Raw genomic sequence first — 55,476 nt, 5'->3', positions numbered from 1 at the left:
CAGCAGCCGGCGGGTGAGTTCCGCGCCGTCGTCGTACCGGTAGCTGCCCTCGATGTGCCGCACGGTGATGCCGTGCCGCTCGGCGTGCTCGAGCAGCGTCTGCACCCGCAACCGCTCGTGGATGAACGTGAACGGGCCGCTGATGTGCGCGATGTCGGTGTGCCCGAGTCCGGCCAGGTGGTCGAGCAGCAGCGTGACGGTCTCGTCGGGGGAGCTGATCAGCCGGCCGACCGAGTCGTCGGGCGCGTTCGAGCTCACCACGACGCACGGCATCCCGAGGTCCTTCAGGAGCTGGATGCGCTGGTCGTCCTCGAGCTCGTCGAACAGGATGAACCCGTCCACGCGCCCCTGCCGCGACCAGCGCCGCAGCACGTCGAGGTCCTCGCCGTGCTCGCCGGTGAGCCGGAGCAGCAGCGACGAGTCGACCTCGTTCAGGTACTGCTCGATGCCGACCAGCGTGCGCATGTAGAACGCTTCGGTCGAGATCAGCGTCGGGTCCCTGGCGATCACGATCCCGATCGTCCGGGTCCGGCTCGCCGACAGGGCGACGGCGGCGGAGTTCGGGTGGAAGCCCAGCTCCTCGGCCAGGGCGAGCACCCGCTGCCGGGTCTCCTCGCTGACGCCGGCGCGGCCGTTCAGTGCGTACGAGACCGAGGCCTTCGAGATGTGCAGGCGACGTGCCAGGTCGCTGATCGTGACCCGGTGGCTGCGGCGCGTGCCGCCTCCCGGGCCGTCGCCGTCGGCGTCGTCGCCGTCCGCAACGGGTCCGCTCGTCGTCATCGCCCGGCCGCCCCTCGCACAGACGGAAAAGTGTTCATGTCAGACGGGAGGTTAGCAGCGGCATTTCGGGGCTGGTGTGCGTCCCGGGAATTGGATAGCGTTTTCCCATGCTGCCGAACGAGCCGTTGCGACTGGATTTCCTGCCGTGGGAGTACGCCCGGAAGGCCTCCGAGGCGGAGCGCGAGCGGCAGGCCGAACGGCAGGCGAGGCTCGGCGGCTCGGTCGACCTCGCCGCCGATGTGTACGTCGCGGAGTCGGCCGCGGTGTACTGCGACGAGCTGCGGATGGGGGACCGTTCGTACATCGCCGCGCACGCCTACGTCACCGGCCGGATCGCGCTCGGCGCCGACTCCACCGTCAACCCGTTCGCCGCGGTCCGCGGCAAGGTGACGATCGGCGACGGCGTCCGGATCGGCGCGCACACGTCGCTGCTCGCGTTCAACCACGGCACCGCGCCCGGCGAACCGATCTTCAAGCAGCCGCACACCGCCGTCGGCATCACGATCGGCGACGACGTCTGGATCGGGTCCAACGTCACGATCCTGGACGGCGTCACGGTCGGCCCGCACACGATCATCGGCGCCGGCGCCGTGGTCACGAAGGACATCCCGGCCGACTCGGTCGCGGCCGGGAACCCCGCCCGAATCCTCCGCTCGCGGACAGGAGCGTCCATGTCAGGTGATCTGCAGACCTCGCTCGAAGAGTTCGCCGCCAAGGCCCGCGACCAGGTCGACGACGTCCTTGCGCGGAGCTGGGACGGGGTCCGCTTCGTCGACCGGCCCGGGATCGACCGCGAGCCGGAGATCCGCCCGTGGTGCGACGCGATCGAGATCGCGGACCTGCTGGTACGCCGTACGCCGGCCGGCCACACCCGCGACGATCTGGTCCGGCGACTCCGCGCCCGCCAGGACCCGGCGACCGGACTGGTAGCACCAGGAGACCTGTCCGACGACGGCCTGGGCAAGCCGTCGGACGCCGAACTCGCTGTCCTGGAAGGCCCCGCGAGCTATCACGTGCTGTGTGTCGGCTACGCGCTCCAGGTCCTGGGCGGCAGCTTCGAGCATCCGATCACCACCGACTTCACCGTCGACCAGCTCGACGATCTGCCCTGGGCGAGGAGAGCCTGGTCGGCCGGCAACGGGATCGACGGCCTCGGTACGGCGCTCGCGTTCAACCGGAAACCCGGCGAGCTCGAGCTCCTGATGGGCTGGCTCCACACCCGCGTCGATCCCGGGACGGGCGTCTGGGGCACGCCGCATCCCGACGACGGGCTGCTGCAGGTGGTGAACGGTTTCTACCGCCTGACCCGCGGCACGTACGCGCAGTTCGGCCTTCCGCTGCCGTACCCGGAGCAGGCCGTCGCCACGGTTCTTGCCCACAGCAATGACCGGCGGATGTTCACCGGCGACAACTACAACGCCTGCAACGTCCTCGACGTCATCCACCCGCTCTGGCTGGCCCGCAAGCAGACGTCGTACCGCGAGCAGGAGGGCCGTCGCTGGGCCGAGGCCCAGCTGCGCGCGATCCTCCCGCGCTGGGTCGACGGCGCCGGCTTCGCGTTCGCCCCCGACGGCACCGACGACCGCGCGATCCCGGGCCTGCAGGGCACCGAGATGTGGCTCGCGATCATCTGGCTGCTGTCCGACTACCTCGGCCTGTCCGACGCCCTCGGCTACCACCCGCGCGGCGTACACCGCCCGGAGCCACTCGTCAGTCTTCGCTGAACCAGGCGTCCCCGCCGAGCCGACCCCGAGGCGCGCCGGCCGGGAACTTCCCCATACCCTGACCACGTGGACCCCCGCACGCGCCGACTGGTGACCTCGCTCGTACTGGCCGCCCTGGTCGTCATCGTCGTTGTGGCGGCCTTCCTCCGATAACGTCACTCCATGATCACCTCCGCCGCCGGTGAGCGTTCGTCGTACCTGATGCGGGCCGGGCTGGTCCGCAACGTGCGGTCCGGAGAGCACCTGACCACCTTCGTGGTGTCCGGCGTGGCGACGGTGCTGGTGACCCGGCTGATCCTCAGTCTGAGCGGGTACCCGCAGATCGGCGGCAAGGGGCTGCACATCGCCCACGTCCTGCCCGGCGGGCTGCTGATGCTGATCGCGATCTCGCTGCTGCTCGGGTACGTCGGCCCGGTGGTGCGGCCGGCCGCGGCGACGATCGGCGGGATCGGGTTCGGGCTGTTCATCGACGAGGTGGGGAAGTTCGTCACCTCGGACAACAACTACTTCTACCAGCCGACCGCGGCGATCGTGTACGTCGTCTTCGTGCTGATCGTGCTCGGCACCCGCTTCCTCAGCACCCGCCGGCCGATCGACCCGCGGGAGGAGTTGGCCAACGTCATCGACCACGCCGTCGAAGGTGTCGCGGGCGGTCTGTCCCGCCGCCGCCGGGCCGAGGCGGCGGAACTGCTGCGCACCGTGCCCGCGCAGATCGAGGGGCGCCGGGAGACCTCCGAGCTGCTGGCCGCCTGCCCGCCCGACGAGGTGGAGCTGGCCGCTCCGGTCGACGCCGCCTGGCGGGCGCTGCAGCGCGGGTTCGAGCGGCTCGCCACGCACCCGAAGGCGCCGCCGATCGCTGTCGCCGCGCTGGCGGTCCAGTTCTTCGCCGCCCTCGTCATCGCCGCGGTGCTGGGTAACGGTCTCAACCACCTCCCGGTGCTCGGAGTGGCGGTCGGGAGCTTGCTGTCGGCAACGTTCACCGTGCGTGGCGCCCTGGCCTTGCGGAGGCGCAACCGGGCCCGCGCCGTCCGGCTGTTCGAGCTGGCGGTGCTGGTGTCGTTGCTGATGACACAGGTCTTCCAGTTCGCGGCTACGCAGTTCGCGGCGGCCGGCGGGATGCTGCTGGACCTGGTGATGCTCGGTCTGCTGCGAGCGGAGCGGGAGCGGATGCGGCGCGAGCTGGACAACGCCACGAAGGCTAAGACGCTCCGACTGCCACCCGATCTCGACCTGCCGCCGTTCCCGGAGGATCCGTCGGATCCGGTGTAGCCCGCCACTTCTCGTGCCGGCCGATCAGTACCGGAGACATGGTCGCGATCAGGTAGATCACACCGCCGGCGAGCAGTGCGGGTGCCAGGCCCACAGCGGTGACGGCGGCCCCGGCGACCACGCCGCCCAGCGGTACGCCGGTCCAGCAGGCCGCGTTCGACAGCGAGTTGACCCGCCCGAGTAGGTGGCCGGGGATCCGCTCGATCTGGATCGCGCCGAGCACGGGGTTGATGAAGCCCGCGCCGATGCCGCCGACGGCGTACACCGCCATCAGGCTCCAGATCGGGACGTCGGTCGCCATGGCCACGAACCGCGGCGCTCCGGCGATCAGGAACGCGACCGTGAACACCAGCTTGCGCGGGATGCGGTCGCCGATGGCTGACGCGAGCAGGGCGAACAGCGTTGCGGTAACAGCGAACGACGTCAGGATCAGGCTGGTGTGGCCGGGACCGTAGCCGTGCTCCTTGATCCAGACCGGGAGCAGGACCGTGCTGGTCGCTGCGTCGAGCAGGTTGGTCACCGCGATCATGACGACCAGCGGGAGCAGCAGCTTGTCGGTGCGCAGGAACGTCCAGCCCTCGAGGAGGCGGTGACCGTAGCCCTGCTCCTCCTTTGGCGCCTGCGTCGCGTACTTCGGGATCCAGCGGGCGATGAGTGCGGCGCAGACGCCGAACGACGCTGCGTCGATCCAGAGCGCGTTGACCGATCCGACGAGGGTGATGAGGCCGCCGGCGAGTGCGTACGCGAAGAAACCCGCGAGGCGTTCCGTCGTACTCTCCAGGCCTGTCACTCGCTCCAGCGGAACCCTGGCCGCGCGGGCGATGTCGGGGATCAGCGTGGACTTGGCGGCGTCACCAGGTCCACGGAGCGCTCCGGCGACAGCGACCAGGACCAGCAGCGTCGGGAAATGCAGGAAACCGAGCGTGTGCAGCAGGGGGACCAGCGCGACCACCGCCGTACTCGCGGTGTCCGCGACGATGCTGATCCGGCGGGCGCCGACCTTGTCGATCAGAGGGCCGCCCATCGCCTTGACCACTACGAGCGGCGCCATCTCGGCCATCGCGACCAGGCCGGTCTTCACGGGTGACCCGGTGGTGATCAGCACGAACCAGGGGATCGCGATCGCGCTGACGCGGGTCCCGCAGATCGACACGACGTTCGCCACCAGGAACGCCGCCAGCGGTGCTCTATTGCCCTTGTCATCCATCGTTCGCGCCTGTCGAGCGCGTCTCGCGAGGGAACGCCTGGATCTGGACGGTGACCTGCTCGGCGCCCTCGGGCAGGGGAGCGGTGAGGTCCGGTGTCTTGTACTTCTCCAGAACCGCCATGACCTCGTGCATCATCGCTGCGAGCTGGTCGGGCCGCAGATGGAAGAAGTAGTCCGAGAGCGTGCTGGCATCCCGCCAGTCCTCGGGCATCGTCTGCATCGTGTCGATGAAGCCGAAGATGTTCTCGGCGTACGTCTGGCCGACCCCGTGCAGGAAGCCCAGCGCCAGCTCGGGTTCCTGGTCCAGCAGCTCGGCCGCGTTGAACTCGGTCCCCTGGTGCGCCGACTTCCACCACCGGTCACGGGCGTTGCCCCGACTGTCGTCCTCCACCACCAGCCCCGCGTCAGCGAGCTGCCGGAGGTGGTAGCTGGTCGCGCCGGTGTTCACCCCGAGCCGCCCGGCCAGGGTCGTCGCGGTCTGCGGTCCGTACACGCGGAGAAGACCCAGGATCCGATTCCGCATCGGGTGCGCCAGTGCGCGCACCAGATGCCGATCCAGCTGGACCGTTCGCGCAGGCTCCACGCCGTGGTTCTCGTCGCTCATGACCCTGAGCATAGAACTGCAAAGACTGTTTGCAAAGACTCTTTGCAAACGAGTTCTGCAATTGGGTTGTCCACAGCTCGCGAATCACTCGGTCGACGCGGGGCCGATCGCGGCATCTTCTCTGTCGCCACGGCCCTGCCCGGGGCGACCTGTCCACCGAGGAAAGAGAATCCCGATGATTCGCGTGATGTTCGACGACGCCGACTACTGCGACGTCCCCGCCGACCTGATGACGTTCGCCGACGGCGCGGTGATCTTCTGGCTCAAGGGCGAGGAGGTAGGCCGCCACCGCCAGGCCCGCATCCACTCCCTGGAGCCGGTGAACCCGCACTCGATGACCCGCAAGATCCAGAAGGCCCGCCGAACCCACCCGAACGCCTTCCGCCAGTGGTCCCCGCAGGACGAACAGACGCTGATCGAGATGTACAACAACGGCGCCCCTATCGACGACCTCAGCGAAGCCCTGGGGCGCCAGGAAGGCGGCATCATCACCCGCCTCAGAAACCTAGGCCTCCTTGAGGAAGACCCGGAACCAGCCACGTCCACCACCAATACGTGACACCCGAGGCTACCCAGGGCCCACCGCCCTAGCACTTGGCTCGCCAGCGGCGGCCTACGTGTAGCGGGCGATGACGTCCACGCAGCGTTGGAACTGGGCTGGGGTAGCAGGGTTCTTCCAGGCGAGGAGTTCGAGGATCCAGTCGATGGCGAAGGCTGCGATCAGGTCGGCGGCTGCCTGGGTGGGGTCGGTGATGCGGGCGTAGCCGTGGCGGAGGAGGTCTGCGCGGTCGTTCAGTGGGGCGCCGGCGGAGACTTCCCAGCGCGCCAGGTCGAAGGCCGGTGCGGCGGGGCCGGCGAATTCCCAGTCGATGACGCCGGTGACGGTGCCCTCGTGGATCAGGAGGTTCTTGGGGAGGAAATCACCTTGGGCGAGCGAGGTTGGAGGCGCGGGAGTGGTCTGCACACTGTGGCGCAAGTAGTCGGCGCCGCGTTCGACGACCGCGGCTGCCGCTGGGTTGAGTATCTCCGTGACGATGCGCAGGATCCTGGCGAGCGCAGGTTCGTCCGGCAGCCGCAGGTCGTGCCGGAGGCCGCGGCCGGGGTCCGGCGTGACGCTGTGCACCCTCGCGAGAACCTCACCTGCGTCCACGGCCAAGCGCTCCAGCTCGGCGGCAGGCAGCACGCCCACGAGCTCGCCCAGCGACCGGCCGGGCAGAAACCGCTGGATCGAGAACGAAAGGAGTTCGCCGTCATGATCGAGATGCTCGAGGCCGAGCACCTCTGCTGTCGGAACACCCGCCGCACGCGCCTGCCCCATCAAGTGCGCTTCGTCGATGAACCACGGCGTCCCCTGACGCGCGATCCGGACCACCACCCTGGTGCCACCGGCAAGGTCGGCGCGGTACGTCTCGCTCATCCCTCCGCCGGAGAGTGGAACCAGACACTCGACGTCGCGCCCGCAGACCGACCGGACCATGGGGTCGATGACCGTGCGAGGCGTGGTGACCATCGCCCAAGTCTCACCCGGCGGCCAGTCACGAGGCATCCGCATTTCGGGTCCGGAGTCGAGCCGTGACCGTGCGTGGGCGAGACCCTTTTGTGATCGACCCGATCGGTCGGCGACAATGGCGCGATGCAACCAGAGGTGCGGTCGGACGAGCCGGCGCGGCCGGAGGAGTCCGGAGCGCTGGGGGTGATTCGCGCCGCCCTGCTCGATCAGAGCGGTCTGGTGCGCGCGCTGGCCTCGGGGCGGCGGCGAGGGCTGGACGCTCCGTCGTACCTCCGGGTGGAGGTGCGGTACGTCGATCTGAAGGGCCAGCGGCACCTGCAGGTCACCGAGTTCGACGAGCGCCAGGCGCACACCCGGAACGTGGCGGCCGCGGAGCTCGAGAAGGCGGTCGACGAGTTGCTCGACCTGCCGTACGGGTCCTGGCACGTCGAGACGACCAGCGAGACGCTGCGGCTGCGCTACACGAAGAAGGGCAAGGAGCTGCTGCACCGGCAGGAGGACCGCCGGGAGCAGGAGACCAGCCACGACCGGGTGAAGCGGCGGGTGCTCGACCCGGCCGCGCCGTTCCTGATCGAGCTCGGGATCAGCGATCATCAGGGCCGGGTGAAGCCGTCGCGGCAGGCGAAGTACAAGCAGATCGAGGAGTTCTGCAAGCTGCTCGCGCCGGCCCTCGACGAGGCGGTGTCGGCGGGGCGGATCGCGACGGGCCGGCCACTGCAGGTGGTGGATCTCGGCTGTGGGAACGCGTACCTCACCCTGGCGGCGTACCACCTGCTCACCGCGGCCGGGCACGACGTCCGGATGACCGGTATCGACCACAACCCGGCGGCCCGGAAGCGGAACACCCGGGTGGTCGAGGCGCTCGGCTGGCAGGAGCACCTGCGGTTCCTCGACGCGACGATCGAAGGCGCGGAGCTGGACGTCCGGCCCGACGTCGTCCTGGCACTGCACGCCTGCGACACCGCGACCGACGACGCGCTGGCGCGGGCCGTCGGGTGGGAGGCGTCACTGGTGCTCGCGGCTCCGTGTTGTCATCACGACATCCAAAAGCAGCTCAAGAGCGTCACACCACCGGCGCCTTATGCGCTGATGACGAGATATGGCATCGTTCGTGAGCGGTTCGCCGACGTCCTGACGGACTCCCTGCGGGCGGCGGTGCTCCGACAGGTCGGTTACCGGGTGGAGGTCGTGCAGTTCGTGGACAGTCAGCACACGCCGCGCAATCTGCTGCTCCGCGCTGCGCGGACCGGTGCCAAACCGACCGCCGACCTGCGCGCCGAGTACCAGGCGATGGTCACCGAGTGGCACGTCACCCCCCGCCTCGCCCAACTCCTGCTCCCGCCGACCGACCTGCCGACGCAGCCGTCGACCGACCTACCTGCCCAGCCGCCGGCGGACGCCGGATCGGGTGCTGGGGTGGTGTCGTGAGGCGGCTTCGGACCGTTTTCGCGCTGGTCGGCGCAACGCTGTGCACCTTGACCGGTGTGGCGCTGCCCACAACCCCGGCCGTCGCGAGCTCCGCGGCGGGTCCGACGACGCCGGCGCCGAAGAAGCTGTTCACGATCCGCGACGACCGGATCGAGGAGTCGTCCGGGCTCGCGAAGAGCGTCAAGCACCCGGGCGTCTACTGGACCGTCAACGACTCCGGCGACACCGGGCGGGTGTTCGCCGTGGACACGACCGGCAAGGTGAAGGCCGTCCTGCGGTTCGGCGCGAAGGTCGTCGACGTCGAGGCGCTCGGCGTCGACCGCGACGGCACGATCTACATCGCGGACATCGGCGACAACAAGCAGAGCCGGGACCAGATCGAGATCTACACGATCCCGGAGCCGGAGACCCTCGAGGACGAGTCGAACGTCAAGTACCACCGGTTCGACTTCAAGTACCCCGATGGTGCGCACGACGCCGAGACGCTGCTGATCGAGCCGGGCACCAGCCAGCTGTACATCGTGACGAAGGCACTCAAGGGCACCGGATCGATCTACGCGGCACCCCCGGCTCCGTCGCGCGAGGGCACGAACGACCTGACCAAGCTGGCCCCGGCGCCGACGGGGGTGATCACCGACGGGACGTTCATGCCGGACGGCGCGCGCGTCGTACTGCGGACGTACGCCGACGTGACGACCGTGGCGTGGGGCGAGACACCCAATGCGATCGCCCGCGGCACCGCGCCGCTGGGGCAGGGGGAGACCATCGCGGTGGGGCCGACCGACGGGACCGTGCTGGTCGGCAGCGAGGGTGCGAACTCGGCCGTCTACCAGCTGCAGGTGCCGGCCAAGGCGGCCGCCGCGACGCCGCCCGCGGCGAGCGCGACTCCCAAGCCCGGCGCCGGGACCGAGAGCAACAGCTCCAGCTCGGGCAAGAGCAACAACTTCCGCTGGATCATCGTCGGCGCCGCGCTGTTCGCGCTGATCATCACCGTCGTCACCTTCCCGCCCGGCCGCCGCGAACGCCAGGACCGCCAGGCCGAGAACGACCGCCTCACCGGCCAGGCACCCCCCACCTCCCGCCGCCGCCAACACTCCTGACCTCAACCACCAGCCGCCCTCTGTAGGTGGGGGACGGCAACCGCCGTGCCCCGGCGGGTGAACGGGAACCGCCGTGCTCCGGCGGGTGAACGGGAACCGCCGTGCTCCGGCGGGTGAACGGGAACCGCCGTGCTCCGGCGGGTGAACGGGAACCGCCGTGCCCCGGCGGGTGAACGGGAACCGCCGTGCCCCGGCGGGTGAACGGCAACCGCCGTGCCCCGGCGGGCGAACAACAACCGCCGCCCCCAGGCGTCGGGAGCGGCGGTTGTTGTTGGGGTTGGGGGACTACTTGAGGTTTTCGACCACGTAATCGATGGCCTGGGTCAGCTTCTCGACGTCGTCCGGGTCCACCGCGGGGAACATCGCGACGCGGAGCTGGTTGCGGCCGAGCTTGCGGTAGGGCTCGGTGTCGACGATGCCGTTGGCGCGCAGCGTCTTCGCGACCGCGGTGGCGTCGATCGAGTCGTCGAGGTCGATGGTGCCGACCACCAGCGAGCGGGCGTCGGGGTCGGTGACGTACGGCGTGGCGTAGTCCGACTTCTCGGCCCACGTGTACAGCCGCGTGCTGGAGTCGGTCGTCCGGGCGACGCTCCACTCCAGGCCGCCCTGGTTGTTGATCCAGTCGGTCTGCTCCGCCATCAGGAACAGCGTGGCCAGCGACGGCGTGTTGTAGGTCTGGTTCTTGCTGGAGTTGTCGACCGCGGTCGCCAGGTCCAGGAACGCCGGGATCCAGCGGCCGGAGGCGGCGATCTCCTCGACGCGTGCGAGGGCGGTCGGGCTCATCAGCGCGATCCACAGGCCGCCGTCGGACGCGAAGCCCTTCTGCGGCGCGAAGTAGTAGACGTCGGCCTCGTTCAGGTCGACCGGGAGACCGGCCGCGCCCGAGGTGGCGTCGATCGCGACCAGCGCACCCTCGTCGGCGCCCTCAGGACGCTTGACCGGCGCCATCACGCCGGTGGAGGTCTCGTTGTGCGGCCACGCGTACAGGTCGACGCCGGCCTCCGCCACCGCGACCGAGCGGCTGCCGGGCTCGGCCTTCACGACCGTCGGGTCGGCGAGGTGCGGCGCCAGCTGGGCGGCCTTGGCGAACTTCGAGGAGAACTCGCCGAAGCTGAGGTGCTGGCTCTTCTCCCGGATCAGCCCGAAGGTCGCCACGTCCCAGAACGCGGTCGATCCGCCGTTGCCGAGCACCACCTGGTACCCGTCGGGCAGCTGGAAGAGCTCGGCCACGCCGTCCTGGACACGCTTCACCAGGTTCTTCACCGGGGCCTGCCGGTGGGAGGTGCCGAGCAGCTTCGCGCCCTCGGTCGCCAGCGCGGCGACGGCTTCCGGACGCACCTTCGACGGGCCGGCACCGAAGCGGCCGTCGGCGGGCTTGAGCTCTGCAGGAATCTGAATCTCGCTGGTCACCAGCGCGTTCCCTTCGTCGTCTGCAACAAGAAGGCCGACGACGCTGTCAGCGCACCCCATCTTCGCACACCGCCCCCAGCCCGCCCCGCCAAGGTCCACTTTGTGCACCAGATCCGTACGCCGGGCGCCCCGCCGTACGGATCCGGTGCACAAAGACGGGTTGAAGACGGGCCGCGGGCGGGCTGGAGGGTCGGCTACTCGTGTTTGCGGTCGATGGTTTGGGTGCCGGTGAGCACCGCGACCGGACCCTCGGGCGTGTCGGTCCACTCGCCACACGCCCCGCCGCCCTCGGCCACCTCGAGCGTCAGTTCGGTGCCGTCCATCCGCAGCGCCGGGTGGTAGTACTGCGCCACCCGCTCGGCCTCGCCCTCGATGTAGTGACCGATGAGCGCACGGCGGAACCGGTCGGTCGTGGTGTTCGGGTTGCTGCCGTGGACCAGCGCGCCGTGGAAGAACAGCACGTCACCCGGCTCCATCTCCACCGGTACGGCGGCCCCGGCCGTCGGCAGCGGGACGGTGACGTCGGTGAAGCTGACGGTGGTGTCGGCCTTCTCCGTGCACAGGATCGGCCACCGGTGCGACCCGGGGACGACCTCCAGGCAGCCGTTCGCCTCGTCGACCCGGTCGAGCGCCATCCAGGCCGCGACGCACGTCCCCGGATCGGCCTTCAGGTAGAAGTTGTCCTGGTGCAGCGCCTGTCCGCGGGAGCCCGGCGGCTTGAAGTAGATCATCGTCTGCACCGCGTACGGCGACCTGCCGAGCAGCGTCGTCATCACCTGGTCGATGCGCGGGTCGATCATCCACTGCAGCGACTCGTCGTCCCAGCGGTGCATCTGGGCCATCCGCGGGTACCGCTTGAGCGGATCCCGGTCGGTCGACGTGTGTCCCGCGAAGTCGTGCGTCCGCGGCCCGTGCCGCCGGACGTCCATGTAGTGGTCCCGCAGCCGCTCGGCCTCGGCCGTCGAGAACAGGCCGCGCACCAGCGTGTACCCGGTCCGCTCGAACTCCGCCCGGTGCACCTCGGCGGCGACGTTGTATGAAACGCTCATGCACGTCTCCCGCGAATCTGTCCTAGGATTCCGTCGACTCCAATTTTCCTGCCCGGGCACGGCGCGAGGCCACGGACGATCCACGCGAGGAGTTGAACTTTTGTCGCACCGGCTGCGGATCGAGCGGATGACGGAGCCGACCTTCTGGCGCTGCGAGGCCAGCTGGTCGTGGACGTCACGCCCGCTGACCGACCACCTGCTCTGGTGCGTCGTCGACGGCCGCGGCGCGATCGAGCTCGACGGCCGCCACGAGGAGCTCCGGCCGGGGGTCTGCGCGGTGTTCCGGCCCGGTGACGCCCCGCGGGCGACCCATGATCCGCACCGCCGGCTCCTCGTCTTCGGCATGCACTTCGAAACCACCGAGACCGCAGCCCCGGACCCGCGCTGGGGCGAGGTGCTCGATCGCGAGCTGCTCGGCGTCCTCGCCCGCACCAGCGACGCGTCGTACCGCCGGGGCGACTCCCTCGGCCGGCACCAGGCCGAACTGTGCCTGGAGCAACTGGTCGCCCTGATCTGGGACGCGGTCCATCACCCGGGCCGCAGCGCCACCGACGCGCCGGTCGACGAGATCGCCCGGCAGCTGCGGCAGGACCCGGGCCGGGACTGGACCGTTGCCGAGATGGCACACCGGGCGTCGCTCAGCAGGGCCCAGTTCACCCGCCGTTTCGTCACGCAGCTCGGGATGTCACCCGCGCAGTACCTGATCCAGGCTCGCATCGACCGCGCACACCAGCTGCTCACCGAGAGCGGCATGACCGTGACCGAAACGGCCGCCGCCCTCGGCTACACCGATGTCCCGTACTTCAGCCGCCAGTACAAGCAACGCACCGGCCGCACCCCGAGCCAGGACCGTCAGGCCCAGTCGGGGTTCCAGCCGTCGATCGAGTCGGCCGGGCGTGAGGCCGGCCCGGAGTAGATCGCCGACGGGCGGATCAGGCGGCCGGTGCGCTTCTGCTCCAGGACATGGGCGCTCCAGCCCGCGGTCCGCGCGCACGTGAACATCGACGTGAACATCGGCGGCGGCACCTCCGCGAAGTCCAGGACGATCGCCGCCCAGAACTCCACGTTCGTCTCCAGCACCCGGTCCGGCCGCCGTTCGCGCAGCTCGGCCAGCGCGGCCTGCTCCAGCGCCTCGGCCACCTCGTAGCGCGGCGCCGCCAGCTCACGCGCCGTGCGGCGAAGCACCCGGGCGCGCGGGTCCTCGGCCCGGTACACGCGGTGCCCGAAGCCCATCAGCCGCTCGCCCGCGTCCAGCAGACCCTTCACGTACGCACGGGCGTCACCGCTGCGCTCCACGCCTTCGATCATCGTCAGCACCCGCGCCGGCGCGCCGCCGTGCAGCGGCCCGGACATCGCGCCGACCGCGCCGGACAGCGCCGCGGCGACGTCCGCCCCGGTCGAGGCGATCACCCGCGCGGTGAACGTCGACGCGTTCATGCCGTGCTCGGCCGCGGACGTCCAGTACGCGTCGACCGCTCTCACGTGCTTGGGATCCGGCTCGCCACGCCAGCGGATCATGAACCGCTCCGTGATCGTGGTTGCCTTGTCCACCTCGCGTTGCGGCACCATCGGCTGCCCGCCGCCGCGCGCGGCCTGGGCGACGTACGACAGCGCCATCACCGCCGCGCGGGACAGGTCCTCGCGGGCCTGCACGTCGTCGATGTCGTACAGCGGCCGCAGTCCCCAGGCGGGTGCGAGCATCGCCAGCGCGGACTGTACGTCGACCCGCACGTCACCGGTGTGCACCGGCAGCGGGAACGGCTCGGCCGGCGGCAGACCCGGCGTGAAGGCGCCGTCGACGAGCAGGCCCCACACGTTCTCGAACGGCACCCGGCCGACCAGGTCCTCGATGTCCACGCCGCGGTAGCGGAGCGCCGAACCTTCCTTGTCCGGCTCGGCGATCTGCGTCTCGAACGCGACCACACCCTCCAGCCCGTGCTGCACCTCGGTCCTCGGATCAGACATGCGACTCCCTCGTCCTCGTGTCGGGACACGGGCCCACCAGGAGAGCCCGCGCACCCTGGGCGCTCAGGCAGCATATGTCGCAGTGTCGACGCGCGGACAGATTTGTGACCGGTTCGGCGGTCTAGTCTCGGTCCATGACAAAGCCCCTCCCTGCCCTCGGGCTCGTGATCGGTGTCATCGCCACCTACGTCGCCGTGGGTACCTCGTCCTACGCGACGACGCGGTTGACGCGGCGCCTGCAAACCTTCCGTGACGCCCCGGGTGATTCGCTGCCCTGGCTCGCGCTGCTGGTCGTCATCGCGGTCGTGCTCGGCCTGCTGATGACGGCGCCTGCCATCGGCGCGGGGGTGACGACCGGGTCCGGGCTGCTGCTGACCGTGGTCGGTGTGGCCGCGGTGCTGCTGCCGGTGCGGCAAGCGTTCGACCTGATGAAGCTCTTCGAGTTCCCGGGGTCGCGCTACGGCTCGTCGTACCTGCTGTTCGACGGGGCCATGATTCTCCTCGGCATACCGCTTCTGCTCGTCGGAATCCGGCGCTGGACGCAGGAGTCGAAGCTGTTCAAGACCCCGCAGGCGCCCGGACTGGGTCAGGGCGGCAGCGGCTATCAGTCCACCTTCCCCCAGCAGACGCAGCAGTGGGGCGGCTACCCAGGCCAGCAGCCGTACCAACCGCCGCAGCACCAGCCACAGCACCAGTCACAGCACCAGCAGCAGCCGCAGGACCAGCCCCCGCAGCACCCGGGCCAGCAGCGATAACTTTCCCCGCGGAGCCCGCATCTGGCTCTGCATGGAAACGCTGATCGCCTATACCTTCGCGAACGACAGCGCCGCGCGGGCCGCTGCCGGCCGTGCGCGTGTGGAGGCGTACTACGGCGATCTCTGGCGGAACGAGGCCAAACACCAGGGGTACGACGGCCTCACCCTCGGCCTGCACATGTGGGACCGCCACGACGGCTCCTGCCTCTGGCCGTCCTGGCACGACACGGGCGACGTGCGCGTGGCCAGTGTGCACGCACCGCTCGGCTACCAGCGGCTGATCGGCGACATCGAGCCGTACGACGCCCCGGCGCAGCTGGCGAAGGCAGTACGGCGTACTCCGGCGAGCTTCCTCGAGTTGGCGCCGCCGTTCACGATGGCCGTCGTGGATCCGAGTGCCGAGCGCCTCGACCTGTTCACCGACTCGATCGGCGTCGGACGGCTGTTCCAGCTGCGGCTGCGCGACGGGTGGGTCTGGAGCAACCGACCGGCCGCTGCCCTGCTCTTCGGTGGTGTGCCCGCCGCGGCAGCGCCGAGGGGCTGGACGTTCGCCGCGGCGTGCGGCTGGTTCATGGACGACAGCACGCCGTACGACGGTGTGCTGACCGTTCCCGGCGCGACGCACATCGTTGCCGACGGCCACCGTCAGCAACGCACGGTCAGCCGGATCGAGACGACCAGCGTCTGGTCGACGGACACCGCGGACACCGCGGAGGAGACCGCCGCCGCCCTGCAGGACGTGGCGCGATCGGTCGGCCGGCTGTGGCCGGGCCGGCCGACGGTGGACCTGAGCGGCGGCCGCGACTCACGGGTGGTCGCGGGCGCCTTCCTGGCGGCAGGCGTCGACCTGAAGCTGAACAGCTACGACGCGGTCCCCGGCGAGCTGGAGGTCGCAGAGTCGCTGGTCAAGCTGCTTCCGCAGCCGGTCGACCACGCGGTGAGCCGGAAAACGCCGGGCAAAACCCCCGCAGTCAAGGCGATCGCCAAACCGCAGCCGCTGGAGATGGTCGACCGGGCGCTCCGCTGGCACCGGTACGCCGAGGGGCTGCGGCCGGCGAGCTACCTCTTCCACACCCCGCCGGCCTCGCTGGCCGGTGTCGCCCACCTGGCGATCGGCGGCGCGGGCGGCGAGGTCGCGCACGGCCACTTCTACCCACGCGACGTCCTGCAACTCGACGAGCTGCCGCTGTCCCACAAGCTGCATGCCTACGGCAACCACCTCCAGGCCCGTCTGGTGCCGGCCGCGGGCCCTGACGGCGCCGCCCGCACCGCCGTCGCCGAGCAGGTCGATCGTGTCCTGCGGACAGCCGTCCACGGCGGCATCGAGAACGCGACGATGCTCGACTACTTCTACGTCGTCGAACGCCTCCGCCGCTGGGGTACGACGGGGGAGCGCACCGGCGTCGTCTCGCCGCTGCTGATCCCGTCGTTCGTACGGTCGGCCTTCACGCTCGACCCCGCGCAACGCGTCGAGAACGCCCTGCACCGCGAGCTCGTCCGGCGGCTCGTGCCGGCGTGGGCCGACGTGCCGTTCTTCAAACCCGGCCCGACGGTCAGCACGCGCAGGAGCCCGGCGAAGGTCCGTTGCCTCGCCGACGCGGCCGACCGCGACCTGATCGAGCAGTTGCTCCGGAACGTCCAAGGCTTCGAGTCGCTCGACACGCTGTGGGCCGCGTCCGTGGCCGGAGCCAGCTCGGCCGCAGGCGAGGCCACGCTCCGCCAGGCGCTCTGGCGCGCCGCTTTCGACCAGCACCTGGCCGAGGTGAACCGGCACATCCCGAGCGCTCCCGCCAAAGCCCCAGCAGCGACACCCGAGCCGGCCGCGCCACACCGCCGGAGCCCGCTGGTGCGCGCGATCGGACGCAGCAGGTTGTGGAGGGCCTACCGACGGATCCAGCGCGGCCGTCAGTAGGCTCGAGGTGTGGACCTTGCGGAGATGCGGGAGACGTACGGACTGGGCGAACTGCTCGAGAGTCAGGTCGCTGCCGACCCGGTCGTGCAGTTCCGGACCTGGCTGGAGCAGGCCCGCGAGGTCGGCCTCGCGGAGCCGAACGCGATGGTGCTCGCGACCGCGGACAAGGACGGCCGTCCGTCGGCGCGGACCGTGCTGCTGAAGCGCGTCGACGAGCGCGGGTTCGTCTTCTACACCAACCAGCAGTCCCGCAAGGCGGACGACCTGGCCGCGAACCCGCACTGCGCCCTCGTGTTCCCGTGGCACGCGATGGAGCGGCAGGTCCGGATCGAGGGCACCGTTGCCAAGCTGCCCGGCGACGAGGTCGACGAGTACTTCGCGAGCCGGCCACGCGAGTCACAGCTCGGCGCGTGGGCCTCCCAGCAGAGCCAGCCGGTGGAGTCCCGCGAGGAGCTCGACCTGCAGTACGCGTCGTACGAGCGGCAGTGGCCGGAGGGCACCGAGATCTCCACGCCGTACTTCTGGGGCGGTTATCTGGTCGCCCCGGAGGCGTTCGAGTTCTGGCAGGGCCGCACCGGCCGCCTGCACGATCGTCTGGCCTACCGGCGGACCAGCTCGTCTTCCTGGGAGTTGCTCAGGCTCCAGCCCTGAGGTTCCTCCCGGAAGCCGTGCCGCTGCCACCACTGCGCGAACGGGCGCGGCGCCCACCAGTTCGCCCGGCCGAGCAGCCGCATCGTCGCCGGCACCAGCAACGCCCGCACGATCGTCGCGTCCAGCGCGATCGCGATCACCAGGCCGACCCCGATCATCTTCACGAACACGATGCCCGAGGTGGAGAACGCCGCCACCACGATGATCAGCAGCAACGCCGCGCTGGTGATGATCCCGCCGGTCCGCTGCAGGCCGAGCGCGACGGCCTGCGGGTTGTCGCCGGTCCGGTCGTACTCCTCCCGGATCCGGCTGAGCAGGAAGACCTCGTAGTCCATCGACAACCCGAACAGGACCGCGAACAGCAGCACCGGATTGGTCGCGTCGAGGAACCCGGCCGGCGTGAAGTCGAGCAGCCCGGACAGATGCCCGTCCTGGAAGATCCACACCATCGCGCCGAACGCCGCGGACAGCGACAGCACGTTCATCAGCAGCGCCTTCGCCGGCAGCACGAACGAGCCGAAGGCAACGAACAGCAGCGCGAACGTCACCACCACGATGAATCCGGCCATGTACGGCGCGCGCTCCTTCAGCACGTCGAGCAGGTCGATCACGGCCGCCGTCTCGCCACCGACTTGTACGTCGGTCCCCGCAGGCACCGGCACCGCCCGCACGCCGTGAACGACGTCCCGCGCCGGCAGCTCCTGCCCGGTGAAGCGGGTGTGCACGACCACCGACGCGACACCGTTCTCGTAGCCGCCCAGCCGTACGTTCTCCACGTCCCGCACCTGTTGCAGCCGACCGATGTACGGCGCCAGCGCCGTCGCGGGATCGCCCGGCGCGGAGGAGAACCGCACCGCCGCGTAGATGTCCGACCCGCCGGCTCCGGGGAAGTCGCGTTGCAGCGTCTCGGTCACCGTTCGCGAGGTGGCGCCGGCCGGGAGCGCACGATGGTCGACGCCGCCGAGCTGCGCGCTCAGGAACGGGATGCCCAGCACCAGAAGCACCGGGACGAGGACCAGCACGTAACGCACCGGTCGCCGCATCACGCTGTGCGCCAGCCGGTACCAGGCGCCGTGGTCCCCGGAAGCCTTGCGGGCCTTGAAGATCCGCAGGTTGTTGACCCGGTGCCCGAGGACCGCGAGCAACGCCGGCAACGCGGTCAGCGCCGCGAGCATCGCGACCGCCACCGCGGCCGCGCCGCCGTACGCCATCGACTTCAGGAACATCACGGGGAACAGCACCAGGCTGCTGATCGCCACCCCGACAGTCACGCCGGAGAACGCCACGGTCCGCCCGGCGGTCGCCATCGTCGCGGTCAGCGCCGTCTCCACGTCCTTGCCGCGGGCAAGTTCTTCGCGGAACCGGGTGACGATGAACAACGCGTAGTCGATGGCCAGCCCGAGACCGATCATCGTGACGATGTTGATCGAGAAGATCGACACGTCGGTGATCGCGGACAGCCCGCGGAGCAGCACGAACGCGCCGAGGATCGCGAGCGCGCCGACGAACAGCGGCAGCGCGGCGGCGACCAGGCCGCCGAACACGACCACCAGCAGCACCAGCACGATCGGCGTCGAGATCGTCTCCGCCTTCACGATGTCGTGCTCGGTCTGCGTGTTCACCTCGTCGAAGACCGCGACCTCGCCGCCGACCTTCGTCTCCAGTCCGGCGGGTCCCGAGCGGATCTGCGCGGCGATCCGGTGGAACGTCTCCAGCCGGTCCTCCTGCGTCGCGCCGGCCAGCGTGAGGACGGCGTACGTGCTGTGCTGGTCCTTCGACACGAACACCGGCGACTTGGTGGTCCAGTACGTCGCGACCTGGGTCACGTCGGCGCTCGGCAGCCCGGCCAGATCGCTCTCGACGGCCTGCCGGAACGCCGGATCGGCGACGGTCGACGACGGGCTGCGGTAGAGCACGATCACGTCGGTGCCGGTGCGGCCGACGTTCTGCTCGATGGTCTGCACGGCGCTCGCGGCCTCGGTGTCCGGCGCGTCGAAACCGCCGTTGGCGAGCGAGCCGAACACGCCGGTGCCCCAGGCGAGGCCGAGGGCGACGAAGACACCGGTCAGCGCGAGCACCAGACGGCGCCGCCGGTAGGCGAAGTGGCCGAGCGTCTCGAACACGAAACTGTCCCCCAGGGCGTAGATTGAGCGGCAGGAGATGGAGTGAACAGCGTTAACTGTTAACGGTGTTCACTCTAGGCTCGTCCCCTACGGTGATGTCAAGGAGAGTTCTGTGGAGAGCCGGGATCGGCGACGCGCGGCGACGGTGGCGGAGATCAAGGCGGCGGCCCGCCGGCTCCTGGTGTCCGGCGGTACGGCGGCCGTCGGCTTGCGAGCGGTCGCGCGCGAACTCGGCCTCACCCCGCCGGCGCTGTACCGGTACTTCCCGAGCCACGAGGCCCTGGTCAGCGCGCTGATCGCGGACCTGTACGACGAGCTGACCGCGGCCCTGATGGACCTGCAGTCCACCGATGAGGACGACGTGGATCTCGGCGCCCGGCTGTACCTGCTCGCCAACGGCCTGCGGGACTGGGGGCGGACGCACCCGGCGGAGTTCGCGCTGCTGTTCGGCACGGCGGTGCCGAGCCCGGACGCGGAGGACCACGAGGAGACCCCCGGCCATCAGGCCGCGATGCGCTTCGGGTCGGTCTTCAAGGAACTGGTGGCGCAGATCTGGCACTGGAAGCCGTTCCCGTACCCGCCCGACGAGGTGCTCGGGTCGGAACTGGTTGCCCAGCTCACCCAGGAGTCGGAGCACTTCGGCGGGATGCCGGCCGGCGCCATCTACCTGTCGCTGACCTACTGGACCCGGCTCTACGGCCTGATCTGCATGGAGATCTTCGGCCAGCTGCACTGGGTGCTGCCCGACGCGGCGGCGTACTTCGAGGCGCAGCTCTACGAGATCGGCCAGGCCCTCGGGCTGGACTGCCCGGCTCCCGAATAGCCGGAAGAGCCGGCAGAACCGGAAGAGCACAGAAAGAAGCCCGCGAGCGCTTCCAGGGACACGACCGGGTGGCCGAACTCTGGGTCAGGCGGACTGACCTGACTGCCCGCGGGCCCGGTGGCGGCGTTGAATTGGCCGACCACATGCCCACTAACTAGTGGTTGGCGGTTAGCCCGCCGCCACCTCACGAGTCCGATAGCAATTCATGCGTTGGACCACCTCCCTTCGCGTGTACTGCGAACTTACTGCCAGCCGGTTCGCCCTTCAACTGGATTTCGCCCAGGGATGAACCACAATCAACGGCATGATCAGACTCGGACTGCCGGCGATCGTGCTGTTGATCGGAACCGCCTGGTTCGCGTGGGCGTCGTACCGCCGGGCCGTGAACGCGGAGCAGGCTTTGGCCGGGCTGAACGCCGAGCACCGGGCGCTGATGCAGGAGGTCAGGGCACTGGAGCGGGCAGTCGCGGCTGCGGAGCAGGGTCTGCGTACGCTCAGCTCGCATCCGTCGGTGCCGCGCGACGTCGCGGTCACCGCCGACCTGACCCTCGCCGACATCCGGCGACTCGTGGAGAAACGCAAGGAGCTGGACGACTGATGGCAAAGCTGGGGAACGCTGCTGCGGCGATCAAGCCCAAACCGGGCGGCAGCGGCAAGGTCAAGGTGGTCGGATTCCTGATCCTCGCCGTGATCGTGGTCATCGCGCTGTTCAACATCTTCAACTTCGCCAACACCGACGCGAACCGGATCGGTCTGCACTACGGCGGCGGCGTGATCGAGGACAAGAAGTTCAAGTCGGTCGTCCCGCCCGGCTCCACGAACAAGCTGATCGGCCCGGGGGACACCCTGTACAGCTACCCGATCGACCAGCGCTCGTACATCATCGGCGGCGACGGCGCCGACACGGACGCGGCCGACGAGGTCACCGTGGTCAGCAAGGACAACGTCCGGCTCGGGGTCCGCGTCCAGGTGTACTTCACGCTCAACCGCAGCCAGGACGTGCTGAAGTCGTTCCACGAGCGGATCGGCCTGAAGACCGAGGCGTACGAGGAGCAGGGCTGGAACGACATGCTGCAGAGCTACTTCCGCCCGCAGATCGACCGGGCGCTGTCCGCGGTCGCGACCAACTACGGCTGGGCGGAGCTCTACAACAACGAGAAGATGAAGTCGGCGTTCCAGTCCGCGGCGGCCAAGGAGTTCACCCGGCTGCTGCCGGCCGCGGTCGGCGGCGACTACTTCTGCGGCCCGGGGTACAACGGCACCAACGACTGCGGTGAGCTGTCGTTCACGGTGCAGAAGCCGATGCCGCTGGACAAGGGCATCATCGACGGGCTGGAGGCCAAGCAGCGGGCCGAGTTGGCCAAGGCGACGCAGGAGCAGAAGAACCAGCAGGTCAACGTCGAGCTGCAGTCGGTCCAGCAGCAGGTCAAGCTGCTCGGGGCGAACGGCTACCTGCTGAAGTCCGCGATCGAGTCCGGCAAGATCCAGTTCATGGTCATCCCGCAGAACGGCAACGTCAGCATCCCGGTGCCGACCACGACCAACCAGCAGCCGACCACGCAGCCCTCGCAGCCGGCCCGTTGACCCGATGAGTGCGCTGCCGTCCCACCTCGAGCTTGTGCAGGGCGTCGTCCTGCCCAGGCCGGTCGGCGCGCATCCGGTGCTCGACTTCGTCAACACCCGGTCCGAGTGGACCACCCGTGGCGCCGCCCGGACCGAGTGGCTGACGTCGTACGAGGCCTTCCTGATCTGGAGCTCGTACGTCGGGCTGCTGCCGCCGGCGACCGTGCTCCGCCTGATCGAGCAGGCCGGCACGGCCGAGGCAGGACGCCGGCTGCAGGCCACGCTCGACTTCCGCGCCGAGCTGTACGACGTACTCACCGGCCAGGCGACCGAGCACGCCTTCGAGGCCACGGCCCGGCTGATCGAGAAGGCCGCCGCGCGACGGCACCTCGTGCGCTCGGCGGACGGCGCGCACTGGGAGCTGCCGGAGGACCTGGACCTCCCGCTGCACGACCTCGCGGTCCGGGCCGGTGAACTGCTCACCGGCCCGAGCCGCGCGCACGTCCGCACCTGCCCGTCGTGCGGGTGGCTGTTCCTCGATCCGCGGGGCCGTCGCCGCTGGTGCTCGATGGCGACCTGCGGCAACCGCGCGAAGGTCCGCGCCCACGCCGCCCGCGCGCGTTAGCTAGTTGAACGCCGCGGGGTCGACCGTGATCCAGGTGTGCTTCGCGCGGGCCAGGACGCGGCCGTCCGCGTCGTACAGCGTGCTGGCGGTGTAGGTCTTGCGGCCGTCCTCGCCGAGGTAGCGGCCGAGCGCGACGCATTCCTCGCCGGCCTCGGGCCGCGCGTCGACGCAGGCGGTGAGCTGGCCGAGCACGGACGGGCGTCCTTCGAGGTCGATCGTCCAGCCGCCGGGGCAGTCGAGCGCCGCCCAGAGGAACACCTCGTCGACCAGGCCGTCGGTCGCGAGATCCTGGGCGGGCGTCCAGGTGCACGCCGTCCGTCCGTCGCCGATCGGCCCGGGCTTCAGTTGCAGGCCCTGCCGGTTGGACGGCCCGCAGACGAAGCAGGTCGGGAACGGGTGGCCGTGCAGCCCGCGGTACGACGCCTCGGCCGCGCGGGCCTCGTCCGGCAGCACCGGGTCGATCGTCGCGTCGGCGAGGAAATCGCTGTCGACAGGTACCGCTTCCGCGACCAAGTCGTCACCGTCCGTGAGCTTTCCGGCCGTCAGGTGCAGGTCCTTCTCCAGTGGCGGCGGCATCCGCAGGGTCACTTTCGGCACCGACTCCGCCCCGAGTTCGGCCGCCAGTGCGGTCCCGACCCGGCCGGCCACGTACCCGCCGTTGCCCGACCGCTCCGGCCCCTGGAATCGCCGCTCGACCCGCACCAAAGTCATGGCTCGCGAGCCTAATGCACTCACAGTTTTCACTCGCTCGCGCACGCACTGTGGTGGAGGTGTGAAGCAAGAGGTCGGTGGGAAGAAAAGGGTTTCAGAGAAATCTGAGGATTTCTCGGAACAAGTGAGCTGAGCCCTCCAGTTCAAACGACCGTTTGAACTATGCTGACTGCAGGCTACTGCGCGTGAGCAGGTGGGGTGCCTGCGCGAGCAGTAGCCGGGGGGAAGGAGAACTCTGTGGAGACACCGGTCGAGACGACCAGGGAGAGGTTGCTCAACGTCGCCGAGCAACGGTTCGGTGAGGGGGGCTACGAGGGCACGTCGCTGCGGGCCATCACGGTCGCGGCAGCCGCGAACATCGCGGCGGTCAACTATCACTTCGGTTCGAAGGAAGCCCTGCTGCGGGCCGCCGTGGCGCGGGCGATGGCGCCGGTCAACGCCGAACGCCGGCGCCGGCTGGACCAGTTGGAAGCCGGCGGGTCGCCGGAGCCGGAGGCCCTGATCCGGGCCTTCGTCGAACCCGGGCTGGAACTGGTCCTGCGCCGTGGTGAGCGGGGCGCGGTGGTCGCCCGGTTCATCGGCCGGATCGCGTTCGATCCGAGCCGGCGGATCCGGGAGCTGTACGCGGCCGAGTCCGAGCCGATCGAGAGCAGGTACCTGGCGGCCCTGCAACAGGCGTTGCCGCAGGCGTCGCCCGACGCGGTCGCCTTCGGGTACGTGAACATGCTCGGCCTGCTCGCGCTGCACCAGTCGCAGGCCCTGTCCCCGACGCCGGGCGCCGCCGGCCCCGAGGATCCGGGCAAGCTCGCGGAGAATCTGGTCACCTTCCTGGTGGCCGCGTTCGACCACGGCCTGCGTTCCTGACGCCGGGACACGCAGGACCACTTTGTTCACTGGTCCGAGTGAGTTTTGTCCGGGTTTTGCTCATGGATGTTCGGACTGCCGGGTAACGCTGCATAATGGCGCTCCGTGGACCCCTGTGAAGTCGTGGTTGCCGTCGACCTCGGTGGAACCCGGATGAAGTGCGGCCTGGTCGCCGCGGACGGTGCCGTGCTGCACCGCGAGACCAGGCCCACGCCCCGGGCCGACGTACGTGACGGCGGCCGCGCCGTGCTCGACGCGCTGCTGGAGACCGTGGTCGAGCTCAGCCAGAAGGCGAACGCGGAGGGGCATCGCGTGCGCGCCATCGGCGTCGTCGTGCCCGGGGTCATCGACGCCGAGCACGGCACCGTCGGCGCCGAGAACCTGGAATGGGTCGGTACGCCGGTGCTCGCGGAGCTGAAGGCGGCGGTCCGGTCCACCGGCGGCGACGACGTACCGGTCGTGCTGGCCCACGACGTCCGCGCCGGCGGGTACGCCGAGTTGCGCCAGGGCGCGCTGGCCGGCACCACGAACTCGATGTTCCTGCCGCTCGGCACCGGGATCGCGGCCGCGATGATCGTCGACGGCTCACTGGTCAGCGGCGACGGGTACGCCGGCGAGCTCGGCCACTCGAAGTTCATCCACGGCGACGCCGCCGAGCTGTGCGCCTGTGGTCAGTGGGGCTGCCTCGAGACGGTCGCGTCCGCGGCGGCGCTGGCCCGGCGGTACGCCGCCCGCACCGGCCGGACCGTGGACGGCGCCCGCGAAGTGATGGAGCTGCTCGCGGCCGGCGACCCGGACGCCGCCCAGGTCTGGCGCGACGCCATCACCGCCCTGGTCGACGCGCTGGTGCTCTACACGACCCTGGTCGCCCCGACCCGGATCGCGATCGGCGGCGGTCTGGTGGGCGCCGGCGAGACACTGCTGCAGCCGCTGCGCGAAGGCGTGCACGCCCGCCTGACGTTCCAGCGCGAGCCCGAGATCGTGGCGGCGGTGCTGGGCGAGGAAGCCGGCATGCTCGGTGCCGCACTGATGGCGTGGGACCGCGCCGACGAGGAGGCGACGGCATGACGACGTACCGCGTGGGTCGCGTGGTGACGCCGGACGACGTCCTGGAGAACGCCTGGATCCAGGTGGACGGCGAGGACATCCGCGCGTTCGGGCGCCGGTCCGAGGGGATGCCGGCCGACGGCAAGCGGCCCGAGGACCTGGGCAACGTGAGCGTCGTCCCGGGGTTCGTCGACATCCACACGCACGGCGGTGGCGGGTCGACGTACTCGACCACCGATCCGGAGGAGGCGGCCAAGGTCGCGGCCTTCCACGCCAAGCACGGGACGACCACCACGCTGGCCAGCCTGGTGACGGCGCCGCTCGACGAACTGGTCGCGCAGACCGCGTGCCTGGCGGAGCTGATCGCCGACGGCGTGATCGCGGGCGTCCACCTCGAAGGACCGTTCCTGTCGGAGGCGCGCTGCGGTGCGCACGAGCCGACACTGCTGCGGCCGCCGCTCAAGGACGACGTCGCGAAGGTGCTGAGCGACGCGGTGAAGATGGTGACGATCGCGCCGGAGCTGGACAACGGCCTGGACGCGATCCGCCAGGTCGTCGACGCGGGCGCGGTCGCCGCGCTCGGGCACACGGACGCGACGTACGAGCAGATGGTGGCAGGCGCCGACGCCGGCGCGACCGTCGCCACCCACCTGTTCAACGGGATGCGGCCGTTCCACCACCGCGACCCCGGCCCGGTCGGTGCCGCGCTGAACGACGAGCGGCTGCTGCTCGAGGTGATCAACGACGGCATGCACCTCGATCCGCAGGTCGTCCGGGTCGCGCTCGCCGCGGCCGGCGTCAACCGGATCGCGCTGATCACCGACGCGATGATGGCGACCGGCATGCCGAACGGCCGCTACCACATCGGCAGCCTCGAGGTCGACGTCAAGGACGGCCTCGCGACACTCGCGCACGGCAGCCACTCGATCGCCGGCAGCACGCTGACCATGGACGTCGCGTTCCGGAACGCGGTCAAGGCCGGGGTCTCGCTGGTGGACGCGTCGCGGATGGCGTCGACGACGCCGGCGCAGACGTTCGGCTGGTACGACGTGGGCTCGATCGAGACCGGGAAGCGCGCGGACCTGGTGCTGCTCGACGACGAGTACGCCGTCCAGAAGGTGATGCGGGCCGGGTCGTGGCTGGACTGATCGGCACCGTCACCCTCAACCTCGCGCTGGACGTCACCTACGAGGTCGACGAGCTGCGGGTCGGCGGCAGCCACCGGGTGGACCGGATCCGGCGGCGCGCGGGCGGCAAGGGCGTCAACGTCGCCCGGGTGGCGGCGACGCTCGGCCACCAGGTGCTGGTGCTCGGATTCGTCGGCGGTGTCACCGGTGAGCTGGTCGCCGAGGAGCTGTTCGACGCCGGGCTGACCGCGCTGCTCACCCCGATCTCCGGCGAGACCCGCCGTACCGTTGCCATCGTCAACGACGCCGACGGGGACGCGACGATCTTCAACGAGTCCGGGCCGTCGGTGACCGCGGACGAGTGGCGCGCGTTCGGCGACCGGATGCCGTGGGGCCGGCTGGGCGTGCTCGCCTGCTCGGGAAGCCTGCCGCCGGGACTGCCGGCCGACGCGTACGCCGAGATCGCGGTGCGCGCCCGGCATCACGACGTACTGACCGTGATCGACGCGGGCGGTGACGCGCTGACCGCCGCCGCCCGGGCCGGCGCGGTCGTCCGCGCGAACGCCGCCGAACTGCGCGCCGCCGTCGGCGACGTCGAGGTCGAGGAGGGCGCGTCGGAGCTGGTCGCGCTCGGTGCGACCGCGGCCGTGATCACCGACGGACCCCGCGGAATGGTTGCTGCCAGCAACAAGGGGATCTGGCGGGCGTTGCCGGTCGAGACCGTCCGCGGCAACCCGACCGGCGCCGGCGACGCGTGTACGGCGGTCGTCGCCGCGGCGGTCGCGGAGTCGCCCGAGCCGGACTGGTCCGTCGTCCTCAAATCCGCCGTGGCCGCGTCCGCCGCCGCCGTTCTGACGCCCGTTGCCGGAGACATCGATCTCGCCGCCTACCGGCGTTGGCAGCCTCAAGTGACTGTGAACTAGGAGAACTCATGCCGTTGGTATCCGGTGCCGAGGTCGTGCTGGCCGCCGCCAAGGCCGGTCGTGGGGTCGGCGCGTTCAACGTGATCCAGCTGGAGCACGCGACCGCGCTGATCGCGGGGGCCGAGCAGGTCGGCGCGCCGGTGATCTTGCAGATCAGCGAGAACGCGGTGAAGTACCACGGCGCGCTGAAGCCGATCGGCGTGGCGACGCTGGCCGCGGCCGCGGCGTCCTCGGTACCGGTCGTCGTCCACCTGGACCACGCGATGGACCGGGACCTGGTCACCGAGGCCGTGTCGCTCGGCTTCACGTCGGTGATGTACGACGCGTCCAAGCTCGAGTACGCCGACAACGTCGCCGCGACCAGCGAGGTCACCGCCTTCTGCCACGACCACGGGGTGTTCGTCGAGGCCGAGATCGGTGAGGTCGGCGGGAAGGACGGCGTGCACGCGCCCGGCGCCCGCACCCGTCCCGACGAGGCTGTCGCGTTCGCCGAGGCCACCGGTGTGGACGCGCTCGCGGTCGCCGTCGGCTCGTCCCACGCCATGACCGAGCGCACCGCGACCCTGGACTTCGACCTGATCGGTCAGTTGAAGGACGCCGTGGCGGTGCCGCTGGTGCTGCACGGTTCGTCGGGCGTGGCCGACGCCGATCTCACCCGGGCGGTCGAGGCCGGGATGACCAAGGTCAACATCGCCACCCACCTCAACAACGTCTTCACCGGCGTCGTCCGCGAGATCCTCGCCGACAACCCCAAGCTCGTCGACACCCGCAAATACCTCGGCCCCGCCCGCGACGCGGTAGCCACCGAGGTCGCCCGCCTCCTTGCAGTGCTGAAAGCGGTCTGACCCCCGCCCCCACCACGAGGGGATATCCCTTCGTGGTGAGGGTTCTCGGCTGGTGTGCCAGGGGAGAACCCCCAACTGGAGCGGATATCCCCTCGTGTTGGGCGGGGCTAGAGGCGTGTTGGGCGGCGCTAGAGGGTCGCGCTGCCGCGGGTCCAGTGGGCTCGGAGGTCGTCGCGGGCGCGCTGGACCTCTGCGCGGGCGGCCGGGTCGGGGACCTCGAAGTCCTCGATCAGGCGGGTGAGCGCGAGCTCGAGCGCCGCGACCAGCGCGTCCTCCTCGGTGAGCTCTGCCTCGGCCACGCCGCGCAGGCCGGCCGCCAGAGCGGTGAGCCCGGTCCGCTCCTGCTCGGTGAACCGCACCCGGATCTCGGTCCTGGTGTCCACGCTGTCCTCCTCGCCGGTTGGTACAGTCATGGTGCAATGCAACGACCGTGTTGCACAAGAGTGTGAGGGGCCGCGGATGACGGTGCCGGTGGACGAGACGCTCCGGACGGCGACCATCGCCGTACTGGCCGAGCACGGCTGGACCGGCGTGACCCTGGAGCGCGTCGCGGAGAAGGTCGGGCGGTCGCGGGTCACGCTGTGGCGCCAGGGACTCACCGTCGACACCCTGCTGGACTCGCTGCTCGACGCGCTGGCCGACGACTACCGGGACACGATGTGGCCGGTGCTGGCCGCGTCCGGGACCGGGCGCGAGGGCTTGGTGCGGACGCTGGAGGCGTTGTTCGACGTGATCGACCGGCATCTGCCGCTGATGTTGTCGTCGGACCTGGTCTTCCATCAGGAGCAGGCACGCAACGGGCCGGTCTCGTTCCTCGATCCGTTCGAGCGGTTCCTGCGCGAGGGCGAGATCGACGGCACGCTGCACCCGCACGGGCGGGTCAGCGACGTCGCCGAGGTGCTGATGGTGTCGGCGGCCTTCACCTACGTGCACATGCGCGGCCGGCACCACTGGTCGCGGTCCCGGGCCCGGCGCCTGACACTCGATCTCGTGCTCCGCGGAGTCATCGAGGCATGAAACATGCCTGTTGCATTTCCTGCAACAGGCATGTTTCACTGGCGGCATCGTCAACTGCTCCCGTAGGAGGCCGCCATGACTCTTCCGTACGCCGAACCGCTGGTCCGCCTCGAGCCGCAGCCGCGGGTGATCCCTGAACCGCCCCGCGTCGGTGAACCCGGCGGACCGGACTGCGGCCTGTGCGACTGGCTCGCCGACTTCGAGCACTCCGACCACGAGCCGCCGATCTGGTACGACGACAACTGGGCGCTGTGCCGCGCGACCGGAGTCACCATCCCCGGAGTGGTGTGGCTGGCCAGCCGCGGCCACCACGACTCGTTCGCCGACCTGCCGGACGAGGTCGCGGCGAGCTACGGCCCGGTCGTCGCCCGCATCGAGCGCGCGATCCTCGGCCTGGGTGACATCGCCCGGGTCCACGTCTACCGCTGGGGCGACGGCTCGGCGCACTTCCACGTCTGGTTCTTCCCGCGCCCGCTCGGCATGCTCGAGGCCCGCCGTGAAATGCTCCCGCTGTGGGCAGACCTGATGCCCGAAGCCCCCAAGGAGGCGGTCGCCGATGCCGAAGCCAAGATCGCGGCGGCCCTGGCGGCAGGCAGCTGAAGTGCCTCCACCCGAGCCGCACCCCACCGAACCAACCGGCCACGCCACCCCCACCACCTCCGACGGTCGCGAGGCGACCGGCCCCTCCAGCCCCGCCTCCAGTCCCACCAGCCCGGCCTCCGGCGGTGGCGGGGCTGGGTTGGCACGGCGACTGGGGGTGGGCGATGCCGTGGTCATCGGGGTCGGGTCGATGGTGGGGGCCGGGGTGTTTGTGGTTTGGGGGCCGGCGGCTCGGGCGGCCGGCTCCTGGCTGTTGGTCGGGCTGGTGATTGCTGCGGTGGTTGCCTACTGCAATGCCAGCTCGTCGGCGCAACTGGCTGCCGTCTACCCGGTGTCGGGTGGGACGTATGTGTACGGCCGTGAGCGGCTGGGGGAGTGGTGGGGCTTCGCGGCCGGCTGGTGCTTCGTGATCGGGAAGACCGCCTCGTGTGCCGCGATGGCGCTGACGTTCGCGACCTACGTCACCGACATCAGCTGGTTGCGACGACTGATCGCCTTGGCGGCAGTCCTCGCCCTGGCGGCGGTCAACTACCGCGGCGTGACCAGGACCGCGCGCCTCACCCGGATCCTCGTCACCTGCACCCTCCTCGTCCTCACCCTCGTGCTGATCGTCCTGTTCAGCAGCACTCCGCAGCACCACGCGACGACGACCGACGCCACGCCGTACGGCGTCCTGCAGTCGGCGGGTCTGCTGTTCTTCGCGTTCGCCGGCTACGCGCGGATCGCGACCATGGGCGAGGAGGTCCGCGAGCCGGCGCGAACCATCCCGCGGGCGATCACGATCGCCCTCATCATTGCCATCGGCATCTATCTGGCGGTCGCGATCGCCCTGCTCCGGTCGAGTGACCCCGCGTCGACCGCGGCGCCCCTCGCAGCCGCGGTCGACGGGGCCGGTGCGGTCTGGGCGGTACCGGTCGTCCGGATCGGTGCCGCGCTCGCCAGTCTCGGCGCCCTGCTCGCCCTGATCGCCGGCATCGGCCGCACCGCGCTCGCGATGGCCCGCAATCGCGACCTGCCGTCCTGGCTGGCCGCCGTCCATCCTCGCTACCAGGTCCCGCACCACGCCGAGCTCGCACTCGCCGTGGTGGTCGGGATCCTGGTGCTCACCACCGATCTCCGGGGAGTGATCGGCTTCTCCTCCTTCGGCGTCCTGCTGTACTACGCGATCGCGAACGCCTCCGCCTTCACCCAGCCCGCCGAGCAGCGCCGCTGGCCGCGCGCCGTCAACGTGATCGGCCTGATCGGCTGCGTCGTCCTGGCGGTCACGCTGCCGTGGATGTCGGCGGTCGTCGCCGCGGCCTTCCTCGCCGCGGCCCTGCTGGTACGGCGGTTCACGACAGGTCGCGCCGGATCCGCCAGAAGCTGAACCCGCACAGCAGCAACGCCAGCCCCAGGAACAACCCGAACTCGCGCCACTGCAGATCCCAGAAGGTATCCGCCGTGTAGTACCGCACGTGCTGCCGGTACCCCTCGTCCGAGAGCCGCTGGAAACACGCATTGCGATCGGCGGTGCTCGTCGGCTGCTGTGTCATCCCGGGCGGTGCCGGCGCACACGCGGTCACCCACGACGGAAGCTTCGCCACCTCGCCCGACGTGTCCACGGTCTCGTCGGACAGCTTCCACGCCCCGACCGATCCGGTGGCGACCTCCATCATCGTGACCTGCGGATTCGGTCCGTCCCCGCTGAGCCCGAAGCCCCGGATGTTCTCCGCGGACGCGACGATGTACTGGTCCGTCGGCGCGAGCAGATGCGACCGGACGAACGTCGGCGTGAGGGCCTGCACGAGGATCACCGCGGCCAGCGTGATCGCGAGCGCGACCAACGTCCGCCGTACGACGAGCCCGACCGCGACGCCGAGCGCGAATGCGAACGCGGTGTACCCGATCGGTACCAGGCCGCGGGCGGCGAAGACCGGCGGGAAGAGCCGCGGCAGGTAGGTGTTGGAGTCCTGGCCGGCGTTGATCGCGTCGTCGATCGGGTCGGACCACCAGGTCACCGCGAGGCTGAGCAGCCCCGTGATCCCCATCGCGGCCAGGCCGGTCACGCCGAGCTTGGTGGCCAGCCACCGCCAGCGCGAGATGCTCTGGCTCCAGACGAGCCGGTGCGTGCCGGTCTCCAGTTCACGCGCGATCAGCGGCGCTCCCCAGAACGCGCCGATCACCGGAGGTACGGCGTACAGCAGCAGCTGCCCGATCCGGTACAGCACCGGGTTGAGCCGTTCGTACCCGAGGCTCTGGATGAAGTTGGTGGTGAGCCGGTGGTAGTCGTCGAGCAGGTTCGGGCCGGTCACGGCCAGGAAGATCGCGGCCGCCAGGATCACCGCGGCGACCACCAGGAACTGGACGCGGAACTGTCGCCAGGTCAGCCAGATCATCGCTGCACCTCCAGCACCGGGCGCTCGGGCTGGACGTCGCGACCCATGTAGGCCAGCACCAGGTCCTCGAGCGTGAGTCGGGTGACCGTCCAGGCCGGATCCAGGATCGGCTTGTCGGTCCGGATCAGGTACGTCGACTGCCGGTCGGTGTGGCTCGCGGTCACGACGTGCTGGTCGCGCGGCAGGTCCTTCTGGTCGCGCCGCGGCCCGGTCAGCCGGAAGTGCGTCGCCAGTAGGGTGTCGATCTCGCCGCTGACCTGGACGCGGGACTCCACCAGGACGACCAGGTAGTCGCAGGCCCGCTCCACGTCGGAGACGAGATGCGAGGACAGCAGGACGCTCAGCTCCTGCTCGGCGACCGCCTCCATCAGGTTCTGGAGGAACTCGCGCCGGGCCAGCGGGTCGAGCGCGGCCACCGGCTCGTCGAGGATCAGCAGCTCGGGCCGCTTGGCCAGGCCGAGCGTCAGCGCGAGCTGCGCGCGCTGGCCACCGGACAGCCGTCCCGCCCGCTGCTTCGGGTCGAACCTGAGGTGCTGGATCCGTTGCTGTGCAAGGGATTCGTCCCACGCCGGGTTGAGCCGCGCGCCGAGCCGCAGATGGTCCGCGACACTCAGCCGGCTGTACGTCGGCGTGTCCTGCGCGACGTACCCGACCTTCGCCTGGTGCGTCCCCGCGGCCGCCCCCAGCACCTCCACGGACCCCGCGCTGGGGGTCAGCATCCCGACCGCCAGGTTCAGCAGAGTGCTCTTACCGGCCCCGTTGGGCCCGACCAGCCCGACAACATGCCCGGCCGGCACCTCCAGCTCACAATCGGTCAGCGCCCACCGCCGCCCGTACTTCTTCCCCAGCGCGTGGGTCTGCAGAACGCTCGTCATGCTATGTGCTCCTCCTGAGAGGCGGACCGAAAGGTGGTGAGGAACAACGCCTCGATGCTCTCGTCGTCGAGGCCTGCTTTGCGGGCCTTGGTGAGCCAGCGGCGGAGGTCCTGGCGAAGCGGCCCGTGGGCGGCGAGGGTGTTGTCGGTGAGGGTGCGGGTGACGAACGTGCCGCGCCCGGGCCGGGCCTGGACCAGGCCTTCGTGCTCGAGCTCGCGGTATGCCTTGAGCACGGTGTTCGGGTTGATCGCCAGCGCCGCCACCACGTCCTTCACGGTCGGCAGCTGGTCACCCTCCCGCAGCAGTCCGAGCCGCAAGGCGTTCCGGACCTGCTGAACGATCTGCTGGTACGGCGAGACCCCGGACCGGCCGTCCAGATGGAACTCGATCATTCATTACCCCATTCATCTAGGTAACTAGCACTATAGGGGTAGAGATCGACCAGTCGTCAAGACATCGGCTGCTCAGCGAATCGCGTCGTACCGGCGCAGCGACTCGCGGCGGGCCTCGCCGTGGTCGACGACCGGAGCCGGGTACCCGTCCACGCCGCCGTGCTTCCACGGCTCGTGCGCGGCCTTGCCCGCGAGGTCGCGCAACTCCGGCACCCAACGCCGGACGTACTCGCCCTGCGGGTCGAACTTCAGCCCCTGCGTGATCGGGTTGAAGATCCGGAAGTACGGCGCGGCGTCCGCGCCGCAGCCGGCCACCCACTGCCAGTTCAGCGAGTTGGACGCCAGGTCGCCGTCCCGCAGCGATTGCATGAACCAGCGGGCGCCGTGCTTCCAGTGGACGTGCAGGTCCTTCACCAGGAACGACGCGACGACCATCCGCACCCGGTTGTGCATGAACCCGCTCCCGGCGAGCTGCCGCATTCCCGCGTCCACGAACGGGAAGCCGGTGCGGCCTTCGCGCCACGCGTCGAACAGTTCGTCCGGTTCGTCGTACTGCATCTTGTCGAACTCGGACCGCAGCGGCTTCCACGCGGCGTGCGGGTTGCGGGCGAGCAGGTCCGCGCAGAACTCGCGCCAGGCCAGCTCGCGGGCGTACGCGTTCGCGCCGTCGCTGCGCCGGTGGGACAGGTCCGCGAGCATCGTCCGCGGGTGGATCTCGCCGTACTTCAACGGGATCGACATTCGCGAGGTGCTGTCGAGGTCGGGCCGGTCGCGCTGGTCGTCGTATTCCGCGACGCTGTCCAGGTAGTCCTGCCAGTGCCCCAGCGCCGCCTGCTCGCCGGCACCGTCCGCGTCGCCGTCCGGCAGGTCCTCGCCGTCCGCTCGCACCCAGGTCACGTTCGCCGGTGCCTCGACGGGTTTGCGCCACCCGTGCTCCAGCCAGGCCTTGAAGTACGGCGTGAACACCATGTACGACCGGCCTTGCTGGTTCAGCACCCGTCCGGGCGCGATCGCGTACGGCGACCCGGTGCGCACCAGCGGACAGTTCAATGAGGCTTCAACTTCTTCGTCGCGTTGCTGTCCGTACGGCGCGTAGTCGGCCGCGATGTGCACGCTGGCCGCCTCGACCTCCTGCGCCACCGCTGGGATGACGGTTGCCGGATCGCCCTTGCGGACCACGAGCCGCCCGCCCATCGCCTTCGACAGGCTGCGCAGCGAGGCCGCCAGGTGCTCGCGACGCGGGTCACCGGATCGCTCCCAGAGCAACGGATCCAGGACGAAGACGCCGAGCACGTGCCCGTCGCCGGCGGTCACCGCGTCCAGGAGCGCGGGGTTGTCCGTCAGCCGGAGGTCTCGCCGGAACCACATCACCGATGTCATCGTGCTCATCCTGCACCGGTACCCAGCCGAATTGGGTAAGGCTTGCCTCAATAGGTGAGAATGGTTGTCGTGAGCGACCTGATCGATACCACCGAGATGTACCTGCGGACCGTCTACGAACTGGAAGAAGAAGGCATCGTGCCGCTGCGGGCACGGATCGCCGAGCGGTTGCACCAGTCCGGCCCGACGGTCAGTCAGACGGTCGCGCGGATGGAACGCGACGGTCTGATCAAGGTGGAGGGCGACCGCCACCTGGAGCTCACCGACGTCGGCCGCAAGCAGGCGGTCCGGGTGATGCGCAAGCACCGCCTGGCCGAGCGGCTGCTGGTCGACGTGATCGGGCTCGAGTGGGAGGACGTGCACGCCGAGGCGTGTCGCTGGGAGCACGTGATGAGCGACGCGGTCGAGCTGCGGCTGCTGCAGCTGCTCGGCAACCCGACCGAATCGCCGTACGGGAACCCGATCCCCGGCCTGGAGGAGCTGCAGAAGGACCACCAGGTCAGCGACATCGGGGAGTTCCGGATCGGTGTCGAGCCGCTCGACCAGGTCCTCGACGCCGCGACGGGTGACAGCGTGCGGGTGCTGGTGCGGCGGATCGCCGAGCCGGTGCAGACCGACGACGGCGCGATGGCGGTGCTGCGCAAGGCCGGCGCCCTGCCGGGCCGTGAGGTCGACTCCACGCTGGACGCCGAGGGCGTGCTGGTCGGCAGCCGTGAGGCCGGCGGCGTGATCAGCGACGAGACCGCGGGCCACATCTTCGTCAGCCGCGTCTGACAGTTCCACCTGGTCAACTCTGCGTTAACGCAGTGCACCCGATGCGGTACGTCGGGTGTACTGCGGGTAGCGTCGGGCCGCGATGTCTGAGAATCCTGTCGACTGGCCGCAGTATCTGCGGGAGTTCCATACCGCCACCCCGGGCAGCACCGAGGCGTTGCTGTCGCGTGCGGTGGCCGGCGACCACACGCCGTACCGCTGGCTCGTCCGCGCCGTCTCCGGCGAGGCGCGCCGGGTGCTCGACCTGGCCTGCGGCAACGGCCCGGTGGCCCGCGAGCTGTACGGGCGGTGGGTGGTCGGCGTCGACAACAACGCCGCCCAGCTGGAGGGCGCACCCGGTCCGAAGGTGCGGGCGGACGCGCTGCACCTGCCGTTCGCGAACGAGGTCTTCGACGTCGTCACCTGTTCGATGGGCCTGATGGTGCTGCAGCCGCTGCCGGACGTGCTCGCCGAGGCGGCGCGGGTGCTGCGCCGCGGCGGCGTGCTGGCCGCGATCGTGCCCGCCGTCCGGCCGCTGCGGCGCGGCGACATCCGCACGCTGAGCGGTCTGACCACGCGCCTGCGTTCGACGCCGCAGTTCCCGGCCGGTGGCGAGATCACCGAGCTGAAGGACCAGCTGAAGCACGCCGGGTTCGACGTGATGGAGAGCCAGCGCGAGCGGTACGTGTACATGATCCACAGCCGCGACGACGCCACCCGCCTGGTCAACGCCCTGTACCTGCCGGGGACGCCGGACGCCCGCCGGGACACCGCCGCGGCCTGGCTGGCCGACCGTGCCGAGTCCAAGGACGGCCTCGAGGTCGCGATCCCGATCCGCCGGATCACCGCGATGCGCACCAAGGTGGCGCTCGCCACCTCGTGACGGCTGCCAGGAAATGAGCACAGCCTCGGTACCGTGTACAAGTGAGTGCGCTGCGCTGGTCCGTCCGGACGCTCGACCGGGCCCTCGACGGTGAGACGGTCTATCGCGAGCTGCTGGCCGCCGAGCCGGTCGCGTTCTGGCTCGACGGCAGCCTGACCGACCGCGCGCCCCGGCGCGTGTCCGTGCTCGGTACGACGCTCGGCGCCACCGCGGAGGTCATCACGCGCGATGCGACCGACGGTGACGTCTTCGCCGAGCTGAACGACCTGCTTTCCGCCCGGGCGGTCGAGCCCCCGGCGGAGCTGGCCGGGCTGTTCTGCGGCGGATACGTCGGGTACTTCGGGTACGAGCTGAAGGCGCTGACCGGGGGCGTGGCGGCGCACGAGGCCCCGACCCCGGACGCGCTGTGGATCTGGGCGAACCGGTTCGTCGTCATCGACCACGACCGCGACGTCACCTTCCTGGTGGCGCTCGACGGCGGCGAGGACTGGCTGGACCGCGCCGAGGAGGCCGCGTCGGACTGGTGGATGGGCAGCGTCGACGTCCCCGCGATCAGCCGGATGGACCTCGAGGCACACCTGGAGCAGGACCGGACGACGTACCTGGCCGGTATCGCCCGTGTGCTGGCCGAGCTCGAGGCCGGCGAGACGTACGAGGTCAACCTGACGAACCGGGTCCGCCTGCCGGCCGTGCCGGACCCGTTCGAGTTCTTCCGCTGGCAACGGTCCGCGAACCCGGCGCCGTACGCTGCCTTCCTCCGGTACGGCGATCTGGCGGTGGCCAGCTCGTCGCCGGAACGGTTCCTGACCGTGGACGCGGACGGGTGGGCCGAGTGCCGGCCGATCAAGGGGACCGCGCCGCGGGATCTGGACCCGGCACAGGACCAGCTCGCGGCGAAGGCCCTGGCCGAGGACGACAAGACCCGCGCCGAGAACCTGATGATCGTCGACCTGATCCGCAACGACCTCGGCCGGGTCAGCGTGCCGGGGACCGTGACCGTTCCGCAGCTGATGCAGGTCGAGAGCTACCGGACCGTGCACCAGCTGGTCACGACGGTCCGCGGGCGGCTGCGCGACGACGTGACCGCGGTCGACGCCGTCCGGGCGTGTTTCCCGCCGGGATCGATGACCGGTGCGCCGAAGATCCGGACGATGCGGATCATCGACGAGCTCGAGTCGAGTGCGCGCGGGGTGTACTCGGGCGCGCTCGGCTACCTGACCGTGGACGGGCGGGCGGATCTCAGCGTGGTGATCCGGACGGCGGTGCTGACGCCGGACGGGACCGTGGTCGGGGCGGGCGGTGCGATCGTGCTCGACTCCGACGCGGTCGCGGAGTACGAGGAAATGGTGCTGAAGGCACGGGCTGCCGTCGGCGGACAAGGTGGGGGAGAATGACGGAACTACAGGTGGCGGACTCGTTCCTGGTTGCCAATGGCAAGGTTCGCGGGGTCGAGCTGCACCGGGAGCGGTTCGTCCGGTCGTGTGCCGCGGCGGGGGTGGCCGCGGAGCGGTTCTGGGACGAGCAGATCGGGCGCCTGCCCGGGTTCGGGCGCTGGTTCCCGCGGTTCGAGCTGCGCGCCTCGGGTGAGCTCGCGGTGCAGCTCCGCCCGGCGCCGCCGATCGGCGGCCGGGTGCGGGTCGCCGTCCACGAAGGCCCGGATCCGCGGACCGCGCCGCGGGTGAAGGGGCCCGATCTCGAACTGCTCGGCAAGCTGAAGGAGTCGGCCGCCGACCGCGCCGACGAGATCCTGCTGCTGGATTCCGACGGAACGGTGCTCGAGGCCGCGTACTCCGCCGTCGCCTGGTGGGAGGACGACGACACGTTGTGCTTCCCGGAGTCCGATCGGCCGTTGCTCCCGTCGGTCACCGCCCACCTGCTGCGCCGGATCGCCGCGGCCCAGGGCGTCGAGGTCACCGAGCGCGCGATCACCCCGCAGGACCTGCGGAGCACCACGGAGGCCTGGCTCGTCAACGCGCTGCACGGCATCCGTCCGATCCACGCTTGGGGCCCGTCGGCCATCGACCCGCTGCCCAACTCGCACTCCACCCTCTGGCAGTCGCACCTCGAATCCCTCGCCGCCCGCCTCCCCTGATCCGTCCTCTCGCCGTATCCAGGCGGACGCCTGTTGTAAATGTGATATCAGTTTGCTAGCTTGATGGTAGTCGAGAGGAGCGTGTGATGGTGGATGTCGCGGTGGAGATGCCGGCGCCGAAGGTGGCCGAGCGGAGCGGGCGGGAGCTGAGCGGGTGGCCGATGGCCGGCCTCGCCTTCGTGCTGACGGTGGCCGGGGTGCTGGTGGTCGTGCTCGGCGCCGGGGACGGGAACGGCGTCCTGATCACGCTCGGGATCCTGGTGCTCCTGGCCGCGGCGATCGCCGCCGGCGGACTGACCGCGGTGTCGCCCGGGCGGGCCCGGGTGCTGCAGATCCTCGGGAAGTATGCGGGCACCGTCCGGACCGACGGCCTGCGCTGGGTGAACCCGCTCTCCTCGCGGCGGGAGGTCTCCACCCGGATCCGCAACCACGAGACGACCGTTGCCAAGGTCAACGATGCCGACGGCAACCCGATCGAGATCGCCGCGGTCGTGGTCTGGCAGGTCGAGGACACCGCGCAGGCGATGTTCGAGGTGGACGATTTCGTCGAGTTCGTGGCGATCCAGACCGAGACCGCCGTGCGGCACATCGCGAACAGCTATCCGTACGACGTGCACACCGACGACGGCGGCCTGTCGCTGCGGGACAGCACCGACGAGATCACCGAGAAGCTGTCGGCGGAGATCGCCGCGCGGGTGCAGGCGGCCGGCGTCCGGGTGATCGAGTCCCGGATCACGCATCTGGCGTACGCGCCGGAGATCGCGCAAGCGATGCTGCGCCGCCAGCAGGCCGGTGCGGTCGTCGCGGCCCGGCAGCGGATCGTCGAAGGCGCCGTCGGCATGGTCGAGCTGGCGCTGGACCGGCTGTCGGAGCACGAGGTGGTCGAGCTGGACGAGGAGCGCAAGGCGACGATGGTGAGCAACCTGATGGTGGTGCTGTGCGGCGATCGCGACGCGCAGCCGGTGGTCAATACCGGCTCGCTGTACCAGTGAGCCCGCGGTGGCCGTCGAACGGAAGAAGATCCTGCTCCGGCTGGATCCCGCGGTGCACGACGCGCTCGCCCGCTGGGCGGCCGACGACCTGCGCAGCACCAACGCGCAGATCGAGTACCTGCTCCGCCGAGCCCTGGCCGACGCCGGCCGCCTGCCGAGTGGTGTAACCAAGCAGCGCCGCCCGGGCCGCCCGCCCAAGGAGGACTCCGATGACTAGGAAGACCGACCGGTCCCGACCGGCCGGGCCGCGGCGGCGGCCTGCCGCGGGAGTGGTTGCTTTAGGCAACGCGCGGCCGCCGGAGTCCTTGGCGGCAAGGGTTTTTCTGCTCGCCTACGATCCGGAGAAGGGGCGGCTGACGGCCCGGTCGAAGCTGGGGAAGGTGGTCCGGGCGGCGGTGCTGGCCGACCTCCAGTTGCAGGGAAACCTGGTCGACGAGGACGGTCGCGCACGGGTGACCAACGCCCCGGCGCCCGCGGACCCGGTGGCCGCGGCGGTGCTCGAGGAGCTGCGGGCGGCCGGTCCGCGGCGCTGGCGGCACTGGATCGACCGGCGGGGCGGCGCGACCCTGCGGCAGGTGCGCGACGAACTCGCGCGGGCGCGCCTGATCAAGGTCGAGCCGCATCGCGTCCTCGGCATCTTCCCCGCGGCCCGCGTCACGCTCCGCCACCCGCTGGTACGTCGGCACGTCCTGCAGGGTGCCCGCGACATCCTGAGGCCGTCCCGGCTCGTGTCCCGGGTGGACCTCCGCGACGCGTCCGTCGTCGTCCTCGCGTCGACCGCGGATCTGCGCACAGTCCTCACCAAGAACCAGCGCACCCGCCATAAGGACCGCCTCGCGCAACTCGCCGTCCGGGTCGGCCCCGTCGTACCGGCCCTGAAGAAGTCGCTCCAGCAGTCGCAGTATTCCGCCGGGGGCTGACCCCCCGCGCCACTAGGGTTCGCTACTCAGGTAATGAACCGAGGAAGGGGGTGGATGATGTTCGACGACCGGAGCCCGATCTACCTGCAGATCGCCGAGCAGATCAAGAACGACATCGTGTCCGGCGCGCTGGCCGAGGACGAGCAGGTGATGTCGACCAACCAGTACGCCGCCTTCTACCGGATCAACCCGGCCACCGCGGCCAAGGGTTTCGCCCAGTTGGTCGACGACGGCGTCCTGTACAAGAAGCGCGGGATCGGCATGTTCGTCGCGCCGAACGCCCGCGACCTGCTCCGCACCGGCCGCCGCGACTCGTTCTTCGCCGACGTCGTCGACCCGATGATCCGCGAGGCGAAGGCGATCGGCATCCCACTGCAAGACATCCTCCAGCACGTCCGCTCTTGGGGTGAGGCCTGATGGTCTCTCGCCTACTGCGCGGCACTCGGCACGGCGCCTCGCCGCACTGGAGCAAAGGCCACGATGAAACCACATCGAGGCCTTCACTCCAGCACGCCGATGCACCGCACCGAGCACCTGCTCGCTACGGCGAGAGACCATCAGACCGCACCCACGGAGACGCCTGATGACCGCCCTGACTGTCAGGACCGAGAACGTCTCGGTCCGGTTCGCCGGTGTGCCCGCGCTGGATCGGCTCGATCTGCGGCTGGCGCCGGGGAAGATCCACGGGCTGCTCGGCCGGAACGGCTCCGGCAAGAGCACGCTCGCCGCGACGCTGGCGGGGTTCCGGCGGCCCGACGAGGGGCGTGTGCTGATCGAGGGCGGCGACCTCGGCGCGGCGCAGGAGCCGTACGAGAACGCCGTCGTGACGAGCCGCGTGTGCCTGATCCGCGAGTCCGGCGACCGCCCGGACGCCGTCCCGGTCAAGTACGCCGTGGGGCTCGCCGCGGCGCTGCGGCCGTACTGGGACGCCGACCTCGCCGGTGACCTGCTGGACCGCTTCGAGGTTCCGCTGAACCAGAAGATCCAGAAGCTGTCGCGCGGTAAGAAGTCCGCGCTCGGTGTCGTGATCGGCCTCGCCAGCCGCGCCCCGCTGACGATCTTCGACGAGAGCTACCTGGGCATGGACGTGCCGTCGCGGAACCTGTTCTACGACGTGCTGCTCGCCGACTACGCCGAAGTGCCGCGCACGATCGTGCTGTCCACCCATCTGGTCAGCGAGGTGAGCACGATGCTCGAGGAGGTGGTGATCCTCGACCGCGGCCGCCTCGTCACCCAGTCGCCGGTGGACGCGCTGCGCGGCCGCGGCGCGTCGATCGTCGGCCCGGTCGCGGCCGTCGACGAGTTCACCGCCGGTTTCACCGTGCTCGCGGAGGAGCGGCTCGGCGGGACCAAGTCGACCACCGTCCTCGGCGACCTCGACCCCGCGCTGCTCGCGCAGGCGACCGCCGCCGGCCTCGAGATCGGCCCGGTCGGCCTGCAGGATCTCTTCGTCCACCTCACGGGAGCAAAGTCATGAGTACTGCGGTCCGGGCCGCCGCGTTGCCGCGGGGAGCGACCGCCGGGCACCGGCTGAAGAACGTGCTGTGGTCGTTGACGATCGGGCTGCGGCCGATGCTGCTCGGCTACTGGGCCGTGATGGTGGTCGCGCTGTTCCTCGGCGGGCTCCTCATCCAGCTCGTCACGAGCGGCGTCACCAGCAGCGCCTGGGACTACGGAACCCAGTCGCCGAAGTACTTCTCGATGGCGGTCGGCATCACCGTCACCCCGGCGTACTTCGCGCTGCTGATCTCCCAGGGCATCACCCGCCGGATGTTTTCGCTTGCCGCAGGCATCTATCTCGCGGGTGCCGCGGCGGTCACGTCGCTGCTCTGGGTACTGGTCTATCAGGTGGAACGCTTGCTTTACGCGGCGCAGGACTGGCCCGACAAGCTGACGAACCCGCACCTGTTCACCAGTACGACGCAGGCCGGCCTGATCTTCGCCGAGTTCTTCCTGCTGATCCTGTCGCACGAGGTGACCGGCTGGCTGCTCGGTATCACGTTCGTCCGGTTCGGCGTCTGGCGCGGCATCCTGCTGCTGCCGCTCGCGCTGCTGCCCGCGGCGGCGGCCGAGTTCCTGCTCGTCGCCCAGTGGCTCGCGGACGTGCTGAGCTCCATCGGGTACGAGCGGCCACCGCTCGCGATCGCCGCGCCGTCGGTGCTGGTCGTGAGCGCACTCGGCGTGTACGCCGGCTATCGCGTTCTGCGACCGATGGCGGTCAAACCACCCAAGGGGTGACGACGTTATGCACAGGGGGTGTGTATAACTCGGACGAATTCTGTGGATGGGTGGCCAATCACTGTGGACGACCAGAAACTGTTGTCTGGAAGGGGTTGTGCGCGCCCGTCGGCAGCGGTAGAAATACGACACGCTACTTCGATCGGGGTGGCGGGTCGAACGGAAACCGAGGGCCCTCGCGGTGGGGATCCCCACCGAGGTAGACCGGTGACGGGGTCTGCCGGCCTCCACGGACCCGTCTCGGGAAGCTGGAGACCGCACTTTCCTTCAGCTGTGCGGGCCCCTCCGACTCATACTCGGAGGGGCCCGCTTTCTGTTGCGCACCAAGACCCGGCAGTACCGAAATCGAGGCATGAGAAAGCCGGCCGGTGCGCGGAACGGTCGCGCACCGGCCGGCCGGGCTCAGCTCAGTTCGAACGCATTGCAAACCTCGCTTCAAACAAACCGCAGACTCACTTCAGCGTGATCGTGAGCACCGTGTGCGCACCGTGCGCCGGCACCCGGACCTCCGTTCCGCGGCTGGTCGTGACGAGCTGGTACTTCGCCGCATGACCGTCGACCGCCACGCCGCGCACCGTCGCGCCGCTCGGCAGGACTGCGCCGACCGTGAGCGCCGCGCCGACGCCCTTCGCGGTCACCTCGGTCGACAATGCCTTACCTGTAAGGCGTGCTGACACATCGAGGGCTCCGCGGCCGACCCGGATGTTGCTGCCGGCCACCTTCTGCTGGCCCTCCGGCAGCTGCGGTACGACGGCGATCCGGCCGTGACCCAAATCGGGATCGACGCCCAGCTGCTGGTGGATCACCGGCCAGAGGATCCCGTACGCGCCCCAGGCCTGCAGCGCCATCGAGCGGTCGTAGAACGGCCGGCCGATGTTCGCCGGGGAGTCGGGCGACGGCGCGATCTCCGGCATCGCTCCGGGCGTCTCCCAGACCGACGGGTCGAGCTGGATCCGGGCGTTGCCGGTCGTGTAGACCTGCTGCTGCTTCGTGCCCAGCCGCCCGAAGTTGCCCTCCGCAACGGCCATGATCGACGTGTTCAGCCCGAAGATGCTGCGCTCGCTCTTCACCTGCGAGACGACCGGGTCACAGGTCGGGCCGGGGTTGCCGGCCGGGTCCGACGTCGGTCCGGTGCCGGTGTGGTACAGGCCGAACTCGCCTGTGTAGCAAGCCGTTTCGCGCTGGTCGAGGGCAATCCTCGCGTGGGCGTCCGAGGCGAGCGGCGACGTCTGGCCCGGGCGGGTCAGCACCGCTTCCATCGGCGTGACACCGATCCAGTGCCGCTGGAAGATCGGCGTGTTGTCGTTCGCCGGATCGGCCGGGTTGTCGACGGAGTCGGCGTACCCCTTCGCGGCCGGCACCCACCACTGCGCCTCGAACCGGGACTCGAGGTCGGTCGCCCGGCTGGTCGCCCACTGCTGCACCTTCGTGTCGTGCTTGGACGCGGCCAGGTCGGCCAGGTCCCGCAGGCCGCGGGCGAGGTACACGGTGCTGTCGAGCTTCTCCACGCCCATGCCGGCGCGCTCGACGTTGGCCAGGCCCTCGGGCCAGCCGTCGTTGTCCTTGTCCAGCTCGCGGTACACGTACTGCAGGTTGCGGACGCTGAAGTCGTACATCTCGTCGCGGAACCTGTTGTCACCCGTCCACCGCCACAGCAGCGCGACCGTGCTCGGGAACTTCACCGTCTCGTCGGTGTTGCCGGCGCTCTGGTTCGACCCGAAGTACACGTCACCGGTCGGCGTCACCTCGTGCGCGACCTTGCCGCTGCGCTGGTTGAGCAGATCGCTGACGTCGCGGAGCGCGCGCAGGTGTTCCTTCACGGTGTCGAACTGGCCGGCCGCGACGGCCGCGAACGCGGTGTACTCACCATCGGTCGCGAACAGCCACGGGTAGTCCGGGAAGCCGGCGCCGAACCAGCGCGCGGTCGGCACGGACCCGACCGGTGCCGGGTAGTCCTTGCCCTCGTTCACGTCCCGGATCTGCAGGTTGCGCGCCTCCTGCACCGAGTCCGCGAGGTTCTGCTTGCTCCACTCGACGCTCTGCTGCAGCAGCCGGTCACCAGGCAGGTCCACTGCGGACTGCGCGTCGATCTGCTGCCGGGCGGAGGCCTTTGCCTGCAGCAACTTGTCTGGGTTCTTCAGCGCCTTGCCGTACTCGCGTTCCGCGGCCTGGCTGCCCTGATCGGATCCGGCCACCGCGAACCAGATCGTCTTCTGCTGCCCCGCGGCCAGCTGGACGTCGTACGTGAGCCGGCCGCCGGTGCCCTTGCCGACGAGCGAGTCGTCGCAGCGCGCGGGCGTCGTACCGTCGGCCGGGCAGATGACCGCCGGGCTCTGGGGTCCGCGGTGATCCGCGCCGAGCTGCGTGGTCGTTGGACGCAGGGACGATCCGACGAACGCGGCGTAGTCGTGGGCGGTCGCGTTCGGGAACGACGGGGTGCCCTGCTCGCGGAACCGGAGCGCGCCGTTGCTGACGTCGCCGGTGTCCGGCAGGTTCGCGGCATCGGCGTTCGGGGTGGTCCAGCCCCACGGGTACGACTGCATCAGCTCGGAGTGCGCGTCGACGTCGAGCTTGACCGTCTTCGCCGTACTCGAGCTGAGCGTGAGGCCGACGAGCGTCGCGCGGATGCCGTCGGGGACGAAGTCGGTGCGGCGGACGTTCACCGCACCGGTGTAGTCGATCCGGCTGTAGCCGTGCCCGCTGGTGTACTTGGCCGCGGGCAGCTGCCGGCCGAGCCAGTTCCCGTCGAGGCCGAACCAGATGCCGTCGAGCAGCTTGATCGGCTGCGACCAGAAGCCGCCCATCTCGCCGCGGACGTGCCACCCGGCGGCGGGGTAGAGGCCGGACTCGTCGCCCATCGCGTAGGCCCGGTCGCCGACCACCAGCGAACGGCGATCGGTCAGGCGGGTCGTCTCGGAGAGCTCGGACCCGCCGGCAGCCACTGCGGCCGGGCTCGTGGTGGTGGAGTGGGCCGTCGGGCCGGCGAGCGCGGAGGCGGTGCCGGCGAGGACGGTCGCGGCGGCGAGCAGGCCGATACCGGCGGCCCGGCGTCCCGGTCTGCTTCGGGGTGGGGCGGAGCTACTTCGTTTGGTCGGATAGGGAGTCATGGCGGTTCCTCCTTCTCACGGCGCCCGGGGAGAAGCGCCGACAAATCAGCCAGGGGCCGAGCTGCCCCTGATCACCAGTTCCGGTTGCAGCAGACGCCCGGCCGGCGCCGTCTCGGCAGGGCCACCGGTCAGGATCGTGATCAGCTCCTCGGCGATCTGGTCCATCGGTTGCCGGAGGCTGGTCAGGCCGGGGGAGACGACTTCCGCGAGCGGCGAGTCGTCGAAGCCGGTGACGCCGACGTCACGGCCGGGGGTGAGACCGCGGCGGGTCAGCTCGCGGAGCGCGCCGAGCGCGAGGATGTCGCTGAGGGCAACGATCCCGTCGACGGCGCCGTCGGCGTCGAGCAGCCGCGCGGTGGCGTGCGCGCCTTCCTCGATCGTGTCCTCGCGGCAGCGCACCGCCAGGCCGGCGGTCGGCAGCCCGAGGTCCTGACACGTGTCGCGCCATCCGTTGGCCCGGTCCTCGGCCAGCCCTGACGACTTCGGCCAGCCCAGGAACGCGATCCGCCGGCGGCCGGTCTCGTACAGGTGCCGGACCGCCGTCGCGGAGCCGGCCGCGCCGTCGACGTCGACCCACGCACCGGGTTGGGTGGTCTCCTTCCACACCCGGCCGAAGCTGACGAACGGGATGCCCTGCTGCTTCAGCCACCCGTGCCGCGGGTCGTGCGTCTCGGTCTGCGACAGCACGAACCCATCGACCAGCCGGCGCGCGTGCAGGTCGTCGTACGTCGGCATGCCGTCGACACCGCCCGGTGCGGTGAACAGCAGGATGTGCCGGCCGGTGCGTTCCGCGGCGGCGCACAGGGCGTGCAGGAACTGGTCCATCACCAGGTGCGTCTGGTTCGGCCAGCTCGGCACGCAGTACCCGATCAGTTCGACCGCGCTGGTGCGCAGACTGCGGGCGTTACGATTGGGCCGGTAGTTGAGCAGCTCGATCGAGCGGTTCACCCGTTCGAGCGTGTCCGGGCGGAGCCGGTGCGGAGCGTTCAGCGCGTTCGACACCGTCTGCACGGAGACCTCCGCGTGGGCGGCGACCTGCTTCAGGGTTGCCACAGCGAGCTCCCACGGGGTTTGAACGTTAAAAACATCCGCAGTCTGCACCGGCCCCGCGGCTGTGTCAACGGTTCAGAGTTTCGGCGGGCCGTGGCGGACGATCGCCAGCGTCTCGTCCACCGGCAGCGGCGCGATCCACCGCCCCCACCACGCCGCCCCAGCCGCCGCGAAGGCCGCCGGATCACCCCCGCTCACCTTCACGTCGACATCCCCGTCCGCCAGCAGTGCGGCGACGTCATCCGGTGTGATCCGCTGCGGTGCGTCCGTACTTCCTTTGTACGCACACGATCCGCCCCACCGCAGGATCCGCCGCCGCACCGCCGGGACGAGAAAGTTGCCTCCGACCCAGATCGGTATCCGCGGCTCCTGCACCGGCCGCGCCGTCAGCTGCGCGTTCTCCAGCGTGTAGTGCTTCCCGCGGAAGATCACCGGTCGCCCGGTCCACAGCTCGTCGATGATCGCCAGCCCTTCGTCGAGCATCTCCGCCGGCACCCGCGGGCTCCTGGCCTCCAGGAACGGATCGCCGGGATCGCCGATCCCCACTCCGAGGATCATCCGGCCGCCGGACAGCTGGTCCAGCGCCACCGCCTCGGCCGCCACCTTCCACGGCCGCCGCCGCGGCAGCGGGGTGACGGTCGTCCCGATCCGGATCCGCTCGGTCGTCATCGCCATCGCCGCCAGACAGATCCAGGGATCGTACGTCGGCTGCGACGCATCCCCCTGGTACACGAGGTAGTCCTCGAGGAACATCCCGTCCCACCCGGAGTCCTCCACCGCCCGAGCCAGCTCCGCCAGCCCGCGCGGATCCCGTCCCGCGCCCACCGCCCCGACCGTCACCGAGAACTTCACCCGACCGACGGTAGGCCCGCCCACCGACATTCCGGTGGATGGGCCCAGGCCGCTACGGGTCAGGCGGTGTGGCCGCCGTCGATGGTCAGCTCGGTGCCGGTGACGTACGCCGCGTGCGGCCCGGCCAGGTAGGCGACCGCGGCGGCCACCTCACCCGGAGTGCCGAAGCGGCTGAGGGCGAGGTCGGCGATCTGGGGCTCCGCGAACGGGCCGTCGGACGGGTTCATATCGGTGTCGGTGGGGCCGGGCTGGATGACGTTGGAGGTGATGTCGCGCGCGCCGAGCTCGCGGGCGAGCGCCTTGCTCAGGCCGACCAGCGCCGACTTGCTCATCGCGTAGAGCGTCATCCCGGGACTCGTCACGCGCGCTGCCGCACAGCTGCCCAGGTGGACGAGGCGGGCCCCGTCGGACAGCAGCGGTACGGCGGCCTGCGTGGCGGCGTACACGCCCCGGATGTTGACGGCCAGCACCCGATCGACGTCCGCCGGTGCCAGATCGGTGATCGGGGCGATCGCACCGACGCCGGCGTTGTTGACCAGGATGTCCAGCCCGCCCAGGGCTTCCGCGGCCCGGCGTACGCCGTCCCCGACCGCCACCGCGTCAGCCGAGTCGACGGCGTACGCGAACCCGCGCCGCCCGAGCGCCTCGATCTCCTTCACCACCGAAGCCGCGGCGTCCGCGGACGAGTTGTACGTGATCGCGACATCCGCCCCGCGCTCCGCGAGCGCCACCGCCGTCGCCGCGCCGATCCCGCGGCTGCCGCCGGTCACCAGGGCCTTCTTTCCCAACAGTTCGTTCATGCCTCCAGTCCAGCGGCCCGCAACCGCCGAAGCTCGCGAGAATCCGCCACCGGATCCTCGCGTCGCATTCCCGCGACCGGCAGTCCACCTCCAGGTCGTAAATCCGCTAGCGACTGTCGGTGGCGGCAGGGATGCTGGAGGGCGTGTACGAATGCAGGGAGCGATGCATCCGCGCGGTGCAGTCCAAGGACGCGCGGTTCGACGGCTGGTTCTTCACGGCGGTGCTGACCACCAAGATCTACTGCCGGCCGAGTTGCCCGGTGGTGCCGCCGAAGGTGGAGAACATGCGGTTCTACCCGAGCGCGGCCGCGGCCCAGCAGGCCGGGTTCCGGGCCTGCAAGCGGTGCCGCCCGGACGCGAGCCCGGGGTCCCCGGAGTGGAACGACCGTGCCGACCTGGTCGCGCGGGCGATGCGCCTGATCGCGGACGGCGTCGTCGACCGCGACGGCGTGCCGGGCCTGGCCGGCCAGCTCGGATACAGCGTTCGCCAGGTGCAGCGCCAGCTCCAGGCCGAGCTCGGCGCGGGACCGCTCGCGCTCGCTCGTGCGCAACGGGCCCAGACCGCGCGCCTGCTGATCGAGACGAGTGAGCTGCAGATGGCGGACGTGGCGTTCGCGGCCGGGTTCTCCAGCGTGCGGACGTTCAACGAGACCGTCCAGGAGGTCTTCGCGCTCGCGCCGACCGAGCTGCGCCGCCGGGCTCGCCGCGGTACGGCGACCGCCGCGCCCGGCACGATCTCGCTGCGGCTCCCGTTCCGCGCCCCGTTGACGCCCGACAACCTGTTCGGCCACCTGATCGCCACCGGCGTGCCAGGTGTCGAGGAGTGGCGCGACGGGCACTACCGCCGCACACTGCGACTCCCGCACGGTCACGGCGTCGTCGCCCTGCGGCCGATGCCGGACCACATCGCCTGCCAGCTCTCGCTGACCGACCAGCGCGATCTCGCGATCGCGATCAGCCGCTGCCGCCGGATGCTCGACCTGGACGCGGACCCGGTCGCCGTCGACGACCTGCTCGCCACCGATCCGGTGCTCGCTCCGCTGATCGCGAAGGCGCCGGGCCGGCGGGTGCCGCACACCGTCGACGGCGAGGAGTTCGCGGTCCGGGCGGTGCTCGGGCAGCAGGTGTCGACGGCGGCGGCCCGGACGCACGCGCACCGGCTGGTCCTGCAGCACGGCGAGCCGATCGAGGACGCGGCCGGCGGGCTCACCCATCTGTTCCCGACGATGCAGGCGCTGGCCGGGCTCGATCCGGAGACACTCGCGTTCCCGAGGTCCCGCCGTACGACGCTCACCACGTTGATCGCGACCCTCGCGGCCGGTGAGATCGACCTCGGCGCCGGCGCCGACTGGGACCGGTCCCGCGAGCAGTTGGCCGCGCTGCCCGGGATCGGGCCCTGGACGGTCGAGTCGATCGCGATGCGGGCGCTCGGCGACCCGGATGCCTTCGTGGCCAGTGATCTCGGTATCCGGTACGCCGCGCGTGACCTAGGCTTGCCCGAGGCCCCCAAACTCCTGACCGACCACGCCCGTGCGTGGCGGCCCTGGCGTGCGTACGCGGTGCAGTACCTGTGGGCCACCGGTGACCACGCGATCAACAAGATCCCCGCGGAGTGACGATGACCGAACTGACCACCGACCGCCTGCTGCTGCGGAACTGGCGGGACTCCGACCGGGAACCGTTCGCGGCGATGGGGACGGACCCGGCGGTGATGGAGCACTTCCCGGCGATGATGACGGCCGAGCAGAGCGACAGCTTCGTCGACGGCGTGCGCGCGGCGATCGACGAGCGCGGCTGGGGCTGGTGGGCGCTGGAGGTGCGCGCGACCGGTGAGTTCATCGGCTTCACCGGGCTGAACGCGCCGACCTTCGAGGCGCCGTTCCTGCCCGGTGTCGAGATCGGCTGGCGCCTGGCGAAAGGTGCCTGGGGCAACGGGTATGCGACCGAGGCGGCACGGGCCGCGCTGGCGTACGGCTTCGGGCCGGCCGGCTTCGACGAGATCCTCTCGTTCACCGCGACCACGAACGTGCCGTCCCAGCGGGTCATGCAGCGGATCGGCATGGTGCACGACGAGGCCGGCGACTTCGACCACCCGCGGATCGCGGAGGACAGCCCGCTGCGCCGGCATGTGCTCTACCGGATCGACCGCGCGCAGTGGGAGTCCGCGCGGTGACGTACGCCGTCGTCGACAGCCCGCTCGGTCCGCTCACGCTGGTGGGCACCGACGCGGGTGAGCTGACCGGCCTGCACATGGACCGGCAGCGGTACGCGCCCGATCGGACCAGGTTCGGCGATCGCGACGACTCCGCCCTGGCAGCGGCGGCCGAGCAGCTCGACGAGTACTTCCACCACGGCCGCACGACGTTCGACGTACCGCTGCTGCTGGCCGGCACGGAGTTCCAGCGGCGGATCTGGGCCGCGCTGCAGGAGATCCCGTTCGGCGTGACCACGACGTACGGCGGTCTGGCCGCGGATCTCGGCCTGAAGCCGCAGTCGGCGCGCGCGGTCGGACTGGCCAACGGGAAGAACCCGGTCAGCATCATCGTGCCGTGCCACCGCCTGGTCGGATCGACGGGCAGTCTGACCGGGTACGGCGGCGGCATCGAGCGGAAGCGGGCGCTGCTCGCTCACGAACGCGGAGAAAAACTGCTCATTGGATGAGCACTTATCCGGCGCAGGCTGGTCCCATGGAGACCTTGGACTGCGTGGATGCGAGCGAGTGGCGTGCCTGGCTGGAGGCCAACGGCCGCAGTGAACGATCCGTCTGGCTCGTGGTGCACCGCGACGCCGACGGCCTGAACCTACCGGCCGCGGTCGAGCACGCACTGTGCTTCGGGTGGATCGACAGCAAGACGGTCCGGCGCGATGAGCGCACGACGTACCAGTGCTTCACGCCGCGGAACCCGCGAAGCACCTGGAGCAAGGTGAACCGCGAGCGGGTCGAACGGCTGACCGCGGCCGGGCTGATGCGCGCGCCGGGGGAGGAGCTGGTGGCGCACGCCCGGCGGACCGGGACGTGGGACCTGCTGGCGGACGCGCAGAACCTGGTCGTGCCGCCCGACCTGCAGGCCGCGCTCGCCGCCGACCCGCGGGCGGACGAGCATTTCCGCGCCTTCCCGCCGTCCGCCCGCCGCACCATCCTCGAATGGATCACCCTCGCCAAGCGCGCCGAGACGCGGTCCCGCCGGATCGCCGAGACGGTCGAGCAGGCCGCCGCCGGAATCCGTGCACGCTGACGCTCGTCGGGCGGACGCCCAGCACTCACCAAGCGGCGGTGCACGAGTCGACGCACGCTCAAGCCCGGCCGAAGCCGGGGCTCGAGCGGTGGTTGGTGAGTGGTGGCGGTCCGCGTCGCCGATCAGTTGGTGGGTGACGAAGGTGCCGTGGCTGTGTCGTCCAGACGCTCCGCGGCCGGGGCGTCGGCCGGTTTGGGGGGTTTGCGGAACAGGCGGCGGGCGAGTGGCTCGGTGTAGCGGGCGGCGATGGGCCCGAGGATGACGAGGATCAGGACGTACGCCGTGGCGAGCGGGCCGAGTTTCGGCTCGACACCGACCGCGAGGCCGGCGATGACGATCGAGAACTCGCCGCGGGCGACCAGGGTTCCGCCGGCGCGCCAGCGGCCCGCGCGGGAGATGCCGGCGCGACGGGCGGCGTACCAGCCGGTGGCGATCTTGGTGAGCGCGGTGACCACAGCGAGCCCGAACGCGACCGCCAGCACCGGCGGGATCTTCGCCGGATCGGTGCTCAGACCGAAGAACACGAAGAACACCGCGGCGAACAGGTCCCGCAGCGGGCTCAGCAGGTTGCGCGCACCGTGTGCGACCTCGCCGGACAACGCGATCCCGACCAGGAACGCGCCGACCGCCGCCGACACCTGCAGCTGCTGCGCGATACCCGCGACGAGCAGTGTGAGGCCGAGGACGACGAGCAGCAGCATCTCCGGGTTGTCCGAGGAGACCGCCCGGCTGATCACCCGCCCGTACCGGAGCGCGACGAACAGCACCACGCTCACCGTCCCGAGCGAGATCAGCAGCGTCATGCTCCCGCCGGCCAGTCCGACGCCGGCCAGCAGCGCGGTGAGGATCGGCAGGTAGACCGCCATCGACAGGTCCTCGAGCACCAGGATCCCGAGCACCACCGGCGTTTCCCGGTTACCCAGCCGCCCGAGATCCCCGACGACCTTCGCGATCACACCCGACGACGAGATCCAGGTGACACCGGCCAGCGCGACCGCCGCGACCGGGCCCCAGCCGAGCAGCAACGCCACCGCCGCACCGGGCAACGCGTTCAGCAGGAAGTCGACCGCTCCCGAGACGTACTGCGTCTTCAGCGTGCCGACCAGGTCGGACGCCGTGTACTCGAGGCCGAGCAGCAACAGCAGCAGGATCACGCCGATCTCGGCGCCGGTGGCCACGAACTCCTCGCTGGCCGCCAGCGGCAGCAGACCGCCGTGGCCGAACGCGAGCCCGGCCAGCAGGTACAGCGGGATCGGGGAGAAGCCGAACCGGCCGGCGATCCGGCCGAGGATGCCGAGGGCAAGGATGACCGCGCCCAGTTCGATCAACAGGGCGGTGATGTTCTCGTGCATGCTCAGCCCCCGGCGATCAGGTCGGCCACGGCGTCGACGCCCTCGCGGGTGCCGACCACGACGAGCGTGTCGCCGGTCGCGAACCGGAAGTCCGGCGTCGGCGACGGCGTCGCCCCGGTCCGGCGCAGCACCGCGACGATCGACGCGCCCGTGCGGCTGCGGGCCTGGGTGTCACCGAGTGTCCGCCCGGAGTACGGCGACTTGGCGGTCACCGGGATGTGCTCGGTGACCAGGTCGATCTCGATCTCGCCGCGGACCGGGTCGAGCGGTTCGGGGATCAGCAGACTCGCGAGCGCGGCCGCCTCGTCCTGCCCCAACGGGACGCTGGCCTGGCACTCGTCGTCGTCCTCGGGATTGTGGAAGCCGAGGAATCGCCGGCCGTCGTTGTGCACCACCACCGAGACGTGCTTGCCGGCGTCGGTGACCAGGTCGTACCGCAAGCCGATACCGGGCAACGTCGTCTTCGTCGGGTGGTTCATGGATACTCCGCTCCGGGATAGATGGCGTCTGCAACCATTCTCTCAGACCTCATCAACCTTGTCCGGACAAGTGATGTGACCTGGGATGCAATCGGGTGCACTGCAACGAGTTGCATAGGTACGCTCCGGACATGGCGCTGGAGCACGCGATCCTGGTGTCGCTGACCGAGCGGGCCGGGTCCGGGTACGAGTTGGCCCGGCGGTTCGACCGGTCGATCGGGTACTTCTGGCCGGCCACGCACCAGCAGATCTACCGGGTGCTGCGCCGGATGGACGAGGCCGGCTGGGTGAAGCACACCGAGATCGCGCAGGACGGCCGCCCGGACAAGAAGGTCTACCGGGTCGCGGCGGCCGGGCGTGCGGAGTTGTCGCGCTGGCTGGCCGAGCCGGAGGATCCCGCCGTCCTGCGGGACGGGCTCGGCGTGAAACTGCGCGGCGCCTCGCTGGGCTCGGTCGACGTGGTGCTGAAAGAGATCGAGCGGCACCGGGCCGAGCGCGCCACCCGGCGCGAGGTGTACCGCGGGATCCAGAAACGCGATTTCCCGAGGCCGGCCGCGCTGCACGGCCGCGCCCTGCATCAGTACCTCGTACTGCGCGGCGGGATCCGCGCCGAGGAGTCCTTCGTCGCCTGGTGCGACGAGGTGATCGACGCCCTCCGGAAGGACAGCCGATGAGTTCGTACCCGCACCTGCTGGAGCCGCTCGACCTCGGCCACGTGGTGCTGCCGAACCGGGTGATCATGGGGTCGATGCACACCGGCCTCGAGGACCGGCTGAGCGACCTGCCCAAGCTCGCCGCGTACTTCGCCGAGCGGGCCCGCGGCGGCGTCGGGCTGATGGTGACCGGCGGTTACGCGCCCAACTGGCAGGGCTGGCTGACGCCCTTCGGGTCGCGGCTGACGAACCGGCGGCAGGCCCGTAAGCATCGACTGCTGACCTCGGCCGTGCACGACGCGGGCGGCCGGATCGCGCTGCAGATCCTGCACGCCGGGCGGTACGCGTACCACCCGTTCAGCGTCTCCGCCTCCGCGCTGAAGGCCCCGATCAACCCGTTCAAGCCCCGCGCCCTGTCCGACCGCGGCGTACGGAAACAGATCCAGGCGTACGTCGACTGCGCGGCGCTCGCCCGCGAGGCCGGGTACGACGGCGTCGAGATCATGGGCTCCGAGGGGTACTTCATCAACCAGTTCCTGTCCGGGCGGACGAACCGGCGGACCGACCGCTGGGGCGGCAGCCCGGAGAACCGCCGCCGGCTCGCGGTCGAGATCGTCCGGCGGACCCGCGAACGGGTCGGCGAGGACTTCCTGATCATCTACCGGCTGTCGATGGCCGACCTGGTCGAGGGCGGGCAGACCTGGGACGAGGTGGTCGCGCTCGGCCGGGAGATCGAGGCGGCCGGGGCGTCGATCATCAACACCGGGATCGGCTGGCACGAGGCGCGCGTCCCGACCATCGTCACCTCGGTGCCGCGGGCCGCGTTCACGAGCGTGACCGCGGCGTTCAAGCCGCACGTGACGATCCCCGTGGTGACGTCGAACCGGATCAACCTGCCGCAGGTCGCCGAGGAGGTGCTGGCCCGCGGCGACGCCGATCTGGTCAGCATGGCGCGGCCGTTCCTGGCCGATCCCGAGTGGGTGCTGAAGGCAACGACCGACCGGGCCGACGAGATCAATGTCTGCATCGCCTGCAACCAGGCCTGCCTGGACCACGTGTTCGCGAAGAAGAAGGCGAGCTGCATGGTCAACCCGCGGGCGGCGCGGGAGACGGAGCTGCGGCTGCTGCCGACCCGGCGTACCAAGAGCATCGCGGTCGTCGGGGCCGGGCCGGCCGGGCTGGCGGCGGCGGTGACGGCGGCCGAGCGCGGGCACCGGGTCGAGCTGTTCGAGGCGGACACCGAGCTCGGCGGGCAGTTCGGGATCGCGCGCCGGATCCCGGGCAAGGAGGAGTTCGCCGAGACGATCCGGTACTACCGGCGACAGCTCGACCTGACCGGCGTCAAGGTGCACCTCGGCCGCCGGGCGGGCGTCGACGACCTGGCCGGGTTCGACGAGATCGTGCTCGCGACCGGC

General features: G+C 70.5%; 57 protein-coding genes (2 of these 57 cut by a window edge). 37 read left to right on the top strand and 20 right to left on the bottom strand.

From position 1 onward, the window contains the following. Positions 1–780: the 5' portion of a LacI family DNA-binding transcriptional regulator gene (locus ABZW60_RS16620; protein ID WP_355477582.1), read on the bottom strand. 306 nt of this gene lie to the left of the window's left edge; the window shows 780 of its 1,086 coding nt (coding positions 1–780); it begins with the start codon at positions 778–780; its stop codon lies beyond the left edge, outside the window. Positions 781–887: 107 nt separating this feature from the next. Between ABZW60_RS16620 and ABZW60_RS16615 the strand changes: the two genes are divergently transcribed. Beyond that, positions 888–2,504 carry an acyltransferase gene (locus tag ABZW60_RS16615; RefSeq protein ID WP_355477581.1) on the top strand — a complete coding sequence of 539 codons (1,617 nt, stop codon included), beginning with the start codon at positions 888–890 and terminating at the stop codon, positions 2,502–2,504. 162 nt (positions 2,505–2,666) lie between these two features. Further along, positions 2,667–3,773: a hypothetical protein gene (locus ABZW60_RS16610; RefSeq protein ID WP_355477579.1), complete on the top strand. Its 1,107-nt coding sequence runs from the start codon at positions 2,667–2,669 to the stop codon at positions 3,771–3,773. On the opposite strand, the gene ABZW60_RS16605 is transcribed toward ABZW60_RS16610, so the two are convergent. Further along, positions 3,703–4,980 (bottom strand): MFS transporter, encoded by a 1,278-nt coding sequence (locus tag ABZW60_RS16605; RefSeq protein WP_355477577.1) that lies wholly within the window; start codon positions 4,978–4,980, stop codon positions 3,703–3,705. The two genes, ABZW60_RS16610 and ABZW60_RS16605, sit on opposite strands and share 71 nt — an antisense overlap. Next, a complete protein-coding gene (locus ABZW60_RS16600) occupies positions 4,973–5,584 on the bottom strand; it encodes a helix-turn-helix domain-containing protein (protein WP_355477575.1) in 612 nt (203 codons plus the stop codon). The genes ABZW60_RS16605 and ABZW60_RS16600 overlap by 8 nt, the downstream gene beginning before the upstream one ends. 175 nt (positions 5,585–5,759) lie before the next feature. Between ABZW60_RS16600 and ABZW60_RS16595 the strand changes: the two genes are divergently transcribed. Beyond that, positions 5,760–6,143, top strand: coding sequence for a hypothetical protein (locus ABZW60_RS16595; RefSeq protein WP_355477573.1), 384 nt, complete (start codon positions 5,760–5,762; stop codon positions 6,141–6,143). Positions 6,144–6,197: 54 nt separating this feature from the next. Here the strand turns inward: ABZW60_RS16595 and ABZW60_RS16590 are convergent, their stop codons facing one another. Next, positions 6,198–7,094, bottom strand: coding sequence for a phosphotransferase (locus ABZW60_RS16590; protein ID WP_355477571.1), 897 nt, complete (start codon positions 7,092–7,094; stop codon positions 6,198–6,200). A gap of 123 nt (positions 7,095–7,217) precedes the next feature. On the opposite strand from ABZW60_RS16590, the gene ABZW60_RS16585 reads away from it, so the two are divergent. Together ABZW60_RS16585 and ABZW60_RS16580 are read left to right on the top strand one after the other, a co-directional pair. Next, positions 7,218–8,522 carry an SAM-dependent methyltransferase gene (locus ABZW60_RS16585; protein WP_355477569.1) on the top strand — a complete coding sequence of 435 codons (1,305 nt, stop codon included), beginning with the start codon at positions 7,218–7,220 and terminating at the stop codon, positions 8,520–8,522. After that, complete coding sequence (locus ABZW60_RS16580; protein ID WP_355477567.1) at positions 8,519–9,622, top strand: hypothetical protein; 1,104 nt, start codon at positions 8,519–8,521, stop codon at positions 9,620–9,622. The genes ABZW60_RS16585 and ABZW60_RS16580 overlap by 4 nt, the downstream gene beginning before the upstream one ends. A 285-nt stretch (positions 9,623–9,907) precedes the next feature. Here ABZW60_RS16580 and serC read toward each other — a convergent pair whose 3' ends face one another. Together serC and ABZW60_RS16570 are read right to left on the bottom strand one after the other, a co-directional pair. Beyond that, a complete protein-coding gene (serC, locus tag ABZW60_RS16575) occupies positions 9,908–11,035 on the bottom strand; it encodes a phosphoserine transaminase (RefSeq protein ID WP_355477609.1) in 1,128 nt (375 codons plus the stop codon). A 191-nt stretch (positions 11,036–11,226) separates the two neighbouring features. Next, positions 11,227–12,081 carry a phytanoyl-CoA dioxygenase family protein gene (locus tag ABZW60_RS16570; protein ID WP_355477565.1) on the bottom strand — a complete coding sequence of 285 codons (855 nt, stop codon included), beginning with the start codon at positions 12,079–12,081 and terminating at the stop codon, positions 11,227–11,229. A gap of 127 nt (positions 12,082–12,208) precedes the next feature. Between ABZW60_RS16570 and ABZW60_RS16565 the strand changes: the two genes are divergently transcribed. Next, on the top strand, positions 12,209–12,997 hold the full coding sequence (locus ABZW60_RS16565; RefSeq protein ID WP_355477563.1) for an AraC family transcriptional regulator: 789 nt from the start codon (positions 12,209–12,211) through the stop codon (positions 12,995–12,997). Here ABZW60_RS16565 and ABZW60_RS16560 read toward each other — a convergent pair. After that, positions 12,934–14,046, bottom strand: coding sequence for a citrate synthase 2 (locus tag ABZW60_RS16560; RefSeq protein ID WP_355477561.1), 1,113 nt, complete (start codon positions 14,044–14,046; stop codon positions 12,934–12,936). The genes ABZW60_RS16565 and ABZW60_RS16560 overlap by 64 nt on opposite strands. Positions 14,047–14,180: 134 nt before the next feature. On the opposite strand from ABZW60_RS16560, the gene ABZW60_RS16555 reads away from it, so the two are divergent. The 3 genes from ABZW60_RS16555 to pdxH are packed head-to-tail and all read left to right on the top strand — an operon-like array spanning position 14,181 to position 17,364. After that, positions 14,181–14,801, top strand: a complete 621-nt coding sequence (locus ABZW60_RS16555) for a hypothetical protein (RefSeq protein WP_355477559.1) — start codon at positions 14,181–14,183, stop codon at positions 14,799–14,801. 31 nt (positions 14,802–14,832) lie between these two features. After that, positions 14,833–16,713: a hypothetical protein gene (locus tag ABZW60_RS16550; protein ID WP_355477557.1), complete on the top strand. Its 1,881-nt coding sequence runs from the start codon at positions 14,833–14,835 to the stop codon at positions 16,711–16,713. A gap of 9 nt (positions 16,714–16,722) precedes the next feature. Continuing rightward, entirely contained in the window at positions 16,723–17,364 is a 642-nt protein-coding gene (gene pdxH / locus ABZW60_RS16545; protein WP_355477555.1) for a pyridoxamine 5'-phosphate oxidase, read from the top strand. Here pdxH and ABZW60_RS16540 read toward each other — a convergent pair. Next, entirely contained in the window at positions 17,313–19,487 is a 2,175-nt protein-coding gene (locus ABZW60_RS16540; protein WP_355477553.1) for an MMPL family transporter, read from the bottom strand. The two genes, pdxH and ABZW60_RS16540, sit on opposite strands and share 52 nt — an antisense overlap. Positions 19,488–19,599: 112 nt before the next feature. Between ABZW60_RS16540 and ABZW60_RS16535 the strand changes: the two genes are divergently transcribed. From ABZW60_RS16535 to ABZW60_RS16520, 4 genes are all read left to right on the top strand, one after another. Further along, positions 19,600–20,310 carry a TetR/AcrR family transcriptional regulator gene (locus ABZW60_RS16535; RefSeq protein WP_355477551.1) on the top strand — a complete coding sequence of 237 codons (711 nt, stop codon included), beginning with the start codon at positions 19,600–19,602 and terminating at the stop codon, positions 20,308–20,310. Between the two features lie 304 nt (positions 20,311–20,614). Beyond that, positions 20,615–20,908: a hypothetical protein gene (locus ABZW60_RS16530; RefSeq protein ID WP_355477549.1), complete on the top strand. Its 294-nt coding sequence runs from the start codon at positions 20,615–20,617 to the stop codon at positions 20,906–20,908. Next, entirely contained in the window at positions 20,908–21,894 is a 987-nt protein-coding gene (locus ABZW60_RS16525) for an SPFH domain-containing protein (protein ID WP_355477547.1), read from the top strand. Before ABZW60_RS16530 ends, ABZW60_RS16525 begins: the two co-directional genes overlap by 1 nt. Before the next feature lie 4 nt (positions 21,895–21,898). Beyond that, the gene (locus ABZW60_RS16520; RefSeq protein WP_355477545.1) at positions 21,899–22,498 is read left to right on the top strand and encodes a CGNR zinc finger domain-containing protein; all 600 of its coding nucleotides are present in this window, start codon (positions 21,899–21,901) and stop codon (positions 22,496–22,498) included. Here ABZW60_RS16520 and ABZW60_RS16515 read toward each other — a convergent pair whose 3' ends face one another. Beyond that, the gene (locus ABZW60_RS16515) at positions 22,499–23,209 is read right to left on the bottom strand and encodes a hypothetical protein (protein WP_355477543.1); all 711 of its coding nucleotides are present in this window, start codon (positions 23,207–23,209) and stop codon (positions 22,499–22,501) included. 237 nt (positions 23,210–23,446) lie between these two features. On the opposite strand from ABZW60_RS16515, the gene ABZW60_RS16510 reads away from it, so the two are divergent. From ABZW60_RS16510 to ABZW60_RS16490, 5 genes are all read left to right on the top strand, one after another. Beyond that, positions 23,447–24,073 carry a TetR family transcriptional regulator gene (locus ABZW60_RS16510; RefSeq protein ID WP_355477541.1) on the top strand — a complete coding sequence of 209 codons (627 nt, stop codon included), beginning with the start codon at positions 23,447–23,449 and terminating at the stop codon, positions 24,071–24,073. 105 nt (positions 24,074–24,178) lie between these two features. Continuing rightward, entirely contained in the window at positions 24,179–25,141 is a 963-nt protein-coding gene (locus ABZW60_RS16505; RefSeq protein ID WP_355477539.1) for an ROK family protein, read from the top strand. Then, positions 25,138–26,268 carry an N-acetylglucosamine-6-phosphate deacetylase gene (gene nagA, locus ABZW60_RS16500; RefSeq protein ID WP_355477537.1) on the top strand — a complete coding sequence of 377 codons (1,131 nt, stop codon included), beginning with the start codon at positions 25,138–25,140 and terminating at the stop codon, positions 26,266–26,268. The genes ABZW60_RS16505 and nagA overlap by 4 nt, the downstream gene beginning before the upstream one ends. Next, the gene (locus tag ABZW60_RS16495; protein ID WP_355477535.1) at positions 26,256–27,170 is read left to right on the top strand and encodes a hexose kinase; all 915 of its coding nucleotides are present in this window, start codon (positions 26,256–26,258) and stop codon (positions 27,168–27,170) included. Before nagA ends, ABZW60_RS16495 begins: the two co-directional genes overlap by 13 nt. 8 nt (positions 27,171–27,178) lie before the next feature. Further along, positions 27,179–28,015, top strand: a complete 837-nt coding sequence (locus ABZW60_RS16490) for a class II fructose-bisphosphate aldolase (RefSeq protein ID WP_355477533.1) — start codon at positions 27,179–27,181, stop codon at positions 28,013–28,015. A 128-nt stretch (positions 28,016–28,143) separates the two neighbouring features. Here ABZW60_RS16490 and ABZW60_RS16485 read toward each other — a convergent pair whose 3' ends face one another. Next, positions 28,144–28,428, bottom strand: a complete 285-nt coding sequence (locus ABZW60_RS16485; protein ID WP_355477531.1) for a hypothetical protein — start codon at positions 28,426–28,428, stop codon at positions 28,144–28,146. 46 nt (positions 28,429–28,474) lie between these two features. Between ABZW60_RS16485 and ABZW60_RS16480 the strand changes: the two genes are divergently transcribed. The 3 genes from ABZW60_RS16480 to ABZW60_RS16470 all read left to right on the top strand — a co-directional run bounded on the left by ABZW60_RS16480 (position 28,475) and on the right by ABZW60_RS16470 (position 30,998). After that, the gene (locus ABZW60_RS16480; RefSeq protein WP_355477529.1) at positions 28,475–29,032 is read left to right on the top strand and encodes a hypothetical protein; all 558 of its coding nucleotides are present in this window, start codon (positions 28,475–28,477) and stop codon (positions 29,030–29,032) included. Between the two features lie 75 nt (positions 29,033–29,107). After that, complete coding sequence (locus ABZW60_RS16475; protein WP_355477527.1) at positions 29,108–29,632, top strand: hypothetical protein; 525 nt, start codon at positions 29,108–29,110, stop codon at positions 29,630–29,632. A 157-nt stretch (positions 29,633–29,789) separates the two neighbouring features. After that, positions 29,790–30,998 carry an APC family permease gene (locus ABZW60_RS16470; RefSeq protein WP_355477526.1) on the top strand — a complete coding sequence of 403 codons (1,209 nt, stop codon included), beginning with the start codon at positions 29,790–29,792 and terminating at the stop codon, positions 30,996–30,998. Here the strand turns inward: ABZW60_RS16470 and ABZW60_RS16465 are convergent. The 4 genes from ABZW60_RS16465 to ABZW60_RS16450 all read right to left on the bottom strand — a co-directional run bounded on the left by ABZW60_RS16465 (position 30,964) and on the right by ABZW60_RS16450 (position 34,663). Further along, positions 30,964–32,007 (bottom strand): ABC transporter permease subunit, encoded by a 1,044-nt coding sequence (locus ABZW60_RS16465; protein WP_355477524.1) that lies wholly within the window; start codon positions 32,005–32,007, stop codon positions 30,964–30,966. The two genes, ABZW60_RS16470 and ABZW60_RS16465, sit on opposite strands and share 35 nt — an antisense overlap. Beyond that, positions 32,004–32,882: an ABC transporter ATP-binding protein gene (locus ABZW60_RS16460; protein WP_355477522.1), complete on the bottom strand. Its 879-nt coding sequence runs from the start codon at positions 32,880–32,882 to the stop codon at positions 32,004–32,006. Before ABZW60_RS16460 ends, ABZW60_RS16465 begins: the two co-directional genes overlap by 4 nt. After that, positions 32,879–33,274: a GntR family transcriptional regulator gene (locus ABZW60_RS16455; protein WP_355477520.1), complete on the bottom strand. Its 396-nt coding sequence runs from the start codon at positions 33,272–33,274 to the stop codon at positions 32,879–32,881. Before ABZW60_RS16455 ends, ABZW60_RS16460 begins: the two co-directional genes overlap by 4 nt. A gap of 72 nt (positions 33,275–33,346) precedes the next feature. Beyond that, positions 33,347–34,663 (bottom strand): deoxyribodipyrimidine photo-lyase, encoded by a 1,317-nt coding sequence (locus ABZW60_RS16450; protein ID WP_355477518.1) that lies wholly within the window; start codon positions 34,661–34,663, stop codon positions 33,347–33,349. Positions 34,664–34,723: 60 nt separating this feature from the next. On the opposite strand from ABZW60_RS16450, the gene ABZW60_RS16445 reads away from it, so the two are divergent. The 10 genes from ABZW60_RS16445 (at position 34,724) to ABZW60_RS16400 (ending at position 42,532) form a co-directional block, all read left to right on the top strand. Beyond that, positions 34,724–35,428, top strand: a complete 705-nt coding sequence (locus ABZW60_RS16445; RefSeq protein WP_355477516.1) for a metal-dependent transcriptional regulator — start codon at positions 34,724–34,726, stop codon at positions 35,426–35,428. Positions 35,429–35,510: 82 nt separating this feature from the next. Further along, positions 35,511–36,290, top strand: coding sequence for a methyltransferase domain-containing protein (locus ABZW60_RS16440; RefSeq protein WP_355477514.1), 780 nt, complete (start codon positions 35,511–35,513; stop codon positions 36,288–36,290). Positions 36,291–36,331: 41 nt separating this feature from the next. After that, complete coding sequence (gene pabB, locus ABZW60_RS16435) at positions 36,332–37,684, top strand: aminodeoxychorismate synthase component I (RefSeq protein WP_355477512.1); 1,353 nt, start codon at positions 36,332–36,334, stop codon at positions 37,682–37,684. Further along, positions 37,681–38,382, top strand: coding sequence for an aminotransferase class IV (locus ABZW60_RS16430; RefSeq protein WP_355477510.1), 702 nt, complete (start codon positions 37,681–37,683; stop codon positions 38,380–38,382). The genes pabB and ABZW60_RS16430 overlap by 4 nt, the downstream gene beginning before the upstream one ends. Before the next feature lie 86 nt (positions 38,383–38,468). Beyond that, on the top strand, positions 38,469–39,374 hold the full coding sequence (locus ABZW60_RS16425; RefSeq protein WP_355477508.1) for an SPFH domain-containing protein: 906 nt from the start codon (positions 38,469–38,471) through the stop codon (positions 39,372–39,374). 7 nt (positions 39,375–39,381) lie between these two features. Continuing rightward, positions 39,382–39,591 carry a hypothetical protein gene (locus ABZW60_RS16420; RefSeq protein WP_355477506.1) on the top strand — a complete coding sequence of 70 codons (210 nt, stop codon included), beginning with the start codon at positions 39,382–39,384 and terminating at the stop codon, positions 39,589–39,591. Next, positions 39,584–40,294 (top strand): GPP34 family phosphoprotein, encoded by a 711-nt coding sequence (locus ABZW60_RS16415; protein ID WP_355477504.1) that lies wholly within the window; start codon positions 39,584–39,586, stop codon positions 40,292–40,294. Before ABZW60_RS16420 ends, ABZW60_RS16415 begins: the two co-directional genes overlap by 8 nt. A gap of 54 nt (positions 40,295–40,348) precedes the next feature. Next, on the top strand, positions 40,349–40,711 hold the full coding sequence (locus tag ABZW60_RS16410; protein WP_355477502.1) for a GntR family transcriptional regulator: 363 nt from the start codon (positions 40,349–40,351) through the stop codon (positions 40,709–40,711). Positions 40,712–40,877: 166 nt separating this feature from the next. Next, positions 40,878–41,771, top strand: a complete 894-nt coding sequence (locus ABZW60_RS16405) for an ABC transporter ATP-binding protein (protein WP_355477500.1) — start codon at positions 40,878–40,880, stop codon at positions 41,769–41,771. Then, positions 41,768–42,532 carry a hypothetical protein gene (locus ABZW60_RS16400; RefSeq protein WP_355477498.1) on the top strand — a complete coding sequence of 255 codons (765 nt, stop codon included), beginning with the start codon at positions 41,768–41,770 and terminating at the stop codon, positions 42,530–42,532. Before ABZW60_RS16405 ends, ABZW60_RS16400 begins: the two co-directional genes overlap by 4 nt. Positions 42,533–42,984: 452 nt before the next feature. On the opposite strand, the gene ABZW60_RS16395 is transcribed toward ABZW60_RS16400, so the two are convergent. From ABZW60_RS16395 to ABZW60_RS16380, 4 genes are all read right to left on the bottom strand, one after another. After that, the gene (locus ABZW60_RS16395; protein WP_355477496.1) at positions 42,985–45,639 is read right to left on the bottom strand and encodes a glycogen debranching protein; all 2,655 of its coding nucleotides are present in this window, start codon (positions 45,637–45,639) and stop codon (positions 42,985–42,987) included. A 45-nt stretch (positions 45,640–45,684) separates the two neighbouring features. After that, positions 45,685–46,692: a LacI family DNA-binding transcriptional regulator gene (locus tag ABZW60_RS16390; protein ID WP_355477494.1), complete on the bottom strand. Its 1,008-nt coding sequence runs from the start codon at positions 46,690–46,692 to the stop codon at positions 45,685–45,687. A 72-nt stretch (positions 46,693–46,764) separates the two neighbouring features. Further along, the gene (locus ABZW60_RS16385; protein WP_355477493.1) at positions 46,765–47,541 is read right to left on the bottom strand and encodes an LLM class flavin-dependent oxidoreductase; all 777 of its coding nucleotides are present in this window, start codon (positions 47,539–47,541) and stop codon (positions 46,765–46,767) included. Positions 47,542–47,600: 59 nt separating this feature from the next. Further along, positions 47,601–48,341: an SDR family oxidoreductase gene (locus ABZW60_RS16380; protein ID WP_355477491.1), complete on the bottom strand. Its 741-nt coding sequence runs from the start codon at positions 48,339–48,341 to the stop codon at positions 47,601–47,603. 143 nt (positions 48,342–48,484) lie between these two features. Here ABZW60_RS16380 and ABZW60_RS16375 point away from each other — a divergent pair, with 143 nt between their 5' ends. The 4 genes from ABZW60_RS16375 to ABZW60_RS16360 are packed head-to-tail and all read left to right on the top strand — an operon-like array spanning position 48,485 to position 51,577. Beyond that, the gene (locus tag ABZW60_RS16375; protein ID WP_355477489.1) at positions 48,485–49,957 is read left to right on the top strand and encodes an AlkA N-terminal domain-containing protein; all 1,473 of its coding nucleotides are present in this window, start codon (positions 48,485–48,487) and stop codon (positions 49,955–49,957) included. A 2-nt stretch (positions 49,958–49,959) separates the two neighbouring features. Further along, positions 49,960–50,514, top strand: a complete 555-nt coding sequence (locus tag ABZW60_RS16370; protein WP_355477487.1) for a GNAT family N-acetyltransferase — start codon at positions 49,960–49,962, stop codon at positions 50,512–50,514. Then, positions 50,511–51,002, top strand: a complete 492-nt coding sequence (locus tag ABZW60_RS16365; RefSeq protein ID WP_355477485.1) for a methylated-DNA--[protein]-cysteine S-methyltransferase — start codon at positions 50,511–50,513, stop codon at positions 51,000–51,002. The genes ABZW60_RS16370 and ABZW60_RS16365 overlap by 4 nt, the downstream gene beginning before the upstream one ends. A gap of 26 nt (positions 51,003–51,028) precedes the next feature. After that, positions 51,029–51,577 carry a YdeI/OmpD-associated family protein gene (locus tag ABZW60_RS16360; protein WP_355477483.1) on the top strand — a complete coding sequence of 183 codons (549 nt, stop codon included), beginning with the start codon at positions 51,029–51,031 and terminating at the stop codon, positions 51,575–51,577. A gap of 122 nt (positions 51,578–51,699) precedes the next feature. Here the strand turns inward: ABZW60_RS16360 and ABZW60_RS16355 are convergent, their stop codons facing one another. Further along, entirely contained in the window at positions 51,700–52,929 is a 1,230-nt protein-coding gene (locus ABZW60_RS16355; RefSeq protein WP_355477481.1) for a cation:proton antiporter, read from the bottom strand. A gap of 2 nt (positions 52,930–52,931) precedes the next feature. Next, complete coding sequence (locus tag ABZW60_RS16350) at positions 52,932–53,408, bottom strand: TrkA C-terminal domain-containing protein (protein WP_355477479.1); 477 nt, start codon at positions 53,406–53,408, stop codon at positions 52,932–52,934. A 131-nt stretch (positions 53,409–53,539) separates the two neighbouring features. Here ABZW60_RS16350 and ABZW60_RS16345 point away from each other — a divergent pair, with 131 nt between their 5' ends. After that, entirely contained in the window at positions 53,540–54,082 is a 543-nt protein-coding gene (locus ABZW60_RS16345) for a PadR family transcriptional regulator (protein WP_355477477.1), read from the top strand. Further along, on the top strand, positions 54,079–55,476 hold the 5' portion of the coding sequence (locus tag ABZW60_RS16340) for an NADPH-dependent 2,4-dienoyl-CoA reductase (RefSeq protein ID WP_355477475.1). It continues 615 nt past the right edge of the window; 1,398 of the gene's 2,013 nt are visible here — the first part of the coding sequence; the start codon lies at positions 54,079–54,081; its stop codon lies off the right edge, out of view. Before ABZW60_RS16345 ends, ABZW60_RS16340 begins: the two co-directional genes overlap by 4 nt.

This window comes from Kribbella sp. NPDC003557, assembly GCF_040610805.1.
Taxonomy (GTDB): domain Bacteria; phylum Actinomycetota; class Actinomycetes; order Propionibacteriales; family Kribbellaceae; genus Kribbella.
The sequence above is the reverse complement of the archived record's forward strand: the minus strand, read 5'-3'. Positions and strand labels throughout refer to the sequence as shown.

Excerpts from the sequence above, each read along its gene's own strand:
- ABZW60_RS16465 (WP_355477524.1), bottom strand. The coding sequence starts at position 32,007 with ATGATCTGGCTGACCTGGCGACAGTTCCGCGTCCAGTTCCTGGTGGTC.
- ABZW60_RS16490 (WP_355477533.1), top strand. The coding sequence starts at position 27,179 with ATGCCGTTGGTATCCGGTGCCGAGGTCGTGCTGGCCGCCGCCAAGGCC.
- ABZW60_RS16345 (WP_355477477.1), top strand. The coding sequence starts at position 53,540 with ATGGCGCTGGAGCACGCGATCCTGGTGTCGCTGACCGAGCGGGCCGGG.
- ABZW60_RS16380 (WP_355477491.1), bottom strand. The coding sequence starts at position 48,341 with ATGAACGAACTGTTGGGAAAGAAGGCCCTGGTGACCGGCGGCAGCCGC.
- ABZW60_RS16595 (WP_355477573.1), top strand. The coding sequence starts at position 5,760 with ATGATTCGCGTGATGTTCGACGACGCCGACTACTGCGACGTCCCCGCC.
- ABZW60_RS16555 (WP_355477559.1), top strand. The coding sequence starts at position 14,181 with ATGACAAAGCCCCTCCCTGCCCTCGGGCTCGTGATCGGTGTCATCGCC.
- ABZW60_RS16515 (WP_355477543.1), bottom strand. The coding sequence starts at position 23,209 with ATGACTTTGGTGCGGGTCGAGCGGCGATTCCAGGGGCCGGAGCGGTCG.
- ABZW60_RS16560 (WP_355477561.1), bottom strand. The coding sequence starts at position 14,046 with ATGTCTGATCCGAGGACCGAGGTGCAGCACGGGCTGGAGGGTGTGGTC.
- ABZW60_RS16350 (WP_355477479.1), bottom strand. The coding sequence starts at position 53,408 with ATGAACCACCCGACGAAGACGACGTTGCCCGGTATCGGCTTGCGGTAC.
- ABZW60_RS16360 (WP_355477483.1), top strand. The coding sequence starts at position 51,029 with ATGGAGACCTTGGACTGCGTGGATGCGAGCGAGTGGCGTGCCTGGCTG.
- ABZW60_RS16410 (WP_355477502.1), top strand. The coding sequence starts at position 40,349 with ATGATGTTCGACGACCGGAGCCCGATCTACCTGCAGATCGCCGAGCAG.
- ABZW60_RS16480 (WP_355477529.1), top strand. The coding sequence starts at position 28,475 with ATGACGGTGCCGGTGGACGAGACGCTCCGGACGGCGACCATCGCCGTA.
- ABZW60_RS16475 (WP_355477527.1), top strand. The coding sequence starts at position 29,108 with ATGACTCTTCCGTACGCCGAACCGCTGGTCCGCCTCGAGCCGCAGCCG.
- ABZW60_RS16585 (WP_355477569.1), top strand. The coding sequence starts at position 7,218 with ATGCAACCAGAGGTGCGGTCGGACGAGCCGGCGCGGCCGGAGGAGTCC.
- ABZW60_RS16530 (WP_355477549.1), top strand. The coding sequence starts at position 20,615 with ATGATCAGACTCGGACTGCCGGCGATCGTGCTGTTGATCGGAACCGCC.
- ABZW60_RS16430 (WP_355477510.1), top strand. The coding sequence starts at position 37,681 with ATGACGGAACTACAGGTGGCGGACTCGTTCCTGGTTGCCAATGGCAAG.
- ABZW60_RS16565 (WP_355477563.1), top strand. The coding sequence starts at position 12,209 with ATGACGGAGCCGACCTTCTGGCGCTGCGAGGCCAGCTGGTCGTGGACG.
- ABZW60_RS16405 (WP_355477500.1), top strand. The coding sequence starts at position 40,878 with ATGACCGCCCTGACTGTCAGGACCGAGAACGTCTCGGTCCGGTTCGCC.
- ABZW60_RS16485 (WP_355477531.1), bottom strand. The coding sequence starts at position 28,428 with ATGACTGTACCAACCGGCGAGGAGGACAGCGTGGACACCAGGACCGAG.
- ABZW60_RS16590 (WP_355477571.1), bottom strand. The coding sequence starts at position 7,094 with ATGGTCACCACGCCTCGCACGGTCATCGACCCCATGGTCCGGTCGGTC.
- nagA (WP_355477537.1), top strand. The coding sequence starts at position 25,138 with ATGACGACGTACCGCGTGGGTCGCGTGGTGACGCCGGACGACGTCCTG.
- ABZW60_RS16370 (WP_355477487.1), top strand. The coding sequence starts at position 49,960 with ATGACCGAACTGACCACCGACCGCCTGCTGCTGCGGAACTGGCGGGAC.
- ABZW60_RS16610 (WP_355477579.1), top strand. The coding sequence starts at position 2,667 with ATGATCACCTCCGCCGCCGGTGAGCGTTCGTCGTACCTGATGCGGGCC.
- ABZW60_RS16395 (WP_355477496.1), bottom strand. The coding sequence starts at position 45,639 with ATGACTCCCTATCCGACCAAACGAAGTAGCTCCGCCCCACCCCGAAGC.
- ABZW60_RS16615 (WP_355477581.1), top strand. The coding sequence starts at position 888 with ATGCTGCCGAACGAGCCGTTGCGACTGGATTTCCTGCCGTGGGAGTAC.
- ABZW60_RS16440 (WP_355477514.1), top strand. The coding sequence starts at position 35,511 with ATGTCTGAGAATCCTGTCGACTGGCCGCAGTATCTGCGGGAGTTCCAT.
- ABZW60_RS16460 (WP_355477522.1), bottom strand. The coding sequence starts at position 32,882 with ATGACGAGCGTTCTGCAGACCCACGCGCTGGGGAAGAAGTACGGGCGG.
- ABZW60_RS16455 (WP_355477520.1), bottom strand. The coding sequence starts at position 33,274 with ATGATCGAGTTCCATCTGGACGGCCGGTCCGGGGTCTCGCCGTACCAG.
- ABZW60_RS16425 (WP_355477508.1), top strand. The coding sequence starts at position 38,469 with ATGGTGGATGTCGCGGTGGAGATGCCGGCGCCGAAGGTGGCCGAGCGG.
- ABZW60_RS16520 (WP_355477545.1), top strand. The coding sequence starts at position 21,899 with ATGAGTGCGCTGCCGTCCCACCTCGAGCTTGTGCAGGGCGTCGTCCTG.
- ABZW60_RS16525 (WP_355477547.1), top strand. The coding sequence starts at position 20,908 with ATGGCAAAGCTGGGGAACGCTGCTGCGGCGATCAAGCCCAAACCGGGC.
- ABZW60_RS16550 (WP_355477557.1), top strand. The coding sequence starts at position 14,833 with ATGGAAACGCTGATCGCCTATACCTTCGCGAACGACAGCGCCGCGCGG.
- ABZW60_RS16450 (WP_355477518.1), bottom strand. The coding sequence starts at position 34,663 with ATGAGCACGATGACATCGGTGATGTGGTTCCGGCGAGACCTCCGGCTG.
- ABZW60_RS16570 (WP_355477565.1), bottom strand. The coding sequence starts at position 12,081 with ATGAGCGTTTCATACAACGTCGCCGCCGAGGTGCACCGGGCGGAGTTC.
- ABZW60_RS16605 (WP_355477577.1), bottom strand. The coding sequence starts at position 4,980 with ATGGATGACAAGGGCAATAGAGCACCGCTGGCGGCGTTCCTGGTGGCG.
- ABZW60_RS16355 (WP_355477481.1), bottom strand. The coding sequence starts at position 52,929 with ATGCACGAGAACATCACCGCCCTGTTGATCGAACTGGGCGCGGTCATC.
- ABZW60_RS16600 (WP_355477575.1), bottom strand. The coding sequence starts at position 5,584 with ATGAGCGACGAGAACCACGGCGTGGAGCCTGCGCGAACGGTCCAGCTG.
- ABZW60_RS16400 (WP_355477498.1), top strand. The coding sequence starts at position 41,768 with ATGAGTACTGCGGTCCGGGCCGCCGCGTTGCCGCGGGGAGCGACCGCC.
- ABZW60_RS16415 (WP_355477504.1), top strand. The coding sequence starts at position 39,584 with ATGACTAGGAAGACCGACCGGTCCCGACCGGCCGGGCCGCGGCGGCGG.